Origin of the sequence: Streptomyces sp. NPDC060035, from assembly GCF_042736635.1 — a bacterium.
Taxonomy (GTDB): domain Bacteria; phylum Actinomycetota; class Actinomycetes; order Streptomycetales; family Streptomycetaceae; genus Streptomyces.
In genome coordinates this window covers 547,083-591,280 of record NZ_JBHWVO010000001.1, presented here as the reverse complement: position 1 = coordinate 591,280, position 44,198 = coordinate 547,083, and the positions used below count along the sequence as shown (strand labels likewise).

Sequence of the window (44,198 nt, the reverse complement as noted above, 5' to 3'; positions counted from 1 at the left end):
GTCCTGGTAGCTCCGCTACCAGGACTTCCGGCCGACGCCGCGAGGGTGGGCACCGGACGGTGCCATATGTGCCGGGAGGGGCTCAGCCGTTGACGACCTTGTCGTAGCGCAGGGCGACATAGCCGGAGGCGGCGTGGCCCGCGATGCGGGCGTCGGTGCCACCGTTGAGGTAGTCCTGACCGCGCATCATGTCGTCGTTGGTGTTGGCCTCGTGGATGTACGAGAACTTGCCGGCCGCCTTGTCGACCCACTTCTCGAAGAGCACCACATGCCCGTCCTGGGTGTTCAGCGCGTCGCCGGGCAGGAGGTCCGACTTCGAGATGGTGCTGCTGACGCTCGGCAGACTGTAGGTGGTGTAACTGGAGTCGGCGTGCCAGGTCATGGAGACGAAGCCCGAGCAGTCGGTGCGGTACGTGTGGTCGCCGTCCGGGTCGGTGGCGTACGCCCCCTGGTTGTAGGCGATGTCGCGGTTCAGCCAGTTCACGGCACGGCTCATGATCTCGTTGCGAGTGATCTGACCGCCCCGGCTGGAGGGAGTGGGGGCGGGGGGAACCGGCTGCTGGTAGGTGCAGTCATTGGCGAAGGCGGAGAGCAGGGTCTGCGTCCAGCCGCTCGCATCGACCGGGTCGTCGGAGTGGTAGGCGATGTCGCTGCCCTTGCCGTCGGTGGGGTCGACGTCGTGGTACCAGTACATACCGCCGTTCGTACGGCCGTAGTAGAGGCCGCCGCCGGGTGAGACCAGGCTGTCGACCGCAGACCAGCCGCTGCTCTTGAGCTCCGAGCGCTCCCAGTCCCCGACGCCGTTGATCTGGTAGGAGAGGAGCCTGCCATCGGCCGTACTGGCGAGGAGGACGTCGTCGCCGACAGCCGCGAGGGTCTTGAGGACGAATCCCTCGTCGATCACGACGTGCTTCGCGATGTGGGCAGGCCCACTGGGCTTGGCCTGGGACACGTTGTAGCGGTGGAGTTGGCCGTCGACCGTGCCGTAGAGGTGGCCGGCGCCGTCGTACGTCATCTTGTCGAAGGTCCAGCCGCTGTCCCAGATCCGGGTGACGCCTGCCAGGGCCAGGGAGTTGTTGTTGGTCTGGATGTCCACGCGGTAGAGCTCACCGGCCGTCGAGGTCACAAGAACGGTGTTGAAGTTGAGGGTGGCCATCGCCTTGGGCGTGAAGCCGAGGTCGGTGCCGATCAACGTCTTGACCCGGTCGCCGGTGTTCGGGGATATCGCGGTGTAGGTGAGGCGTCCGTCGGGAAGCGTGCCGTAGACCGAGACGTCACCGCCGCAGATGGCGGCGGCCTGGGCGGGAGACGACGTGAGCGTGACCAGGCCGAGGGTGGTGGCGCCGACGGCGAGGGTGGCGGCCAGACGGCGCTTGAGGGACTTCGAGAGCATGGGATTCTCCGATTTCGGGCAGCCCTGACGTAGGCGCGTCGGGCTGGAGGAGTGAGAAGAGGGGGAGGTGCGATGCTGGGCAGGCGCGGAGCGCCGGCGGCTCGTTGAAGCGGGGGAGGACGCGGGCCGGTCGGGGTGCTCGGGCACGTTTGGTTGCCGGCGGCTGCGTGGACTCTGTGCGTGTCCAGGGCTACCAGGGGCGGGTCCTGAACCAGTGGCTGCGGATCGGCAGAGCCTCCCGCGCCCGCACCATCGGACCAGGGCAGAATTACTCACAGACTCATGAACCGCCTGCTCAGTACCAGTTGTTGTTCACGAAGTGGGTCCAGGCGCCGCAGGGTGTGCTGTACCGGCCGTCGATATAGGACAGGCCCCACTTGATCTGCGTGACGGGGTTGGTGCGCCAGTCGTCGCCGAAGGCGTCCATCTTGGAGCCGGGTAGCGCCTGGGGGATGCCGTAGGCCGTGGAGTTCGGGTTGTCGGCCCAGTAGCGCCAGCCGCTCTCCTTGTCCCAGAGCTGCTCCAAGCAATTCCATTGGGTGGTGCTGTTCCAGGCGCCGCCGTCGTACGTGTTCATCACGTCGCGGCCGGCCGCTTTCACGGCGGGGATGTCGGTGCCGTCGAGCGGGTCGATGGCGGTGGTGCAGCTGAAGGTCTCCGGCTGGGCGGAGAGCAACTGTTGAGTCCAGCCACCCGTGTTGACGGGTGTGTCGTTGTGATACGCGATGTCGGTGCCCGTGCCATCGGCCGGGTCGGCGTCCTTGTACCAGTACATGGCGCCCGTGGTTGCGATGCGGCCGTAATAGAGGCCGCCGCCGGGCGAGACGACCTGGTCGAAGGCGGACCAGCCGGACGTCTTCAGGTCGTCGCGGTCCCAGCTGCCGTCGCTGCCGATCCTGTACGAGAAGAGCGCGCCGGCCGAGGTGGTGGCAAGGAGGCGGTCGTCGCCGACGGCGGTGAGGGTTTTCAGGACGAAGCCGCTGCCGATCTCCTTGCGCTGGCCGATGTGGGCGGAGCCGGTCGGCTTGGGCTGCGAGACCAGGTACTGGAGGAGAAGGCCCCCGGCCGTGCCGTAGAGGTGGCCGTGTCCGTCGTAGGTGAACTTGTCGTGGGTCCAGCCGCTGTCGAAGAGCTTGACGGGCGGCCGCTCCAGCACGAGTGAGGTGTTGTTGGTCAGGACATCGAGGCGGTAGAGCGCTCCGGTGGTCGACGTGACGAGGATGGTGTTGAAGTTGAGGGTGGCCATTGCTCGCGGCTCGAATCCCAGGTCCGCTCCGACCAGTACCTTCTTCAACTCGCCCGTGGCAGGCGTGATGGTGCTGAAGGTGAGGCGACCGTCGGGCAGGATGCCGTAGAGCGAGGCGGTTCCGCTGCAGGTGGTCGCGGCCTGCGCGGCCGGGGCGGTGGCGACGGCGGTGAGCATCCCGGCGCCGAGGAGGCCGGACAGGGCCGCGAGAGTGGTCGTGCGGGCAGTTCTGCGGAGAGCGGTGGGCACTGCGTTTCCCCCCAAGGAACGGAATGTTCGGGTCGGCCGGGCGTGGAGCCTTGCAGCGGTGGCCTGTTGGAGCGCTGCGACGCCGTAGGGCCCGGTGCGGCGGGTGTCAGCGGAGCGGTGCGGCGAGGGTGTAGCCGTAGGCGCGCAGCGGCACGCGGGCACCGGTGAGGATGGCGTGGGCCTGGCCGAGAGCGGCGGCTTCCGAGGTGGCTCGCAGGAAGAGGTAGAGGTCCATGCCGTCGTCGGAGGCCTTGGCCCGCAGGTGCTCGAGTCCGTGCGCCGTGGTGGTGTGGGCCCAGACGAGATCGGTGAGGATGGCGGGCACGCCGTGGTGGACGTGGTGCGGCCCCGTGAGCGAGGCCAGAATGACGTGCACGCGGTCTAATCCCAGTTGATGCTGCCGGCCGCGGACTCGGGTGCCGTGTCCCAGTTGATGCTGCCGGCCGCGGACTCGGGCGTCGTGTCCCAGTTGATGCTGCCGGGGACGGAGGCGCTGACGCGATGGCCCTCGGCGCCGGTCGCCGAGGTGGTGACGGCGATGCAGCAGAAAAGGGTGAAGACGGCGACGGAGACGGTGCGGGCGGTGCGGGACATGGTTCCCCCAGGATCAGAAGTCGGGATGCGGTTCCTTCGGTGTGCTGTGTCGCGCGCTGTTCCGGACCGTCCTTGCGGCTCTGGCCCCGAGCCGGGACTTTCGCCCCGCCGTTCCGGTGATCACCATGCTGCTGCCTCCGCCACCTGGCGGGAAGGGATTCCGGCTGTCCCCAAGAAGCCTTGGCACGTTGGTGACAGCCTTCGTTTACGATCACGTCAGGCGCCGCCCGGGGAGGGCGGCCGTACTTCAGCTGGGGGGCCGAAGGACATGCTGCAGGCATTGGGTCTTGGGGTGGACGCGGAAGCTGTGTACCGGGGGGTGTTGGCGGACCCGTCGGGCGGGATTGCCGAACTGAGCGTCCGTCTGGGGCGCACGGAGGCGCAGGTGCGCGCGGGATTGGATCGGCTCGTCGATCTCGACCTGCTCCGGCCCTCCCGTGACAGTCCCGGCGTGCTGCGCGCCGTAAGACCCGAACTGGGCCTGGAAATACTGTTGTTCCGCCAGGAGGAGGAACTGGTCCGGCAGCAACAGGAGATGATTCGCAGCAAGGCGGCCGCGGCGCAGTTGGTCTCCGAGTTCGCCGAGCTCCGTCCGAACACCGAGGTCGACGGCGCGGAGCGGCTGGTGGGGATGGACGCCATTCAGGATCGGCTCGAACAACTCGCCCGCGGCCTGGAGCGGGAATGCCTGGCGATCCTGCCGGGCGGCGCGCTCTCGCAGGCCAGCCTGGACGCGTCCCGGCCACTTGACGAGCGGGCGCTGGCTCAAGGTATCGAGATGCGTTCGGTGTACCAGGAGAGTGCCCGCAAGGATCCGACGACGCTGTCCTACGCCCGGTGGCTGACGGAGCAGGGCGGGCAGGTGCGCACCAGTCTGCTGCTCCCGCCGCGCCTCCTGGTGTTCGACCGTACGATCGCGGTCGTCCCCATCGACCCCGAGCAGTCGCGCCTGGGCGCGCTGTGCACGCGCGCGCCGGGTATCGTCGCCTCGCTCATCACCTTGTTCGAGCAGACGTGGAACGCCGCCGTCCCGCTCGGGGCGGACCGTCCCAGTGCCACCGACACGCGTCCGAGCCCGGTCGAGCTCGAGTTGTTGAAGCTCCTGGCCTCCGGCATGACCGATGAGGCGGCAGGTAAGCGTCTCGGGGTCTCGCTGCGCACCGTCAGACGACAGATGTCCGCTCTGATGGAACGCCTCCACGCCACCAGCCGCTTTGAAGCCGGCCTCAAGGCGGCGCGGCAGGGCTGGATCTGAGAGGGGGCTGATCGCACATTCCGAGCTCACCGGCCCGTGGTCTCGTGGCCGGAACGACCGCAGCGCCGGCGAAGAGTCTTGACACTCATACGACGCTCATCGAGTCCCACCGGCTGCCTCTGCGACACGGACCCAGAGGATCTCCACGCCATCGGCCTGAAGGACGAAGGCGACGAGCTGATCGCGGAGACCGAGGCGACGTTGGTGTCTGCGAAGAGGAGGTACCCGGAGTTCCAGGACAAGACCATCACGCTCGGACTCACGTGCGAGCGTGGGCTACGGCGGCTAGGTGCCGGGCACTTCCTCGCGCGACGTCCCCCGTGCCGCTGCCCCGGCGCGCCCCCGCGCGAGCCGCACAAGCCGCGCGGGATGTTGACATGTCCGGGACCAGTCTGGATGCTGTGAGAGCGCTCTTCCATCGATGTAAATCCCCCCGCCGGCTCGGCTTCGCAGCGGAGGCCAACCATGGAACGGGACTATGAAGCTCTCTCGCCTTCTTTCCGGCGCCGCCGCCGTTGTGCTGTCCGGCGTCCTCGCGGTGGTCATGTCCCTGTCGTCCGCCGGGCCCGCTCAGGCGGAACAGACCATCAGGGCCGCGGACCCGAGTGTGATCCGGGTCGGCAGCACTTACGTATCGGTGCAGTCGGCCGGTGGGGGCATCGCCGTGCGGCAGGCGTCGTCGACGGCCGCACTGGCGTCGGCGCCCGCCCGGCAGGTGTGGTCGGACACCGCCGGCCGCGGTGAGATCTGGGCTCCGGAGATCGTGACGGACGGCGGCCGTTACTACATCTACTTCTCGGCCGGCCGCGGGTCGGCCCACCGGATGTACGTCATCAGCTCGGCCGCCCCCGACAGCGGATACGCCGGTGAGACCCAGCTGGCCCTGCCGGACGACAAGTGGGCCATCGACGGGACCCTGTTCACCTTCAACGGGCAGCGCTGGTTCGTCTGGTCCGGCTGGGCCGGCGACACCAACGTCGAGCAGAACCTCTACATCGCCCGGATGAGCAGTCCCACCACACCGACCGGCGCGCGGTCCGTCATCTCGCAGCCGCGGGAGAGCTGGGAACGGGTGGTCGGCAACCCGTTCATCAACGAGAGCCCCGAGGCCATCAAGGACCCGAACGGACAGTTGCACGTCGTGTACTCCGCCAACGGCAGCTGGAGCGACCAGTATTGCCTGGCCGAGCTGCGGCTACGGGCCGGCGGCGACCCGACGTACGTCTGGGACTGGTACAAGTCGAACGGCTGCCTGTTCGGCTCCAACCGCGCGACGATGATGTCCGGCTGGGACCCGACGCTGTACGTCAACGGCCCGGGCCACCACAGCTTCGTCCTGCTCAACGGCGACATCAACACCAGCCCGCCCGCCGGCCCGAGGTTCCCCCTGATGTTCCACGCGGTTCCGAAGGGAACGCCGTACGCGTGGGAGAACCGGTACTGGTACACCGGCACGTTCGCCTGGTGGGGCAACACCACCTACAGCCGCGCCAACGTCCCCGGCCCGACCGCTGACACCGGATGGAGCCTCAAGTTCTTCGAGTAGGGCGGCAGGTGCGGTCGGGGGTTCCGCGGCACCGGGGCAGGTCACAGGGAGTGCGGACCCCGTATCCGTGTCCGGTGCCCGAACGTGGAGGACTTCAGGCCGACGAGTCGAGTGCGGCGAGGATCTCGGACGGTTCCGCACGTGCGGTGTAGTCGCTGTCCACGAACGCCCACTGGATGGTGCGGTCGCGGCCGATGACGTATGTGGCAGGCAGCGGCAACGTGCGGGCGTGGCCGCCGTTGACGCGCTGCAGGTCGAAGCCGAGCTTGTCGTACACGGCGGCCAGGTCGTCGGGCAGGTCGAAGGCAAGGCCGTACGACTTGGCCACGACCGACCCGGTGTCGCTGAGGACGTCGAAGGCAAGGGCGTGCTTCTCGGTGAGCGACAGCGACTCGTCGGGGATCTGCGGGGAGCAAGCCATTCGTCGCACCCGTAGGCGTGGGCGCCGTGGTCCTGATCGGACTCGGTGCCTGGGCCCTCTGGCCGTGGGAGGAGCCGGCGGTCGCCGTCCCGGACCGTGTCTGTGGCGACGCGCTGCCCGGCGACCCGGTGCGGGACCTGTTGCCGGAGCACGGGAAGGGTTTCGAGGAGTATCTGTTCGGCTCCTCCTCGGCCACTTCCGTGTCGACGACCTGGAAGTGCACCCTGAGTGCCGGTGGGCAGTCGGTTCACCTCGAGAAATACCTCATCCTGAGCACGGACGACTACAGCTCCCAGGACATCGCCCGGGACGCTGCCAAGGCCGGCAACACTCCTCTGTCCTGGGGAACGGAGAAGGGTTTCATCGAAGGGAACGCGGTCTCCCTCTTCGTCGGCTGCACGAGCAGCAAAGGCAGCCCTGTCCTGTTGGTGACGCGCACCGCTGTCAGCGGGGGCGATGCGGAACTGAAGGACCGAGCCGCCCAGGAAGAGGTCACGGCGCTGGCAGCGGACATCGCCCGCTTCATGGCCGCCCGCATGGACTACTGCGAGCCGCACGAACTCCCCGACGACGCTCCGACGATCGGCTGACGCCTCGCGCCCCGGCCCAGCGTCGGTCGACCCGGCCTCACTGCCGCCCGGACCGGAGTTGACTTCCGGCCACGGGGTACGGACATCCATCAGCGCGCTGCCTGTCGACCAGCGCGAGCCCTACATCGGTTACTGCGCCGCTCCGCTCGACCTGCGGGCGCACGTTCCCCGAGATCCTTCCGGTGCCTGCCGCTCTGGCCGTGTCACTGCCGGTTCTCGCAGTGTGCGGTATCCCCATCCGGCGTCCGATCGTCGAGTCCGCACACACGGTGTGACCGGCTCCCACCTGCACAGTTCAGGCAATCCGCGCATCCTCGGGCGACCTGCCCGCGCCGTTACCCGATCGTCAGAATAATCCGTCCGCCATGTGGGAGACCCCCTTGCACTGCGGACTGTATGCGAAATACGGTCTGCGATATTCCTTTGATCACTCCTGGCGGGAGGTAGGCCTTCGTGCGCCGAAAAGCGGTTGCCCTGGTGGCGGTTGCCCTGGTGTTCCTGACCTCGGGCTGCGCGTCGCTGCAGTCCTCGGCGACCGAGGTCGGCGGTGTGCGGAAAACCGATGAACGGTCCGTGCGCGACGGCGGGACCATCACGGTGGCTCTCAACTCGGATCCCGACAAGCTCGACCCCACGCTTGCCCAGACGCTCGTGGGCCGCACCGTCTTCGCGGGCATGTGCGAGAAGCTCTACGACATCGACGAGGGCGGCACCGTCGTGCCGCAGCTCGCCGCAGCCCTGCCCACCACATCGGCCGACGGCCGCACGGTCACGGTGCAGGTGCGCCCCGGCCTCACGTTCAGCGACGGGACCGCGCTCGACGCCGACGCGGTGGTCACCTCACTGCTGCGCCACCGCGATCTCCCCGGCTCGGCGCGCGGTACGGAACTCGCCCCGGCCCGCACCATCGAGGCCACCGGGCCCCACACCGTACGGATCGAGCTCGACCACCCCTATGTCCCGCTCACCGGTGTACTCGCCGACCGCTCCGGGATGGTGATGTCGCCGACCGCACTCAAGAAGTACGGGAAGAACTTCACCAACCACCCGTCCTGTGTCGGCCCCTTCCGCTTCGTCGAACGGGTCGGCGGCGACCGGATCGTCCTCGAGAAGGATCCCCACTACTACGACGCCGCCAAGGTGCACCTCGACGGAGTCGTCTACAAACCCATCCCCGACGGCAACGTCAGGCTCGCCAACCTGCGCTCCGGCGACCTCCAGATCGGCGACCAGATGGCCCCGGTCGACGTGCAGAGCGCGCTCACCGAGCCCAAGCTCCAGCTCTTCAACTCGCCTTCGCTCGGCTACCAGGGCATCGGCCTCAACGTCGGCAACGTCGGCGGCCTCGGCGAGAAGCCCGGGAAGATCGACACCCCCCTCGGCCGTGACGTGCGGGTCCGGGAGGCCTTCGAGCTCGCCATCGACCGTGAACTGATCAACAAGGTCGTCTTCCAGGGCATGTACGAACCGGCCTGCGGCCCGATCTCTCCGCAGTCCGCCATCGCCCCAGGCGTGCCGCCGCAGGACTGCCCCAAGCGCGACGTCGCCAAGGCGAAGAAGCTGCTCGAGGAGGCCGGGGTGGAGACGCCCGTCAAGATCGAACTGAAGACCTCCACCACCCCGGAACAGGGGCGCGTCGGCCAGGTCCTCCAGGCCATGGTCAAGGAAGCCGGCTTCGAACTCTCCCTGCGGCCCACCGAGTACGCCACGATGCTGGCCGAGACGGACGCCGGGAAGTACGACGTCTTCACCAGCGGCTGGTCCGGCCGGCTCGACCCGGACGGCAACGTCTCCAACTTCCTCAAGACGGCAGGCGCGATGAATGCCTACGGTCTGGGCGACCCGGCGATCGACAAGCTGATCGCCGAAGGCCGCTCCGTGGCAGACCCGGCGAAGCGCGCCGGGATCTACGACGAACTGACCCGCAAGGTCCAGGACGCCCACGCGATGATCTACCTCTACCGGCAGAAGAACTACGTCGTCGCCAACAAGAACGTCGCGGGCATCCGCGTCTACGGCGACGGACTGGTGCGCGTCACAACTGCGGGGTACACACGATGACCAAGTACTTGCTGACGCGCCTGCGTCAGTCCCTGATCACACTCTTCCTCGTCAGCATGGTCGTCTTCGCGGGAATCCGGGCGCTGCCCGGCGACCCGGCACTCGCCCTCGCCGGTGAGGAACGCAGCCCGGAGGCGCTCGCCGCGATCCGTGAGAGTTACGGACTGAACGACAACATCGTCGTCCAGTACGGACGGTTCATCGGCCATGCGCTCACCGGCGACCTCGGGACCTCCTCCCGTACCGGACTTCCCGTGGGCGACGCCATCGCCCAGGCCCTGCCCGTCACCCTGGAACTCGCCGCGCTCTCCCTCCTCCTCGCGGTCGTCGTCGGCATCGGCGCCGGTGTGGTCGCCGCGGTGCGCCGCGGCAGGCCGGAGGAGTGGCTCGCCAACGCCATCGCGCTGATCGGCCTCTCCATCCCGACCTTCTGGCTCGGCATCGTGCTCGTCCTCGCACTCGCCATCGCCGTACCCGTCTTCGCCGCCTCCGGCTACGTTCCCTTCGGCACCGATCCGCTCGACAACCTGCGCCGCATGGTGCTCCCCGCGATCGTGCTCGGATCAGGACTCGCCGCCGTCGTGATGCGGCAGACCCGGGCCGCGATGCTCGACTCGCTGTCCGCCGACTACGTCCGTACGGCGCGTGCCAAAGGCCTCTCCCGGCGCGAAGTCATCGGCGGTCACGCCCTGCGCAACTCACTCGTCACCGTGGTCACCGTCCTCGGTCTGCAGCTCGGACACCTGATCTCGGGGGCCGTCGTCACCGAGCAGATCTTCGTCCTGCCCGGATTCGGCAAGCTCACCATCGACGCCGTCTTCACCCGCGACTACGCGACGCTGCAGGCCGTGGTGCTCTGCACCTCGGCCGCGTACATCCTCATCAACTTGCTGGTCGACGTGATCTATTCGGTCATCGACCCGCGCATCCGGCTCGGAGGTGCCCGGTGACCACAGTTACCCCCTCGCTCCCCGCCACGCCGCAGGTCACCGAGCGGCGTGCCGGCGGCGGAAGGCTGCGGGCCCTGCGAAGGAACCGGCTGGCCCTCACCGGCGGGATCATCGCGGCCGTCTTCATCCTGGTCGCCCTGTTCGCCCCGCTCATCGCCCCGTACGACCCGTCGCAGCCGGACTTCGGCAACGTACTCGCGGAACCCGGCGGGGCCCACTGGCTCGGCACCGACGACCTCGGCCGCGACCAGCTCTCGCGCATCGTGTTCGGCGCGCGGGCCTCCATGCAGGTCGGTCTCGTCGCCGTCGTGCTGGCGTTCGTCATCGGCGTGCCGCTCGGGCTCATCGGCGGCTACTACGGCAGGTTCGCCGACGGTGCCATCTCCCGCCTCACCGACACGATGCTGGCCTTCCCGTTCCTGGTGCTCGCCGTCGGGCTCGCCGCGATCCTCGGCCCGTCGCTGACCAACGCGACCATCGCCATCGGTATCTCGCAGATCCCCGCGGTCATCCGTATCACCCGTGCCGAGACGCTGCGGCTCAAGCATGTCGACTACGTCGGGGCCGCCATCGCCAACGGCGGCGGCGACGGCACCGTGCTCTTCCGGCACATCCTGCCCAACGCCACCTCCGCCCTGATCGTCCAGGCGACCGTCGGCATTCCCGCCGCGATCATCGGCGAGGCTCTGCTCAGCTTCCTGGGCCTCGGTGTCCAGCCGCCCGACCCGTCCCTCGGCGTGATGCTGTCCGGTGCCCAGTCCTTCCTTGCCCCGGCACCCTGGCTGGCGGTCTTCCCCGGTCTGGCGATCGTCGCGGCGACGCTGGCCTTCAATCTGCTCGGCGACGGGCTGCGTGACGTCCTCGACCCCCGTGGAGGCACCCGATGACCGAAACATCTGTGCGCGAACCCATCCTGAGCGTCCGCGACGTGTCGGTGTCCTTCCGCTCCGACTCCCGCACCGTGCATGCCGTCGACGGGGTCTCCTGGGACCTGGCCCCCGGTGAAGTCCTCGCTGTGGTGGGCGAATCGGGCTGCGGCAAGTCCGTGACCTCGATGGCCGTGATGGGCCTGCTTCCGCCCACCGCGCACATCGGCGGCTCCATACGGCTCGCCGGCCGTGAGCTGGTCGGGGCATCCGAGAAGGAGCTTCAGAAGGTTCGCGGCAAGGACATCGCGATGATCTTCCAGGAGCCGATGACCTCACTGAACCCGGTCCTCACCATCGGCCGGCAGATCGGCGAGGTGGTCCGCAGGCACCAGGGGCTGAGCAAGAAGGAGGCCAGGGCGCGTGCCGTGGAACTCCTCGAACTGGTCGGCATACCCGCCCCGTTGCGCCGCATCGACGAATACCCGCACCAGCTTTCCGGCGGCATGCGCCAGCGCGTGATGATCGCGATCGCCGTGGCCTGCGACCCGGCGGTCCTCATCGCGGACGAGCCGACGACAGCGCTCGACGTGACCGTGCAGGCCGGGATCCTCGAGGTCCTGCAGTCGCTGCGCGAACGGCTCGGCACCGCCATCGTCCTGGTCACGCACGACCTCGGTGTGGTCGCGGACGCCGCCGACCGGGTGCTCGTGATGTACGCGGGACGCGGCGTCGAACAGGCCCCGGTCCACGATCTGTTCGGCTCGGGACGTCACCCCTACACCCGGGGTCTGCTCGGCGCCGTACTGCGGCCCGGTGGCGAGGGCAAGCGGCGGCTCCCCGAGATCCCCGGCCTGGTCCCCAGCCTCGACACCCAGCCCGACGCCTGCACGTTCGCGCCGCGCTGCGCCCGGGCCGACGACAGCTGCACCTCGTCCCGGCCCGGCCTCGGGGCCATCGACCGGCAGGAGGGCGCCGACGCGGCGCACCGGGTCGCCTGCTGGCACCCGCACACCGCGGACCGGGCCGGAGAGGCCGGAGAACCGGCCGCCGCCCACGAGCCCGCGCGAACCACCCAGGAGGCCGGAAAGTGACCACAGCGCAGACCGTCCCCGCACCGCGCGGGAGCGACGACGAGAACGCGGACAGCCCGCAGTCCCCGGTGCTGGAGATCGACGCCATGGAACGGCACTTCGGTGCCTCCGGCGGCGGTACCGTCCGCGCCGTCGACGGAGTCTCGATCACCATCGGCCGCGGCGAGGTCGTCGGTCTCGTCGGCGAGTCGGGCAGCGGCAAGTCGACCGTCGGCCGCTGCGCCGTGCGCCTCGACGAGCCCACCGGCGGCAGTGTCCGCATCAACGGAACCGACATCACCCATCTCTCGCGCCGGGCCCTTCGTCCGCTGCGAAAGGACTTCCACCTGGTCTTCCAGGACCCGTCGTCCTCGCTGGACCCCCGCATGACCATCGGCCAGATCATCGCCGAACCGCTGAGACTGAACCGGCAGGCCCGTGGGCCTGCCGTGCGCGCCCGGGTCGAGCAGCTTCTCGCCCAGGTCGGCCTGCGCCCCGAGCACGCCGACCGGCACCCGCACGAGCTCTCCGGGGGGCAGCGCCAGCGCATCTCCATCGCCCGCGCGCTCTCCTGCGACCCCGACCTGGTGGTCGCCGACGAGCCGACATCGGCGCTGGACGTCTCCGTCCAGGCCTCGGTCCTCAATCTCCTCGCCGACCTCCAGCGCGACCGCGGTTTCGGCTGCCTCTTCATCACCCACGACCTGGCAGCCGTCGAATTCCTCGCCGACCGGATCGCCGTGATGTACCTCGGGCAGATTGTCGAACAGGCCCCGACCGCCGAACTGTTCGCCGCACCCAAGCACCCCTATACCCAGGCCCTGCTCTCCGCCGCGCCCGTCCCGGACCCGGTCGACCAGCGCTCCCGCCGGCGCATCGTGCTCCACGGCGAGCTGCCCAGCCCTCTGGACCCGCCGCCCGGCTGCCGCTTCCACACCCGTTGCCCGCTCGCCACCGAGCGGTGCCGCACCGAGGTCCCTGTCCTGCGCGAGCTGCCCGGCGGTCGCCAGGTCTCCTGCCACCTCGTGGACGACGACGGGACGGCTCCGGACGCGGCGGCCCCGGCAGTCCCGGAAGCGGCAGCCCCGGCCGCAGCATCCTGACCCGTCGTCCTTACGATCCGAACAGCGCACCCCACAGCATCACCGCACCAAGGAGCCCTATCCCGTGTTCACCACCAGGCCCACCCTCCAGGGCACCTTCGGCATGGTGTCCTCCACCCACTGGCTCGCCTCGCAGTCCGCGATGGCTGTCCTGGAGGACGGCGGCAACGCCTACGACGCGGCCGTCGCCGCCGGATTCGTCCTGCATGTCGTCGAACCGCACCTCAACGGCCCCGCCGGTGAGGTGCCGATGATCCTGGCGCCGCGGGACGGCGACGTCCAGGTCCTGTGCGGCCAGGGCCCGGCGCCCGCGGGTGCGACCGTCGGCCACTACCGCGGACTCGGCCTCGAGCTCGTGCCCGGCACCGGGCCGCTCGCGGCCGCCGTGCCCGGCGCGTTCGACGCCTGGATGGTGCTCCTGCGCGACCACGGCACCAAGACGCTCGCCGAGGTGCTGCGGTACGCGATCGGGTATGCCGAGGACGGTCACGCTCCGGTCGAGCGGGTCGGGCAGACCGTCGAGACGGTCCGTGAGCTGTTCGAGAACGAATGGCAGTCGTCCGCCGAGGTGTATCTCCCCGGCGGAAAGTCCCCCCAGCCCGGTGAGCTGTTCCGCAACCCCGCACTCGCCGCGACCTGGCGGCGTCTGCAGAGCGAGTCCGAGGAGACCGGCGGCGACGACCGCGTCGCACAGATCGAGGCCGCGCGGAAGGTCTGGAGCGAGGGCTTCATCGCCGAGGCGCTCGTCCGGCAGGCCGCCGTGCCCACCCTGGACACCAGCGGTGCCCACCACACCGGCACCCTCACCGCCGCCGACCTGGCCGGCTGGTCCGCGTCCTACGAGGCCCCGGCCACGTACGACTGGAACGGCTGGACCCTGGCCAAGGCGGGCGGCTGGAGCCAGGGCCCCGCCTTCCTCCAGCAGCTCGCCCTGCTGCCGGCCGAGCTGCCCGCGTACGGCTCCGCCGACTACGTCCACCTCCTCGTCGAGGGCTGCAAGCTCGCGATGGCCGACCGCGAGGCCTGGTACGGCGACGCCGCCGACGTACCCCTGGATGTGCTGCTGTCCGAGCCGTACAACGAGGCACGCCGCGCTCTCGTCACCGCCGAGGCCTCGCGCGAGCTGCGCCCCGGCAGCCCCGAGGGGCGTACCCCCGTCCTCAGCGCGCACGCCCACGCCGTCGCCTCCGGCGAGTCCGGCTTCGACGCCATGGGCATCCCGGCCGCCGGCGCCGGCGAGCCGACCGTCGCCAAGGACGGCGCGACCCGCGGCGACACCTGCCACCTCGATGTGGTCGACCGCTGGGGCAACATGGTCTCCGCCACCCCCAGCGGTGGCTGGCTCCAGTCCAACCCGGTCGTGCCCGAGCTCGGCTTCCCGCTCGGCACCCGCCTCCAGATGGCCTGGCTCGACGAGGGGCTGCCCAACTCCCTCACGCCGGGCCGCCGCCCCCGGACCACCCTGACCCCGTCCCTCGCGCTGCGCGACGGCGTTGCGGTCATGGCGTTCGGTACGCCGGGCGGCGATCAGCAGGACCAGTGGCAGCTCCACTTCTTCCTTGCCGTCGCACTGCGGGCCGAGGTCCGCGGCGGCCTCGACCTGCAGGGGGCCATCGACGCCCCGAACTGGCACAACGACAGCTTCCCCGGCTCCTTCTTCCCGCGGGGCATGCGGCCCGGCAGCATGACCGTCGAGGAGGGCATGGACCCGGAGATCATCGAGGAGCTGCGCCGTCGTGGCCACGATGTCACGGTCGGTGACCCGTGGTCCGAGGGGCGGATGTGCGCCGTCGCCCGCGACCCGGAGACCGGAGTGCTCTCCGCCGCCGCCAATCCACGTGGCATGCAGGGGTACGCGGTCGGCCGCTGACCGCCCACCTGCCGGGCTCCGCGGCGACCGTGCTTAGCTGGACACATGATCGATGACTTCCTCGCTGCGGATGCAGGGAACCTGACCGAGGTCGAGGCGGCGGTCCGCGCAGCGGCCGCCGCCGAGATCATGCCGCGATACCGGCAGCTCGCCGCTCACGAGATCGTCCAGAAGAGCGGCCCGCACGACCTGGTCACCGCGGCCGACCGGCTCGCCGAGGAATACCTCACCGAGTCACTGACCCGGCTCCTGCCCGGGTCGGCCGTCGTCGGCGAGGAGGCCGTCCACGCCGACCCGGCGGTGTACGCCGCACTGGGCGAGGACGCACCCGTCTGGATCATCGACCCGGTCGACGGCACCCGCCAGTTCGTCCGCGGCGAACCCGGCTTCTGCACCCTGGTGGCCCTCGCCCACCACGGCGAGTTGCTCGCCTCCTGGACGTACGCCCCCGCGCTGGGTGAGATGGCCGTTGCCGTACGAGGCCGTGGCGCCACGCTCAACGGCACTCCGCTGCACAGCGGTTCGCCCGCGCCGGGTGCCGTCCTCAGGGTGGCGATGTCCCACCCCGACTACACCTCCGACGCCCAGAAGCGCGCCCTGCTCGGTCTGCGCACCGAAGGCATCGCGGCGCGCCCCTGCGGATCGGCGGGCCTCGAATATCTCGCCGTCGCCCGCGGTGCACAGGATGCGGTCGCCTTCAGCTGGGAGCTGGCCTGGGACCACGCGGCCGGCCTGCTCCTGGTTGCCGAGGCGGGCGGCACCCAGTCCACGCTCACGGGGGCCCCGTACCGCATCACCGGCGGCAACGCCGTCCCCTTCACGGCCGCCCGTGACGCGGCGACGGCCGACGCGGTCCTGACCGCGCTGCGCACCGGCATACCGGGTTCGGGCCCCGCCGGCGACTGAGGTGTCGTCGCCGCCGTCCAGCACCCGCTGGACATCCCCTACGACTCCGGACGCCGTCTCCACCGCCTCCGCATCCGGGCCGCGGAGCGCCTGAGAGACCGCGGGGATGCGTTGTTCATCGGGCGGGACGCCACCCGCGGACCCGTTGTCGGTGCGCCCGAATATCCTGGGGGTCCTGGCCATCGGCTGACAAAGGAGTCCGAAGGTGCCATCGATGCTGGATGCCGTCGTCGTGGGGGCGGGCCCCAACGGGCTGACGGCCGCGGCAGAACTGGCCCGTCGCGGCTTCGCCGTCGAGGTCTTCGAGGCCGCGGAGACCGTCGGAGGCGGCGCCCGCACGGAGGAGCTCACCCTTCCCGGCTTCCGACACGATCCGTGTTCCGCCGTGCACCCGCTGGGTATCGGCTCGCCCGCCTTCAATGCGATGCCGCTGGCCCGGCACGGCCTGGAATGGCTGCAGCCCGAGCTGGCCCTCGCCCACCCGTTCCCGGACGGATCCGCCGCCGTGCTCACACGGTCCGTGGGGGAGAGCGCCATGTCGCTCGGCCCGCAGGACGCGGGCGCGTACCGCAGGCTGGTCGAGCCCTACACCGGCCACTGGGACACACTCGCCGCGGACTTCCTGCGCACCCCGTGGGACGGGCTGCCCCGCGACCCGTACCGCTGGGCGCGCTTCGGCCTCGACGCGCTCCAGCCCGCCACGCTCCTCTCCCGCCGCTTCCGGGGCGCCAGGGCCCGCGGACTCATCGCCGGGCTCGCCGCCCACGCCATCGCGCCCACCAACGGCGTCGCGACCGGTGGCATCGCCCTGATGTTCGCGCTCGCCGCGCACGAGAACGGCTGGCCCGTGCCCCGCGGCGGCTCGCAGGCCATCTCCGACGCCCTCGCCTCGTTCCTGCGTGAGCAGGGGGGCGCGATCCGTACGGGCATCGAGGTCAAGCGCCTCGACGAGCTTCCGCCCGCCCGTGCGTACATCTTCGACACCTCGCCCGCCGCACTCGCCCGCATCGCCGGACTCGGCAGCGCCTACAGCGGCTACCGCTACGGCGCCTCCTGCTTCAAGATCGACTACGCCCTGTCGGGCCCTGTCCCGTGGACCGCGCAGGAGGCCCGGCGGGCCGGCACGGTCCATGTCGGCCCCACGGCCGGTGAGATCGACTCCGCTCTGCGCGCCGCCGTGTCGGGCCGCGACCCGAGCGTCCCCTTCCTGATCACCGCGCAACCGAGCCTCGTCGACCCGTCCCGGGCCCCCGAGGGCCGCCATGTCTTCTGGGTGTACGGACATGTCCCCGCAGGCTGGGAAGGTGACGCGACGCAGGTCATCGAGCGGCAGCTGGAGCGCTTCGCCCCCGGATTCCGTGATCTCGTCCTTGCCCGTGCGATCGCCGGACCGCCCCAACTCGCCGTGCGCAACGCCAATTACGTCGGCGGAGACATCGCCACCGGAGCGTTCGCGGGACTTCAGACGGTGATCCGTCCCAAACTGGCCCGCGTGCCGTACGCCACCGCCCACCCTGCGGTTTTCCTCTGTTCCTCGGCCACCCCGCCCGGCCCGGGCGTGCACGGAATGTCGGGCCATCACGCGGCGAAGGCGGTGTGGCGCCGTCTGCGGGCGGCGTGAGCGGCCCGCACGGCCGTGCCCGACAACGGCATGATGTCCGCATGAGCAGATCCGAGGCCGTCACCGTCACCCTGGCCCGCGGCGACATCACCCGGCAGAAGGCCGACGCCCTGGTCAACGCCGCGAATTCGAGTCTCCTGGGCGGAGGCGGCGTCGACGGTGCGATCCACCGTCGCGGCGGCCCGGAGATCCTGGCCGCCTGCCGTGAGCTGCGCGCCTCGCAGTACGGAAAGGGGCTCGCGACCGGCCGGGCCGTCGCCACCACCGCCGGGCGGCTCGACGCCACGTGGGTCATCCACACCGTCGGCCCGGTCTGGAGCAGCTCCGAGGACCGGTCGGAGCTGCTTGCCTCCTGCTATCGCGAATCCTTGCGCGTAGCAGCGGAGTTGGGGGCGCGCACGGTGGTGTTCCCGGCCGTGTCCACCGGCATCTTCGGCTGGCCCATGGACGACGCCGCCCGCATCGCCGTCCGTACGGTGCTGGCCGAGGCTGCCGCGCCCGTCGAGGAGGTGCGCTTCGTACTGTTCGACGCACACGCGTACGCCGAGTTCGAGGAAGCCCTGGCAGCGCAAGGCTGATGTCGGATTTCCGCCAGCCGTGCGGCCGTGGATGCCCGATGCTTGAAGCATGCACACCGACACCGAGCGCTGCGTGCGGGCCGTACAGTCGAAGGACGCCCGCTTCGACGGCTGGTTCTTCACCGCGGTCCTGACCACCCGGATCTACTGCCGGCCCAGCTGTCCCGTCGTGCCGCCCAAGGTAGTCAACATGACGTTCTACCCCAGCGCCGCCGCCTGTCAGCAGGCCGGATTCCGGGCCTGCAAGCGGTGCCGTCCCGACACCAGCCCCGGTTCCCCGGAGTGGAACGCCCGTGCCGACTCCGTGGCCCGCGCCATGCGTCTCATCCAGGACGGAGTGGTCGACCGGGAAGGTGTACCGGGTCTCGCCGCGCGGCTCGGCTACTCGGCCCGGCAGATCGAGCGCCAGCTGCTCGCCGAGCTCGGCGCGGGCCCGCTCGCGCTGGCCCGTTCCCAGCGTGCCCAGACCGCGCGGGTGCTGATCGAAACGACCGGACTGCCCATGGGCGAGGTGGCGTTCGCGGCCGGATTCTCCTCCATCCGTACCTTCAACGACACCGTCCGCGAGGTCTTCGCGCTCGCCCCCGGGGAGCTGCGCACCCGCGCGGCACGCGGGGCCGGGGCGGCCGAAGCCCCCGGAGTCATTGCTCTGCGGCTGCCGTACCGTGCCCCGCTCAACCCCAGCAACCTCTTCGGGCACCTCGCCGCGACCGCGGTCCCCGGGGTCGAGGAATGGCGTGACGGTGCCTACCGCCGCACGCTCACCCTCCCGCACGGACACGGCATCGTTGCGCTCACTCCGCGTTCCGACCACATCGCCTGCCGGCTCTCCCTCACCGATCCGCGTGATCTCACCCAGGCGATCAGCCGGTGCCGCAGGCTGCTCGACCTGGACGCCGACCCGGTCGCCGTGGACGGCCGGCTCCGCTTGGATCCGCTGCTCGCGCCGCTGGTCGACGCGGCCCCGGGGCGCCGTGTGCCCCGCACGGTCGACGCGGCGGAATTCGCCGTACGTGCCGTGCTCGGTCAGCAGGTCTCCACTGCCGCCGCCCGCACCCACGCCGCCCGCCTGGTCACCGCCCACGGCGTGCCCGTCGAGGACCCCGAGGGCGGCCTGACCCATCTCTTCCCGACCTCCGAGGGGTTGGCCGGACTCGACCCCGAGACCCTCGCCCTGCCGCGCAGCCGCCGCACCACACTCACCACCCTGGTCGGGGCACTCGCCGACGGCTCGCTCCACCTGGGGGAGGGCACCGACTGGGACGAGGCCAGGGCCGAACTGACCGCACTGCCGGGCTTCGGCCCCTGGACGGTCGAAGTGATCGCCATGCGCGCGCTCGGGGATCCGGACGCGTTCCTCCCCACCGACCTCGGCATCCGGCGGGCGGCCGAGCAGCTCGGCCTCCCCGCGACCCCCGCGGCGCTCACCGCACGCGCCGGGGACTGGCGCCCCTGGCGGGCGTACGCCGTCCAGTACCTGTGGACCGTCGACGACCACCCCATCAACCACCTGCCCGTCTGAGGGCGTAGGGACGAACCATGACCGACACACACACACAGTGACCCGGCAGCACACGGTCATCGACAGCCCGTACGGGGCCCTCACCCTGGTCGCCACCGACGGCGTCCTGGCCGGCCTGTACATGACCGGACAGCGCCACAGGCCGCCCGAGGAGAACTTCGGCGAGCCGGACCCGCGGCCCTTCACCGAGACCGTCCGCCAGCTGGACGCCTACTTCGCCGGAGAGCTGAGGACGTTCGACCTGCCGCTGCACCTGGCGGGCACACCGTTCCAGCGCAGCGTCTGGGCAGGGCTCCAGCAGATTCCGTACGGCGAGACCTGTTCGTACGGTGAACTGGCCGAACACCTCGGCAAACCCGGCGCCTCCCGTGCGGTGGGCCTCGCCAACGGCAAGAACCCGGTCGGGATCATCGTCCCCTGCCACCGGGTCGTCGGAGCCTCGGGGAGCCTCACGGGGTACGGCGGCGGGCTGGACCGCAAGCAGCGGCTGCTGGCCTTCGAGCGGGGGACGGAGGGCGAGGTACAGGCCCTGTTCTGAGGGCCGGTACGCCGGGGTCAGCCCGTGAAGATCTCGACGACCGACCAGATCGCGAGCCCGAGCATGCACACACCGCCGATGCGCTGCACGGTCTTCAGGGGCACCCGCTTGGCGATGAAGCGCCCGGCCAGCAGCGCCAGCGCCGAGACGGACATGAGGGCGGCGGCCGCCCCGATGGCCGTGGACCAGGTGCCGTTGCTCGCGGCGAGGTTCGCGGTGGTGATCTGGGTCAGGTCGCCCCACTCGCTGATGAAGACGGCCATGAAGGCGGTCGAGTAGACCGGCCAGAAGCCGGTCACGGTCCTGATCTCGTCCTCGTCGTCCTCGTCACCGCCACCACTGCGCAGCAGCATGAACGCGCCGAAGGCGAAGAGGGAGGCCGAGACCAGCTTGACGATCCAGTCGGGCAGCAGACCGATCAGGCCGCCCGCGCCGACCGCGATGGCGACATGCACGACGAACGCGGACGACGTACCGAACCAGACGTAGAGCGGGCGCATGCGGGTGCCCATGGCCAGCGAGGCGAACATCGTCTTGTCGGGGAGCTCCGCGAGGAAGATCAGCCCGAAGGCGGTGAGGATCGCCAGGAGGTCGAGATGCATTCCGGGTGGCTTTCTGTGTGAGCCGGGCCCCGGGCCTTTCGCGAAGCGCCGCTCGGGCTTCTTCGGAGGACCACTCGGCCCGGCATGACGGCAACGCCCGCGGTGCACGGACGCGTCATACCTGACCGAAGGTCTCGCCCACCCGTAAAAATCTACGAGCCCGGCCACCGGGAACCCGGAGGTTCCAGTGTGTCGACGACCGGTTTGCAGGGCTACTCCCCTTCGCAGCCGTCAACATTACCGCACCCGGGCGCCCGGACCTGCGGGTGAGCTGCTCGGTACAGTCCTACGGTGATCATCCGCGCCACCACCGGGAGTCCCCCCGTATGAGCCGCCGTACCCGCAGGACCGCCGCCGGGGCCGGTTCTTCGCGGCCCACCGTCAGCGTTTGCCGGGGCTGCTGTTGCGGCACCCCGAAGATCCCCGGCGTGGACCACGCCGGGCAGCTGGCGCAGCTGCGGCAGTCCCTCGACGGGATCGCCACCGTGCGCGCCGTGGAGTGTCTGGACGCCTGCGAGCAGGGCAATGTCATCGTTGTGCAGCCCTCCGCCGAGGGGCGCGGCGCCGGTGGCCGGCCGGTCTGGCTCGGGCTGGTGAACGATCCGCACGCCGTCGCCGACATCGTGACCTGGGCCGGGGAGGGCGGACCTGGTCTCGCCGAGGCGCCCGAGATCCTGGACCTGTACACGTTCAAGCCGTCGCGCCGGGTCCAGGGCGGCCTGGAGGGCTAGGACCGCCCCCGACGCCGTCCGCCGCCTCTGCGACATCCCCGGAACATTCGCCGGGGACACCCGCGGACCGTGTCGCGAGACAGCAGCGGTCACGAGCCCTCTCCGGCGGACAGTCGCTCCAGAAGCGCAGGCAGCGCCGTCCCGATGGGTTCGCGGATGGTCTCCTCCGCCAGTTCGTCGTACGGAGTCGGGTCGGCATTCATCACGATGAGACGGGCGCCGTGCTCCACGGCGATGCCTGCCAGCGAGGCCGCCGGCTGGACCTGGAGCGTCGTGCCCACCGCGATGAACACCTGGCTCGCCCTGGTGATCGCCATCGCCTCGGCCAGGACCTGCGGATCCAGGCGCTCACCGAACATCACCGTTGCCGATTTCAGGATCCCGCCGCAGACAGCACACGGCGGGTCCGCCTCACCGGCTTCGACCCGGGAGAGCGCCTGCTCCATGGAGGACCGGGCATGGCAGCGGGTACAGACGACTGCGCGCGCCGTGCCGTGGAGTTCGACGACCTTGCGGGCCGACAGACCGGCCAGCTGGTGCAGTCCGTCCACATTCTGCGTGATGACCCGCACCGGCGTACCCGATCGCTCGAGCCCGGCGACGGCACGGTGGGCCGCGTTCGGCTCGGCCTTCCAGGTCGCACTGGTGCGGCGCATCTGCCAGGAGCGGCGCCGGATCTCCGGATCGGACATGTAGAAGTCGTAGGTGACGAGCTTCTCCGCCTCCGGGTCCTGCCGCCAGAGTCCTTGCGGCCCGCGGTAGTCGGGGATGCCGGAGTCCGTGGAGATGCCGGCGCCGCTGAGGATCGCGACGAGAGTCATGGGGCGAGCGTACGCACCTGCCCGTACCGCCCGCGATCCGATTTCGAAGGGCGTCGGCCTGCTCGTCCGTCACCGCCCCGGACGCCCGCACCTCCGGACCCGCCCGAGTTCACCGGCCCCGGCGAGGTCTGATCGGGTGGTGGCTATGCTGCGGCGCATGGACATCGTGATCCCGCTCTTCGACCAGTTCGAGCCGCTCGACGCGATAGGGCCGTACGAGATCCTCGGGTACGTGCCCGGTGCCACCGTGCGGTTCGTCACCGCCGAACCTGGCCTGATGCAGGACGTGTTGGGATCCCTCCCGGTGCACGCCAGGTACTCCGAAGTGGAACGCGCGACGTCCTGCTGATCCCGGGCGGGGGCAGCTTCCTGACCACGTCGTTGAGGATCCGATCGAGGACGAAGGCGAGCGGGCCAGTGTCGTCAGGCGCGAAGGCGCAAGCGATGGCCCGGGTAGGCGCCGGCTAGCGTCGGCATCGCGGGCGAGTAGTTCGCCGGGGATATGGCTCCACTCGCGGTTGTGGAACTCGTCGAGGTCAAGGTGCCGCTGGGCGAGGAATGCGGTGTACATCCAAGAGGTCCTGGAGCGCGTCCTACGCAACGTCAGGTCGTGTCATCAGCGGCGACCGCACGTGCAGTTCCAGGCTGGGGCCGGTCAGGGGCAGGGTGCTCCAGGTCGCCGTCGCGGTTCCCGCGTCGGCGTCGACGGCCAGCCGAACGCGGTGCGGGGTGGTGATGACGTATAGATCGGCGACGTAGGTGCTGCCCTGCCAGGCGCCGGCCGCGACGATCGGCCGGCCGAGCGGGGCGCTCTCCCGCCAGTCGCCGTGGCCGACCTCGATATCGAGGAGCGACTCGAATCGTACGAGCCATCCGCCGTCGGTGGGATCGACGGTGACCGTCGTTCCGTCGGGCAGGGCCGACCCCTCGGCCGAGGCGTCGAGTTCCGCGCTGACCGCACGCCCCGGGGCGGCCGAACCCAGCACCGGCTGCAGCGACAGTCGCTGCAGCCGATCAGCGAGGATCGCGTCGTCCTGGGTGCTTCCCGCGTGACCCACGCCGGGCAGCAGGCACTCCCAAACTGCGTCGAGCACGTCCTGGGACTCTCCTTGGGCGGTCACGGCGACGACGAGATCGTGGGACGGGACCACCACACACTGCTGCGCATAGGAGCCATGGCCGTGGTAGCCGTGACGCGACATCCAGAACTGGTAGCCGTAGCCGTAAGAGAAGTCCGCCTGGTCCGATCCGTCCAGGATCCACTCGCTGTCGATGTGCCGACTGGTCGCCAGCTCCACCCAACCGCGTGGGACGAGTTGTTGGTCGCCCCACATGCCTCCGCGCCGCAGCAGTTCGCCGAAGGCGGCGACGCCCTCGGTCGGCAAGTGCAGTCCGTGGAATCCGAAGGCGGCGCCACTGGCCACCCGGTCCCACTCTGCGTGGTCGATGCCCATCGGCGTAAACAGGCGCACGTCGAGGAACTCCGGAAGACCGCGGCCCGTGACCCGCTCCACCATCCGGGCCAGGATGTAGGTGGTCGAGTTGTCGTAGACGTGCCGCGTTCCCTCGGCCGCGGCGAACGGCAGGCGCAGGAAGCCCTTCACCAAGTCGTCGGGTTCCCGCTCCCACGCCTCGGCGAGGCTGTCGGTGGGGTGCCCGGACGTCATGGACAGCAGGTGGTGAACGGTGATGCGGCGACCCTGCTCCGAGACGTCGGCCGGGACGCGGTCGGGCAGCACGTCCACCACGCGGTCGTCCAGCGAGAGCAGCCCGTCGCCGATCGCGAGTCCCACGGCGATCGACGTGAACGACTTGGTCAGCGAGTAGAGAAGGTGCGGGCGGTCGGCCGAGTACGGCGCCCACCAGCCTTCGGCCACGACGTGACCGCGGTGCACGACCATAATGGAGTGGCTCTCGCCTGATCGCGCTTCGAGCCTGTCCAGCATCGCGGAGATCGAACGGGACGATATCCCCGAGGCGGCAGGCGCCGAACGGGGAAGCAGGGTGCGCTGAGACGGCATTCCGGCTTTTTAGCATATCCACACGGATCCGGGTTCGACTGCGAGCGGAAAACGTCGAGCCGAACTTCGGACGCGCCGCCGACCGACAGCACATCTCCCCGTGACGGAACGGCTCCGTCATCACGAAGCAGGATCACCGATGACCTCGATATTACGAGGATCAAGGTAGGACCGGACCGTCAACGGCGGTGTCCGCTGGGGTGCGGGGCACTGCGAGCCCCAGGTCGAGGCGCTTGTCCATGTCCAGGCGGAAGGTCCCGTACGGGTTGACGTTCGACCAGAACAACGCGGTCAGGCCGCGCCGGTCTTCGTCGCTCAGCCTCTTCGCCCACGCGGGTTCGGCCAGGATCTGTTGCACCAGCAGGGTGTTGACGTGCACGAGCGCGGACTGCAGCAGGTGCAGGGCGAGCATCGAGGTCTCGGCGTGTTCCTTGTCCGGGCCGGTCAGGGCGCCGTCCTTGCCGTAGTGGAGCACGGCGTTCGCGCTGTTCCAGTTCTCGACGACCTGGAGTCCGCCGTGGATCTCGCGGCGCAGACCGGGGCCGGCGAGGTAATCGCATGCGAAACGGGGCTCGTCCGGCTACTCGAGACCCACTTTGCGGCTGGTGTCTGAGCTAGGATCCGGGGCCATGACGGGCCGATGGCGCGTGAACGGGACCAGGGACCTCAGCTCACCAGGCAGCCGGTTCACCGTCCTCCAGCTCGGCCGTGCCCGCGCCGGAGTCCCGTACCTCCAACGCGGAGAAGACCCTGCGACCGAGCGGTCCGAGCAGATACCCGCCGAGGTCGGCGCGGTCCACCAGCTTCCAGGACAGGAGCTCCTCCTCCTGGAGACGGATCGACTCGAACTGCTCCGTCGACAGGACGCCGCCGTCGTACAGATACGCGGCCATCGGCGGACGCGCCGGACCGCGCGCCCAGTCGACCGCGAGCAGCCGGCCCGGCTCCAGATCGAGGCCGATCTCCTCCGCCGTCTCCCGGCGCGCGGCCTGCCGCGGGCTCTCGCCCGTGTCGGACTCGACCGTGCCGCCGGGCAGCGCCCAGCCTTCGCGATAGTTCGGCTCGACGAGCAGGATCCGTCCCCGCACGTCGAGGAAGAGCGATGCTGCCGCGGCCAGTACCCGCGGCAGGCCGGCGATGTAGGTGGCGTAGTCCGTGGTGGTCATGGCGGCAGCGTAGAAGCAGGGCGGGCGGTCCTGGACAGCCATGGGCAGAGAGGGGGTGGTCCGGATAGGGTCGGGGCGGCGCGACTGCCTGTTCGAAAGCAAAGGATGCAAGGTGACGGACGGAGCAGTGATGGAGACCGCCCGCGTGCTCGTCGCGGCGGACAAGTTCAAAGGCTCGCTCACGGCCGTACAGGTCGCGGAGCGGGTGACGGCCGGACTGCGGCGCGTCGTACCCGGGGTGCAGGTCGAGACCTTGCCCGTCGCGGACGGCGGCGACGGCACGGTCGCGGCGGCAGTGGCCGCCGGATTCGAGCGCCGCGAGGCGCGGGTGACCGGGCCGCTGGGGACACCGGTCGACGCGGCGTACGCGGTGCGCGGCACCACCGCCGTGGTGGAGATGGCCGAGGCATCGGGCCTCCAGCACCTCCCGGCGGGACAGTTCGCTCCGCTCACAGCCACCACGTACGGCTCCGGCGAACTGCTGCGGGCCGCGCTCGACGCGGGCGCGCGGACGATCGTGTTCGGGGTCGGCGGCAGCGCCACGACGGACGGCGGCGCGGGCATGCTCGCCGCGCTCGGGGCCCGTTTCCTGGACGCGGACGGCAAGCCCCTCGGCCCCGGCGGCGGCGGGCTCGCCGAGCTGGCCGAGGCCGATCTGTCGGGGCTCGACCCCCGGCTGGCGGACACCGATCTGATCCTGGCCAGCGACGTGGACAACCCGCTGACCGGTCCGAAGGGCGCCCCCGAGGTGTACGGGCGGCAGAAGGGCGCCACCGAGGACGACATCGCCGTCCTCGACGCGGCGCTCGCCCACTACGCCGCCGTCCTGGGACCCGAGCACGCCGCGCTTCCCGGGGCGGGCGCCGCCGGAGGCGTCGGTTACGGCGCACTGGTCGCGCTGGGCGCACGTTTCCGCCCCGGCATCGAGGTCATGCTCGACGTCCTGGGCTTCGCTCCGGCGCTCGCCCGCGCCACGCTCGTGGTCACCGGCGAGGGCTCGCTCGACGAGCAGACCCTGCACGGCAAGGCCCCGGCGGGTGTCGCCGCGGCGGCCCGTGCCGCGGGCGTGGAGGTCGTCGCCGTCTGCGGACGTCTCGCCCTGCCGCCCGAGGCGCTGGGCAGGGCCGGGATCCGGCGGGCCTACGCCCTGACGGAGCTGGAACCCGATCCGGCGGTCTGCATGGCACAGGCCGGGCCCCTGCTCGAACGCGCGGCCGAGTCGATCGCCCGCGACTTCCTGTCGTGAACCACAGCTTGTCGTGATGCACAACGGTGAGGGGGCGGGCCTGCGGGCCCGCCCCCTCACCGCGGTGACACCGAGAGCCGGAAGGCCTCCAGGGCCAGCATGATCTCGATCAGCTCGCGCGGCCGTGACAGCGACCGCGACGTCAGCTGTTCCAGCCGCCGCAACCGGTTGAGCACGGTATTGCGGTGGCAGTACAAAAGGCCCGCCGCCCGCCCCGCGGACCCTCCGCACTCCAGCCAGGCGTCCAGCGTCCGTACCAGCAGGTCCCGGTCCGCCGGGTCCAGGCCCAGCAGCGGGCCGAAGACATTCGCGAGCAGCCGGGCCGCGAGCTCCGGCCGGCTCACCACCAGCGCCGCCGGCAGCCGCTCCTCCAGCCGCACGATCCCGGCCGAGCCCGGGGGACAGGTCAGCAGCGCCACGTCGGCCAGCCGGCGCGCCGATCCCAGCTCGGCCAGCGAGTCCACCACCGGGCTGATGCCGCCCGGACCCGGACACCGCTCCACCATGACCGCGGTGAGCTCGTCCGAACCCCGCTCGCCCAGCGCGACGACCACGATCTCGCAGTCCGCCCGCATCCGCCGGAGAAACATCATCCCGTCCGCGACCAGGACCGGGCGGTCCGGAGCGTCGCTGCCCCTCCGCAGCACCGCCACCGCGTAACGGCCCTGCTCCGGCAGCCCCAGACCGGCCGCCGCGCGCGCCGCGAGTCCCGGTGCGGACCGGTCCTCCAGGAGGGCGTCGAGCAGCGCCTGGACCCGTTCGTCACTGCGCCGCTGCATGTATTCGCTCCGTTCCGCAGCCGGGCCGCTCATGGCTGGTGACGATGCCACCCGTCGCAACGGGCGCGACAGCGGATCACGCGCCTCTGTGCGCGTGCACAACCGTGCCCTTCGAACGCTGGTCAGCCGCAGCGATTGCGCCGCGGACCGTGGACGCGCGGCCCGCCCCCTGCTGGTCTGTGGCACCACAACGACCAGTCGGAAGGAGGAGGACGCATGGCAACGCTCGAGATCCGCGAACTGTCCGTGGGCTACGGCCCGGTACGGGCACTGCGCGACGTCTCCGTCGACGTGCCGGCCGGGGCGATCACCGCGGTACTCGGCGGCAACGGCGCCGGCAAGACCACGCTGCTGCGGGCCGTGTCGCGGACCCTCGGCTTCCACCGCGGGACGGGCACGGGCACCATCCGCTTCGACGGCCTGCCCCTGGACGGGCTGCGCCCCGCCCAGGTGGTGGCCGCAGGAGTGATCCAGGTGCCGGAGGGGCGGCAGGTGTTCGCCCGGATGACGGTGGCGGACAACCTTCGGGCCGGTGCACTCGGAGCCCGGGGCGGGCGCAAGGACACGACAGCCGCGCTCACACGCGTACACGAGCTGTTCCCCGTCCTCGCCGAGCGAGCGCACCAGCGGGCCGGGCTGCTGTCCGGCGGGGAGCAGCAGATGCTGGCGATGGGACGGGCCCTGATGGCCGGGCCCCGCCTGCTCCTGCTAGACGAGCCGTCCCTCGGCCTGGCGCCGCTGATGGCGGCGAAGATCGCCGAGACGATCCAGGAGATCAACGCGGCAGGCACCTCCGTCATGCTCGTCGAGCAGAACGCGGCGATCGCGCTCAGGCTCGCCTCCACGGCGTACGTCCTGGACGTCGGCGAGGTCGCCATCGAGGGCACGGCCGACGAGCTCGCCGCCTCCGACGAGGTGCGCCGTCGCTATCTGGGCGTCGTCGACGAGGAGGCGGCCGAGGTTGCGGAGCAGGCCGTCGGCGGACCCTCACGCACCCTGAGCAGGTGGTCCGCGTGACAACCGCTCCGGCCACCACGGCCCCCGTCACCGCCCCGGCCGCACTCGCCGTGCGCGACGTGACCGTACGCTTCGCCGGGCTCACCGCCCTCGACGCCGTTTCGTTCACCGTCGAACCGGGCAGCGTGCACGCCGTCATCGGACCCAACGGCGCCGGCAAGTCCACCACCTTCAACGTGCTCTCCGGCGTCTACCGCGCCACCTCCGGCACGGTGCACCTCGGCGCCACCGAACTCACCGGCCTCGCCCCGCACAAGATCGCCGGCCTCGGCATCGCGCGCACCTTCCAGAACCTGGCGCTGCCCCCGCACGCCACCGTCGCCGACAGCCTGCTGCTCGGCCGGCACCGCCTCACCCGCGCAGGTTTCCTTGCCAGCGGACTGCGGCTGCCTTCGGCGGCTCGCGAAGCGCGGCGCCATCGCGAACGGGTCCGCGAGATAGCCGAGTTCATCGGCCTGGAGAAGGAGTTGGAGCGGCCCGCGGGCGCACTCCCGTACGGGAAGCAGAAGCTCGTGGAGCTCGGCCGCGCGCTCTGCATGGAGCCGCAGGTACTGCTTCTCGACGAGCCCATCGCCGGCATGACGGCCGACGAACGTCGCCGCGTCGCAGCCGTCGTCGCGGACGTACGCGACAGCCTCGGCATCTCCATCGTGCTCGTCGAACACGACATGGGCGTGGTGATGCGGCTCGCGGACGCCGTGACCGTACTCGACTTCGGACGCAGGATCGCGGGCGGCACCCCCGCCGAGGTCCAGAACGATCCGGCCGTCGTCCAGGCCTACTTGGGGACACAGGAATGACCACCTTCATCGAACTCCTCCTCGGCGGACTCTCCATCGGATCGGTCTACGCACTGATCGCGCTCGGCTTCGTCGTCATCTTCAAGGCCACCGAGGTCGTCAACTTCGCCCACGCCTCCCTCCTGCTGGCGGGCGGATACGTCACCGCCGTACTGCACGACGACATCGGCTTCTGGCCGGCGCTCGCCGTCGGGATCGCGGGCGCGGCGGTCGTCGGTTCCGCGGTCGAGTTCTTCGTGATGCGCCGCTACCGGGGCAGCGACCACAGCGTCCTGGCCATCGTCACCATCGGCGTCGACATCCTCATCACCACGGAACTCACCCGGCAGATGGGCACCGAGGTCCTGTCGCTCGGCGACCCGTGGGGGGACGACGTCGTCACCATCGGCGGTGTCACCCTGGCCGAGACCCGCATCGCGGCCTTCGTCGTCGCGGGGCTGCTCATCACGGTGTTCCTGCTCGCGTTCCGCTACACCTCGTGGGGCGTGTCGATGCGGGCCGCCGCCGAGAACCCGCAGACCGCGGCCCTGATGGGCATCAAACTCGGCCGGGTGTCGCTCTCGGCCTGGGCGGTCGCCGGGGCACTCGCCGCGGTCGCCGCCCTCTTCCTCACCGTCTTCCCCACCCCGGGCCTCGAGCGGGCCACCTCCTTCGCCGCGCTCAAGGCGTTCCCGGCCGCCATCCTCGGCGGCCTCGACTCGACAACGGGTGCGCTGGTCGGAGGGCTCATCGTCGGAGTCACCGAGTCACTCGCCACCGGCTACCAGAGCGATCTCTCCTTCCTGGGACGCGGCATCGGAGACCTCGCGCCCTATCTCGTGATGGTGATCGTCCTGCTCATCCGGCCCGCGGGACTCTTCGGTACGAAGGAGCTGGCCCGTGTCTGAAACCGTCAAGGACGCCGGGACGCCCGCCGAGGCCGGCACCACCAAGGCTCCTGTGCCGCCCGGCGCCGGGCAGTCGCTCACCGGAAGGCTGCGGCACCCCCGCACCTACCTGTGGCTCGTCGGCTCCGTCCTGCTCCTCGCGTTCCCGTTCTACCTGGACCGCTTCTGGCTCCAGGCCGGACTCTTCGCGATGGCTGCCGCGATCGGGGCGATCGGCCTCAACCTGCTCACCGGCAGCACCGGCCAGCTCTCCATGGGCCACGCCTTCTTCCTCGCCGTGGGTGCGTACAGCTACTGCATCCTGGCCGGTGAGAGCAGCACCGAGAACGGCCACGAACTCTCCGGCCTGGGCCTGCCCACCTGGCTCGCGGCGATCCTCGCCGTCATGCTGGCGGGCGCGGTGGGCGGACTGTTCAGCCCCATCGCGGGCCGGCTGCGCGGCGCGTACCTCGGTATCGCCACGCTCGCGCTGATCTTCATCGGCCAGCACGTGCTGTTCAACGCGGGTTCCCTCACCGGCGGATTCAACGGCCGTGCGGTGCCCCCGCTCTCGCTGTTCGGGTTCACCTTCGACGACACCGAGGTGGTCGTCGCCGCGGTGCCCTTCCAGTCCTCCGAGAAGCTCTGGTACGTGGGACTGCTCGCCCTCGCCCTGAGCGGGCTCTTCGCCCGCGGGGTGCTGCGCGGCCGGCCCGGCCGGGCGCTCAACGCCATCCGCGACCACCGGATCGCCGCAGGCGTCATGGGCGTGCCGGTGGCCAGGTACCGGGCGGGGGTCTTCGTCCTCTCCTCGATGTACGCGGGCCTGGCAGGTGTCCTGCTCGCGCTGGTCTTCCAGCGGACCGTGCCCGAGTACTTCGGCATGGTCCTGTCCCTCGAATATCTCGCCATGATCGTCATCGGCGGGCTCGGCAGTGTCGCGGGGGCCGTCGTCGGCGCCGCGTTCGTCTCACTGCTCCCGCAGGTGCTCACCCACTACAGCGACTCCCTGCCTCTGGTGTCCGCCCCCGGTACGGGCGGACTCACACCGGGTGAGGCGTCCCGCTATCTGTACGGCGCCGCGGTGGTCGCGGTGGTCCTGTTCCTGCCCGGCGGCCTTACGCGTCTGAAGAATCCAGGGGAGAAGAAATGAAACTGCGTGTGTACGGAGCGGTCCTTGCGGCGCTCACCCTCACCCTCGTCGGGTGCAGCGAGAAGGCCGGAAAGGGGGACGCCGCCGGCACGGACAAGAGCGGCGTGAAGACCGGTGAAGGGGTCACCGACTCCAAGATCACCCTCGGCGCCCTCACCGACATGACGGGTGTGTACGCCTCGCTCGGCAAGAGCGTCACCCAGGCCCAGCAGCTGTGGGTGAAGGAGACCAACGCCGCGGGCGGCATCTGCGACCGCCAGATCGAGCTGACCGTCCGCGACCACGGCTACGACCCGCAGAAGGCCATCGCGGCCTACACGGAGCTGGAACCGGATGTGCTGGGCTTCGCCCAGTTCATCGGCTCCCCGTTCGTCGCCGCCGTCGAGCAGCGCATCGACGGCCAGGACAAGGGCATCGTCCTGCCGCAGGCCTGGTCGGCGAACCTTCTCGGCTCCAAGTACGTCCGGGTCATCGGCGCCACCTACGACGTCGAGACGATCAACCTGATCGACTACCTCCTCGAGGAGAAGCGCATCGCCAAGGGCGACAAGATCGGTCACGTCTACTTCGAGGGCGACTACGGCGAGAACGCCCTGGTCGGCTCCAAGCACGCGGCGAAGGAGGCAGGCCTCACCGTCGTGGAGCAGAAGATCAAGCCGACCGACAACGACATGACCGCACAGGTCTCCGCGCTCAAGCAGGCGGGCGTCAAGGCGATCGTCATCAGCGCCGGACCGCGCCAGGCGGCCTCGCTGGTCGGCGTCGCGGCGGCCACGGGCTTCAACGTCCCCGTCGTGGGCAACAACTCGGCCTATGCCCCGCAGCTCCTGGCAACCCAGGCGGGCCCCGCCCTGCAGAAGGACTACTACATCGGCTCCTCCACCCTGCCGATCGGCGATGCGGCGGCGGGCCCGGCCAAGCTTGCCAAGGCATACAAGGCCCAGTACCCGAAGGACGGCCTCGACAACGGGGTCGTCGCCGGATACAACGCGGCGTCCGTCTTCGGTGAGGCGCTGAAGAAGGCCTGTGAGTCCAAGGACCTCACCCGCGAGGGTGTGGACAAGGCCCTGCTCACCATCAAGGGCTTCGGCAGCGACTTCGGGATATCGCACGACTTCACCGACCCCGCGGCCCCTTCGACCAATGAGACCGTCATCATGAAGCCGGATGCCAAGACCCCCGGTGGCCTCAAGGTGGTCCGTCCGGCCGCGGTGTCGCCGGCCGCGGAGAACTTCGCGTCCAAGTAGTCCTGACCCGCCGTACGCAGTGACGGGCCCGGCCGCGCAGGCCGGGCCCGTCACTGCGTCGTCGAATCAGCTGGTGTAGGCCTCCAGTTCGGAGAGCTGGGCGGCCGGCCAGCCCGTGTTCCCGGTGAAGGTCAGCCGCACATAGCGGGCCGGCGTTCCCGGCAGCGTGATGGTTGCGGTGTTGCCGCTCGACGGGTTGAAGGTGTAACCCGCCGGGGCCTTGAGCGAGTTGTACGCGGAGTTGTCGGTGCTGCCCGAGACGCCGATGGTCTGCGTACGGGTGGCCCAGGCGGCGGCCGGAGGCAGCTTCAGCACCAGCCGCTCGACGGCCTTGGCTGCACCGAGGTCCACGGTGACGGACTGCGGAAAGGCGTTGTTACGGCTCTCCCAGTAGCTGTTGGCATTGCCGTCCACCGCATTGGCCGCGCCGTAGACATCGACGTGGCTGGTCTCGGTGACCGTACGCCCCTGAGCGAGGTTGCCCGTCTCCTCGGGCGGGTCCGTCGGGTCCGGAGGATCGGTCGGATCCGTGGGACCGCCGCTTCCGGGTACCCCGCCGTTGGTCCACACCGGATCGGGCCAGACACCCGTGCAGGCGGGCGGGTTCGCGTACCAGCCGGAGTTGCCGGTGCCCTGGGTGATCTGGAAGCCGCTGCCGACGCAGTTGTGGATCGGGTTGGACTGGGCGATGTGCGTGGCGACGACCTTGTTGAACGAGGCTGTGCCCGGTGCCTGGATCTGCAGGGCGTACGTACCGGCACCGTCGATCTTGATGTTGTCGAAGTGCAGCCCGTTGGTCGCACCCTCGATCAGGTGGATCGCCGCGTAGGAACTGTCCAGGATCTCGCTGTCGGTGATGTTGACGGTGGCGTTGTTGATCGGCTCGTTGAGACCGCTGAACCAGATCGCTCCGACGCCGAAGCGCCAGTTGAAGTCGTTGTTGCCGGTGCGGATCAGTGTGTTGCGGGCGGCGGTGTGGGTGCCCGAGACCGCCGTGCCCCGGCCGGAGTTGACGCCCGGATAGCGGTTGGCGATGTGCAGTCCGCCGCCGTTGGTGATGGTGTCCGACATGACGTTGTCGGAGATCGTGATGTCCTTGCCGCCGTACGTGACGATGTTGTTGGCGAGGATCGGCAGGATCACGGTGTTGAACGTGAACGTGTTCCTCACGTTCGGGATGTTCTCCGCCCACATGGCCAGACCGTCGTCGCCGGTGTTGCGGACGAAGGTGTTGGTCACGGTGGAGTTCGTGACGCCGTAGTGGAAGTTGACGCCGTCCGCGGTCTGGTCCAGGATCCGGCTGTTCCTGATGGTGAAGTTGTCCATCGGACCGTCCATCCAGGCGCCGCACTTGGTGTGCTGCATCCAGACGTTGTCGACGACCGAGTTCGACATGGCCCCGCCGATGGCGTTGACCTGGTCGTTGTCCACGCGCTCCCGGATATCGCCGATGATGGCGAAGTCCTTGAGGGTGACGTTGCTGCTGCCTCCCTGTGCGGCGTACTTGCCGTAGACGCCGACCGCCTTGCTCCGGTCCGTGGGGTGGCGTCCGGTCAGCACGCTGTACCAGGGACCGGCGCCGCGCATCGTCACCTTGTCGACGACGATGTGGTCGTTGACCTGGAAGGTTCCCTGCGGGATGTACACCTCCCTGCCCTGGGTGCGGCCCGCGTCGACCGCAGCCTGGATCTTCGCGGTGGAGTCCGCGGCACCCGTCGGGTCGGCGCCGAAGTCACCCACCACGTCAAGGGCCCCGGAGGGCTTGCCGACCGGGGTGCCGACCTGCTCGAAGTCCGCCAGGTCGATGGTGAAGGAGGGAGAGTTCGCGGTGGACGTCACCTGGAGCCGGACCTTCGTACCGGCGGCCAGCGTCGAACCGAACATGGTCCGGGTCTCGTCGTAGAAGTGGTGCGGGTCGGTGTCGCCCGGGTTGTTGTTGAAGGGGTAACCGCCGTAGTACCAGCCGTACTTCGAGGTCACCGGCATGCTCTTGAGCGACGAGCCGTTCACCCGTACGTCGATCGAGGCGTCCCGGCCCGTCCCGGCGGAGTTGTCCGGCAGTGAGTAGCGGAAGGTCATTGCGTTCGCGGGCGCGGTGAGGGTGAACTCCACGTACTCACCCGCCGCGTCGAGCGTGACGGCCTGCCGGCCCGATGCCTCCGAGGGCAGCGAACCGTACAGGCGGTCGGGGCCGATGAGCGTGCCGTTGGTGGCGGCGTACTCGGCTTCCTGCTCCGTGAACGGAACGGTGGCGCCCCGGCCGGGTATCCCGACGGGCGACGGTGCGGGGACGCCGGCGGCCTGGGCCGGCGGTGCACCGGCCATCACGACGGCGGCAGCGGTGCCGACGGCGGCGAGGGCCAGTGAGAGGGATGCGGACAGGGAGCGCCTGAGCAGGCGCCGTCCAGGTGGTGGGGTCACGTGTTGGTCGTCCTTGCGGCTCGTGGGGGCTCTGCGGACGCCCCACAGGCTAGGAGTATCTCCGCAAGGAAGTCCACGCTGCTGCGCAAGATTTTGTGTTCAGAGCTCAAATTAATGACTCGCGCGCGTGAATGCTGGGCCCGGTCCGGTCTGCGCCGCCCTGTGCGGGCCGATCGCCCGGGGATGCGGCCCGGGTGCGGGGGGTGCGGCCGGGGCGCGCGGGGCCGGTCCGGCGTATGCCCGGTTCCCGGCGTCTTCAAGAAGTGAAGATTGACATGCCCATTGACAGCACATCTGCCGCGCTGGCTTCATGTGAGCAACGAATGGGAGCGCTCCCATGATCCTCTGCCTGCCTTACCCCATGAAAGGCGACGACGGATGAAGTTATCGATGAGAAGGCGCCTGGGCGCGGCGGTTGCCGCAGCCGTCACCGCGACCGCCCTGCTGATGACGCTGTCGGGCCCGGTCGCCGCGCAGGCGGCGACGGGCTCACCGGCGGCAACCGCGGCGGCGGCCCCCGCCGCGCGCACGGCGGCCGCTGCCGACACCGGCAAGGACTGGCTGCACACCGAGGGCAACCAGATCGTCGACGAGCAGGGCAACCGGGTCTGGCTGACAGGCGCCAACTGGTTCGGCTTCAACGCCACCGAACGCGTCTTCCACGGACTGTGGTCCGCGAATCTGGAGACGGTCACCCGGCAGATGGCGGAGCGGGGCATCAACATCGTCCGCGTACCGATCTCCACCCAGCTCCTGCTGGAGTGGAAGGACGGCCGGGCCGCGGTCTCCAGCGCGGTCAACACCTGGGCGAACCCCGAGCTCAAGGACAAGACGACCCTGCAGGTGTTCGACGCGTTCCTCGCCCTGTCGGAGAAGTACGGCATCAAGGTGATGCTCGACGTCCACAGCGCGGAGGCCGACAACTCCGGCCACGTGTACCCCGTGTGGTGGAAGGGCACGATCACCACCGAGCAGTTCTACTCCGCCTGGGAATGGGTGACCGGCCGCTACCGGACCAACGACACCCTCGTGGCGATGGACATCAAGAACGAGCCGCACGGCAAGCAGTCCGACAGCCCGCGGGCGAAGTGGAACAGCTCCACCGACCAGGACAACTTCAAGTACACCTGTGAGACCGCGGGCAAGCGCATCCTCGCGATCAACCCCGATGTCCTCGTTCTGTGCGAGGGCATCGAGATCTACCCAAAGGACGGCGCGAACTGGTCCTCCACCTCCGCGACGGACTATCACAACATGTGGTGGGGCGGGAATCTGCGGGGAGTCAAGGACCACCCGGTGGAACTGGGTGCCCAGCAGGACCAGCTCGTCTACTCGCCGCACGACTACGGTCCGCTGGTCTACCAACAGCCCTGGTTCCAGGGCGAGTGGAGCCGCACCACGCTGGAGCGCGACGTCTGGGACCCGAACTGGCTCTACGTGCACAAGACCGGTACCGCGCCGCTGCTCATCGGTGAATGGGGCGGCATCCTCGACAACGGTCCGAACCAGAAGTGGATGACGGCGCTGCGTGACCTCATCATCGAGAAGGGGATCCACCAGACCTTCTGGTGCATCAACCCCAACTCCGGTGACACCGGCGGGCTGCTGAACCACGACTGGACGACCTGGGACGAAGCCAAGTACGCCCTGCTCAAGCCGGCGCTCTGGCAGTCGGGCGGCAAGTTCGTCAGCCTCGACCACCAGGTCAGGCTCGGCGGCGCGGCCGCCACCACCGGTATCAGCCTGGGCGACCTGTACGGCGGCTGAATCCTGAACCGCGCCCGCAGCACCACCCGTTGACCGTCCTGGGGTGCCGATGAAACCCCACCGCCTCGGCGCCCCAGGGCTCTGCCCCCACACCTGGTGGGGCTCCATCCCTGATCTTCGCAGGGAATCCCGCCTTCGGGCCGGGAGGGAATGCGCTCTCGTGATTGCTCCGACGTGCTGGTTCGGAGCGGGCGTTCTCGCTGCTCGATGTACTGCTCGACGAGGGTTGGGGGTGCTCCGCCGCAGGATCCGGCGATGGAGTACAGGGACCGGAACCGGCCGTGCATCACTCCCGCGGGTGCCCGGAGTGGTGGCGTCGGCCGGCACGCAGTACTTCTACGTCCACCGGGTGGGCATGCCCCGTTGAGGGCCAGTACCTCCAAAACGCCGCTCACCGGGCGTCCGGCGGCCACGTCGTACGCGGGCAGCAACACCGCACCGGAGGCATGGGGATCGAAGGAGAACACCATCAACCGGAACGCCCCACCGGCCTGGGCCGCCGACTTCCTGGACGGACCTCCGCCGACCTCACCGGTCAGGCCGGGTCGGGCCGTCGGTCCCCAGGGCGTTGATGAGGAGCAGGGCGATGTCGTCGGAGCCGGGTGTGGAGCGCTCCGCGTACCGTACGAGCGTGTCGGCGACGGAGTCCATGCTCTGGTCCAGGGCGAGGGCGAAGTGCTCGGCCAGCTCGGCGGTCGCGTCGTCGAAGTCCACACCCGGAGCCTCCACCAGCCCGTCCGTGAACAGAGCGAGTGCCGCGCCCGGGGGCAGCGGGATCTCGGCCGTCGGATAGCGGGACGCCGGATCGACGCCGAGCAGGAGGCCGGGCGGCAGTTCGAGCACCTCGGTCTGCCCGTCCGGTTGCCGCAGGAGTGGTGCGGGGTGGCCGGCGGTGGCCAGGACCGCACGGTGCCCGGCGAGGTCGAGATGGACGTACAGGCAGCTGGTGAACAGGCCGGGATCGAGGTCGGTGAGCAGCCGGTTGGTGCGTGCGAGGACTTCGTCGGGCGGAGCTCCCGCGGAGGCATGCACGGCTGTACGCACCTGGCCCATGAGGACGGCGGCGTTCACGTTGTGCCCCTGTACGTCTCCGATGGTGGCCGCGGCCGTCGTGTCGTCCAGCTGGATCAGGTCGTAGAAGTCCCCGCCGATGCCGGTGCCGCGGGCGGCCGGGAGGTAGCGGGCGGCGATGTCCAGTCCGGGGATGCGGGGCAGGGTGTGGGGGAGGAGGTGTGCCTGCAGGCTGTGCGCGAGCCTGTCCTTGGCGTCGTAGAGGCGAGCCCGGTCGAGGGCCTGGGCGAGCAGTCCCGCGATGGAGGTGAGCAGGGCTCGCTCCTCCGGCTCGAAGGTATGGGGCCGGTCGTAGGCGAGCACCAGCGAGCCGATGGGGTGCCCGGAGACGACCAGAGGGAGGAAGGCGCAGGCGGCGACCGTTTTCCGGAGGACGAGGGCGGGGTAGGCGCGATCCAGCTCCGTCGCAGTGGCGAAGAAGGCGGGGACGCCCGTCGTCAGCACGTGCGCGGCGGGGGTGTCCGAGGTCAGCGGCGTGCCGTCGAAGCCGTCCATGAGCGTGGCGTGGCTGCCGCGGCTGCCCTCGACCCGTAGCCGCCCCTCGGCCGATGTCAGCACGACGAGAGAGTGGATCCGGAAGGCGGGCATGAGCTGGTCGCCGGTCAGCTCGATCACATCCTGGGTGCCGACGGCTTCGGTGAGCGTCGCGGCGAGGTGCATCAGGTGGTAAAGGGCGGTCGCCCGGCTGGGTGCCGCAGGCGTCGGCGGCTCCGCCGACACCGCGGCGCCCGCCGGATCGGGATTGACAGCGGGAACGATCCGGACGCTGATGCCCGTGGCGTTCGGAAAGAGGTGGAAGGACAGCCACCGGTCGGGTGGCCGCAGAGCGGTGAAGGACGTCTGCTGGCGGCCGATGACCGCGGCCCGGTAGTGGTCCTCGACGGAAGGGTCGTCCAGCCAGGGGAGCGACACCCAGGGCAGGGTGCCCAGCAGGTCCGCGGCACGGGTTCCCAGCAGCTCCGCGGCTTCGGGGTTGAGGAAGGTGATGGTCCCGTCCAGACTCAGCGCGCAGCTTCCCCCGGGCAGCCGCCGGACGAACTCCATTGCGGCCGAGCCCTCGGCCGGGTCCGGGACGGGCGGCTCGGGCGGGGGCAGCACCCGCGGCTGGGTCCCCGGCAGCACGGGATGGCCGGCGGCTTCGGCCTGCTGCATGAGCATGCCGATGTCGCGACAGCCGCCGGCCACGGCATCGCGTTCCCGGGGTGTCAGCTCAGGGGGGTGCGAGCCGGGCCACAGGAGCACCAGTCCACCCCAGTCGGTGGTTCCTGTACGGATCGGGGCGGCGGCCAGCGAGAACCGGTAGGGCAGTACCAGTGCGGGACGCGGATAGCGGCGCGCCAGTTCCTCCTGGCTGCCGAGCCAGATCAGACAGCGGTGGCGCAGGGCGTCGGCCACCGGCATCGGTGCGGACAGCGTGACCCGTGTCCAGGGAACGGCGAGCTGAATCGGCACTCCTGCCAGCACCGTCAGGCGCAGCGTGGTCTCGTTCTTCGGCAGCAGGTACACCATGGCCACGGACGCGCCGGTCTCCCGGACGAGACGGGCCACAGCGCTGTCCAGAAGCTCCGTGCCGGAACCCGTGGCGGCGACAGGGGCTGCATGGTTCTGCACGCTCTCCAGCCTCCCCTGTGACAAGCGGCCGCGCACCCGCTGGCGGACACGGCGTGCACGGACCCGCGCCGGGTACGAACGCGCACGAGCGGAGGCGCTCCGTCCCGACCTCGAGCCCGGCGCCCAGGCCCGGGTGTCCTTCCGGGTGCACGCCGACCAGACCTCCTGCACGAAGGACGCCTGGGGCGACGGGCAGCGCATCGTCGAGCCCGGCGCCCTCCGCCTCATGCTCACCGGTGTGCCTCGGCGGCGCTCCGGCGATCCTGCCGGCGCGCAAGGTGCGCTGAGCCCGGCCGGCCGCCGCAGGCACGCACGAGGGCCCGGATGCTGGGGAGCATCCGGGCCCTCGTGCCTGTCTGTGCTGTGCGCTACGGGAGTGCGGCTACGGAAGCTGTGCCGCCCGTGCCTCGCGCCGGTTGTCGCGGAAGGTGTTCACCCGCCGCGCCGTGGCGAAGAGCGGGATCACCGCACCCAGCACGACCTGCAGAGCGCAGCCGGTCTGCAGGAGCAGCTGGCCGCCGGGGGCGTCGAACGCCCATGCGGCGAGCAGCCCCATCGCGGCCACGATCCAGCCGAGCATCGCCACCGCGAGGACACCCCGCGGTTTGGGGTACTCGACCCGGCTGACCATCAGCCATGCCACCCCGACGATCGCGAGCAGGGTGGGCACGAAGGGCAGCTCCAGGAGCACGATCGAGACGACCGTGAGCGCTCCGAAGGGGCTCGGCATGCCCTGGAACATGCCGTCCTTCAGGGTCACACAGGAGAATCTCGCAAGCCTGAGCACCACCGCCAGCAGCACCACGATCGCCGCGAGCGCCGAAACCCGCTGGTGGGCGTCGTCCGCGACCATCCCGTACACGAGCACGAAGTACGCCGGGGCGAGCCCGAAGCTGATCAGGTCGGAGAGGTTGTCCAGCTCCGCACCCATCGGCGAAGAACGCAGCTTGCGTGCCACGAGCCCGTCGAAGAGGTCGAACACGGCGGCCATGAGCATGAGGATCACCGCGGTGGCAGCGGAGTGGCGGGCCATGCCCGACTCGTCGCTGCCGGTGAGGTGCGGGATGAGGATCCCCGTGGTGGTGAAGTACACCGCCATGAAACCGCACGTGGCGTTACCGAGGGTGAGGGTGTCCGCTATCGACAGCCGCATGGAGAGCGGCATGTCCTCGGCGTCGGCGTCGGCGTCGGCCTCCGGTACCCAGCCGGCCTGTGTATCAGGATCAATCACGGTCAATTCGAGTCACCCCCGCGGTGGTGGCCTGTCCGACCTCGACCGCGACATCGATACCTTCCGGAAGGTAGATGTCGACGCGCGAGCCGAACCGGATCAGACCGATGCGTTCGCCCTGCTCCACCTTCGTACCCTGCGGGATGTAGGGGACGATGCGACGGGCGACCGCTCCCGCGATCTGCACCATCTCGATGTCGCCGAGCTCGGTGTCGAAGTGCCAGACAACGCGCTCGTTGTTCTCGCTCTCCTTGTTGAACGCCGGGACGAACCCACCCGGGATGTGCTCGACCGATGTCACGGTGCCGGACAGGGGCGCCCGGTTGACGTGAACATTCAGCGGGCTCATGAAGATCGCGACGCGGGTGCGCCCGTCCTTCCACGGCATGATGCTCTGCACCACACCGTCGGCCGGCGAGATGACGCGACCCTGGGTGATCTCGCGCTCGGGGTCGCGGAAGAACCACAGCATGCCCGCCGCGAGCGCGGTGGTGGGCACGGCCACGGCGGCCCAGCGCCCGGACCTGCGGGCCCGGGTGAGGCTGAGTGCCGCGGTGGCGACGGTCGGGAGGAGCCACGGCGATGCTCCGCGCGCAAGGCGGACCCCGCCGCGTGGTGCAGAGGTTTGGCTGTCGGGCATGGATGACCTTCGTAGCGGATGATGCCGCGCTGGCAACGGGGGGACGGCGGCTTTCCGGCGATGCTATCGGGTGCGAGCGGCAACTGGGCAAGCCAGCAGCCGAGTCGGACAGCTGAAAGGCTCCGGACGAGGGTGACTCGGTGTGATGTTCTTCGCCACTAAATCACCTCGAAAGGGACAATCAACCCTGGAACCGGTACTCCTCGAGGAGCCGGCGACCGATGATCATTTTCTGGATCTCGGCGGTACCTTCACCGATCAGCAGCATCGGCGCCTCACGGTAGAGGCGCTCGATCTCGTACTCCTTGGAGAAGCCGTAGCCGCCGTGGATACGGAAGGCGTCCTCGACGACTTCCTTGCAGTACTCGGATGCGAGGTACTTCGCCATCCCTGCCTCCAGGTCGTTTCGCTCCCCGGAGTCCTTTTTGCGCGCTGCATTCACCATCATGGCATGCGCCGCTTCGACCTTGGTAGCCATTTCAGCCAGTTTGAACTGGATCGCCTGATGCTGGGCGATGGGCTTTCCGAAGGTATGGCGCTGCTGGGCGTACGAAACGCCCAGTTCGAATGCACGCTGTGCGACACCGCAGCCACGCGCGGCAACATTGACCCGGCCGACTTCGACACCGTCCATCATTTGGTAAAAACCTCGGCCGGTGGTGCCGCCCAGCACGCGATTGGCCGGAATGCGCAGTCCGTCCATGATGAGCTCGGTCGTGTCGACGCCCTTGTAGCCCATCTTGTCGATCTTCCCCGGGATGGTGAGACCGGGGCGGACCTCACCGAAGCCCGCCTCCTTCTCCACCAGGAAGGTCGTCATCGACTTGTGCGGGGCCGTGCCCTCGGGGTGTCCTTCGTCACTCTTGCAGAGGACGGCGACCAATGTGGACGTTCCGCCGTTCGTCAGCCACATCTTCTGGCCGTTCAGAACGTACTCGTCGCCGTCCCTGACGCCCTTGGACGTGATCGCGGAGACGTCGGAGCCCAGAGCCGGCTCGGACATCGAGAAGGCGCCCCGCACCTCGCCCAGCGCCATCCGCGGCAGGAAGGTGTCCTTCTGCTCCTGCGTGCCGTGCTGCTTGAGCATGTACGCCACGATGAAGTGCGTGTTGATGATGCCCGACACGCTCATCCAGCCGCGGGCGATTTCCTCGACACACAGCGCGTAGGTGAGAAGGGACTCGCCCAGACCGCCGTACTCCTCGGGAATCATCAGCCCGAACAGGCCGAGTTCCTTGAGTCCTTCGACGATTTCCGTCGGGTACTCGTCGCGGTGCTCCAGCTGGGTCGCGACAGGAATGATCTCCTTGTCGACGAAATCCCGGACCGTGGAGAGGATCTCCTGCTGGATATCGGTCAGACCGGCGGTCTGCGCGAGTCGGCTCATGGCTACTTCTCCACGTTCTTCTGCGGCGGCTGGATCGGCTCCGGGCGGCCGGGCTGCTCGCCGCCCCGCTCCTTGATGTACGTCTCGGTGGGGACCATCACCTTGCGGCGGAACACGCAGACCAGCGTGCCGTCCTGCTTGTAGCCCTTTGTCTCGACATACACGATGCCGCGGTCGCTCTTGGACCTCGACGGCGTCTTGTCGAGCACGGTCGTCTCGCCGTAGATCGTGTCGCCGTGGAAGGTCGGTGCGACGTGCTTCAGCGACTCCACCTCCAGATTGGCGATGGCCTTGCCGGATACGTCCGGCACCGACATGCCGAGCAGCAGCGAGTAGATGTAGTTGCCGACGACGACGTTCTTTCCGAAATCGGTCGTCTTCTCCGCGTAGTTGCTGTCCATGTGCAGCGGGTGGTGATTCATGGTCAGCAGACAGAAGAGGTGGTCGTCGTATTCCGTGACCGTTTTTCCGGGCCAGTGCTTGTAGACGGCACCGACCTCGAACTCCTCGTATGTGCGTCCGAACTGCATGATCAGGCCTCCGGGGCTTCGAACTTGGAGGTGCGCGGCATGCCGGCCGCACGGCCCTTGCCCGCGATCACCAGAGCCATCTTGCGGCTGGCCTCGTCGATCATCTCGTCGCCGAGCATCGCCGAGCCCTTCTTGCCGCCCTCCTCCGAGGTGCACCAGTCGTACGCGTCGAGGATGAGCTCGGCGTGGTCGTAGTCCTCCTGCGAGGGCGAGAACACCTCGTTGGCCGCGTCGACCTGACCGGGGTGCAGCACCCACTTGCCGTCGAAGCCCAGCGCCGCTGCACGGCCCGCGACCTCGCGGTACGCGTCCACGTCGCGGATCTGCAGGAACGGGCCGTCGATCGCCTGGAGGTCGTGCGTGCGGGCCGCCATCAGGATGCGCATCAGGATGTAGTGGTACGCGTCCGCCGGGTAGCCGGGCGGCTGCTGGCCGACGACCAGGGTCTTCATGTTGATCGAGGCCATGAAGTCGGCCGGGCCGAAGATCAGGGTCTCCAGGCGGGGCGAGGCGGCGGCGATGTCGTCGATGTTCACCAGGCCCTTGGCGTTCTCGATCTGCGCCTCGATGCCGATCTTCCCGACCTCGAAGCCCATCGTCTTCTCGATCTGGGTCAGCAGCAGGTCCAGCGCGACGACCTGCTGGGCGTCCTGGACCTTCGGCAGCATGATGCAGTCGAGGTTCGGGCCCGCACCCTCGACGACCGTGA

39 protein-coding genes and 2 pseudogenes (1 of these 41 only partly in view) are annotated in these 44,198 nt (G+C 69.8%); 23 read left to right on the top strand and 18 right to left on the bottom strand.

Annotated elements, in window-relative coordinates; translation table 11 throughout:
• Nucleotides 1-82: 82 nt before the first annotated feature.
• From ACFWBQ_RS02650 to ACFWBQ_RS02635, 4 genes are all read right to left on the bottom strand, one after another.
• Nucleotides 83-1,393 carry a hypothetical protein gene (locus ACFWBQ_RS02650; RefSeq protein WP_385483119.1) on the bottom strand — a complete coding sequence of 437 codons (1,311 nt, stop codon included), beginning with the start codon at nucleotides 1,391-1,393 and terminating at the stop codon, nucleotides 83-85.
• A 295-nt stretch (nucleotides 1,394-1,688) separates the two neighbouring features.
• Nucleotides 1,689-2,888: a tachylectin-related carbohydrate-binding protein gene (locus tag ACFWBQ_RS02645; protein WP_385483117.1), complete on the bottom strand. Its 1,200-nt coding sequence runs from the start codon at nucleotides 2,886-2,888 to the stop codon at nucleotides 1,689-1,691.
• Nucleotides 2,889-2,994: 106 nt separating this feature from the next.
• Nucleotides 2,995-3,264: a hypothetical protein gene (locus ACFWBQ_RS02640; RefSeq protein ID WP_385483115.1), complete on the bottom strand. Its 270-nt coding sequence runs from the start codon at nucleotides 3,262-3,264 to the stop codon at nucleotides 2,995-2,997.
• A gap of 5 nt (nucleotides 3,265-3,269) precedes the next feature.
• Nucleotides 3,270-3,482 carry a hypothetical protein gene (locus ACFWBQ_RS02635; protein WP_385483114.1) on the bottom strand — a complete coding sequence of 71 codons (213 nt, stop codon included), beginning with the start codon at nucleotides 3,480-3,482 and terminating at the stop codon, nucleotides 3,270-3,272.
• A 268-nt stretch (nucleotides 3,483-3,750) separates the two neighbouring features.
• Between ACFWBQ_RS02635 and ACFWBQ_RS02630 the strand changes: the two genes are divergently transcribed.
• Together ACFWBQ_RS02630 and ACFWBQ_RS02625 are read left to right on the top strand one after the other, a co-directional pair.
• Nucleotides 3,751-4,737, top strand: coding sequence for a LuxR C-terminal-related transcriptional regulator (locus tag ACFWBQ_RS02630; protein ID WP_385483113.1), 987 nt, complete (start codon nucleotides 3,751-3,753; stop codon nucleotides 4,735-4,737).
• 478 nt (nucleotides 4,738-5,215) lie between these two features.
• A complete protein-coding gene (locus ACFWBQ_RS02625; protein ID WP_385483111.1) occupies nucleotides 5,216-6,283 on the top strand; it encodes a glycoside hydrolase family 43 protein in 1,068 nt (355 codons plus the stop codon).
• Between the two features lie 94 nt (nucleotides 6,284-6,377).
• On the opposite strand, the pseudogene ACFWBQ_RS02620 reads toward ACFWBQ_RS02625, so the two are convergent.
• A pseudogene (locus ACFWBQ_RS02620) lies at nucleotides 6,378-6,710 on the bottom strand (redoxin domain-containing protein); the annotation flags it as partial.
• A 20-nt stretch (nucleotides 6,711-6,730) separates the two neighbouring features.
• On the opposite strand from ACFWBQ_RS02620, the gene ACFWBQ_RS02615 reads away from it, so the two are divergent.
• The 12 genes from ACFWBQ_RS02615 (at nucleotide 6,731) to ACFWBQ_RS02560 (ending at nucleotide 20,382) form a co-directional block, all read left to right on the top strand.
• Entirely contained in the window at nucleotides 6,731-7,294 is a 564-nt protein-coding gene (locus tag ACFWBQ_RS02615) for a hypothetical protein (RefSeq protein ID WP_385483109.1), read from the top strand.
• A gap of 453 nt (nucleotides 7,295-7,747) precedes the next feature.
• Nucleotides 7,748-9,355: an ABC transporter substrate-binding protein gene (locus ACFWBQ_RS02610; protein WP_385483107.1), complete on the top strand. Its 1,608-nt coding sequence runs from the start codon at nucleotides 7,748-7,750 to the stop codon at nucleotides 9,353-9,355.
• Entirely contained in the window at nucleotides 9,352-10,305 is a 954-nt protein-coding gene (locus ACFWBQ_RS02605; protein WP_385483105.1) for an ABC transporter permease, read from the top strand. Before ACFWBQ_RS02610 ends, ACFWBQ_RS02605 begins: the two co-directional genes overlap by 4 nt.
• Nucleotides 10,302-11,192, top strand: coding sequence for an ABC transporter permease (locus ACFWBQ_RS02600; protein WP_385483103.1), 891 nt, complete (start codon nucleotides 10,302-10,304; stop codon nucleotides 11,190-11,192). The genes ACFWBQ_RS02605 and ACFWBQ_RS02600 overlap by 4 nt, the downstream gene beginning before the upstream one ends.
• Nucleotides 11,189-12,265, top strand: coding sequence for an ABC transporter ATP-binding protein (locus ACFWBQ_RS02595; protein ID WP_385483101.1), 1,077 nt, complete (start codon nucleotides 11,189-11,191; stop codon nucleotides 12,263-12,265). Before ACFWBQ_RS02600 ends, ACFWBQ_RS02595 begins: the two co-directional genes overlap by 4 nt.
• Before the next feature lie 86 nt (nucleotides 12,266-12,351).
• The gene (locus ACFWBQ_RS02590; protein WP_385483156.1) at nucleotides 12,352-13,347 is read left to right on the top strand and encodes an ABC transporter ATP-binding protein; all 996 of its coding nucleotides are present in this window, start codon (nucleotides 12,352-12,354) and stop codon (nucleotides 13,345-13,347) included.
• Between the two features lie 64 nt (nucleotides 13,348-13,411).
• Nucleotides 13,412-15,217 carry a gamma-glutamyltransferase family protein gene (locus tag ACFWBQ_RS02585; protein WP_385483099.1) on the top strand — a complete coding sequence of 602 codons (1,806 nt, stop codon included), beginning with the start codon at nucleotides 13,412-13,414 and terminating at the stop codon, nucleotides 15,215-15,217.
• Between the two features lie 45 nt (nucleotides 15,218-15,262).
• On the top strand, nucleotides 15,263-16,123 hold the full coding sequence (locus ACFWBQ_RS02580; protein ID WP_385483098.1) for an inositol monophosphatase family protein: 861 nt from the start codon (nucleotides 15,263-15,265) through the stop codon (nucleotides 16,121-16,123).
• 205 nt (nucleotides 16,124-16,328) lie between these two features.
• On the top strand, nucleotides 16,329-17,744 hold the full coding sequence (locus ACFWBQ_RS02575; protein ID WP_385483096.1) for a phytoene desaturase family protein: 1,416 nt from the start codon (nucleotides 16,329-16,331) through the stop codon (nucleotides 17,742-17,744).
• Nucleotides 17,745-17,785: 41 nt separating this feature from the next.
• Nucleotides 17,786-18,322: an O-acetyl-ADP-ribose deacetylase gene (locus tag ACFWBQ_RS02570; RefSeq protein ID WP_385483095.1), complete on the top strand. Its 537-nt coding sequence runs from the start codon at nucleotides 17,786-17,788 to the stop codon at nucleotides 18,320-18,322.
• A gap of 49 nt (nucleotides 18,323-18,371) precedes the next feature.
• A complete protein-coding gene (locus ACFWBQ_RS02565; RefSeq protein ID WP_385483093.1) occupies nucleotides 18,372-19,844 on the top strand; it encodes a DNA-3-methyladenine glycosylase 2 family protein in 1,473 nt (490 codons plus the stop codon).
• 37 nt (nucleotides 19,845-19,881) lie between these two features.
• Nucleotides 19,882-20,382 (top strand): methylated-DNA--[protein]-cysteine S-methyltransferase, encoded by a 501-nt coding sequence (locus ACFWBQ_RS02560; protein ID WP_385483091.1) that lies wholly within the window; start codon nucleotides 19,882-19,884, stop codon nucleotides 20,380-20,382.
• 17 nt (nucleotides 20,383-20,399) lie between these two features.
• Here ACFWBQ_RS02560 and ACFWBQ_RS02555 read toward each other — a convergent pair whose 3' ends face one another.
• The gene (locus tag ACFWBQ_RS02555) at nucleotides 20,400-20,984 is read right to left on the bottom strand and encodes a TMEM165/GDT1 family protein (protein ID WP_385483089.1); all 585 of its coding nucleotides are present in this window, start codon (nucleotides 20,982-20,984) and stop codon (nucleotides 20,400-20,402) included.
• 326 nt (nucleotides 20,985-21,310) lie between these two features.
• Here ACFWBQ_RS02555 and ACFWBQ_RS02550 point away from each other — a divergent pair, with 326 nt between their 5' ends.
• Nucleotides 21,311-21,715: a (2Fe-2S) ferredoxin domain-containing protein gene (locus ACFWBQ_RS02550; RefSeq protein ID WP_385483087.1), complete on the top strand. Its 405-nt coding sequence runs from the start codon at nucleotides 21,311-21,313 to the stop codon at nucleotides 21,713-21,715.
• Between the two features lie 89 nt (nucleotides 21,716-21,804).
• Here the strand turns inward: ACFWBQ_RS02550 and ACFWBQ_RS02545 are convergent, their stop codons facing one another.
• A complete protein-coding gene (locus ACFWBQ_RS02545; protein ID WP_385483086.1) occupies nucleotides 21,805-22,536 on the bottom strand; it encodes an NAD-dependent deacetylase in 732 nt (243 codons plus the stop codon).
• A gap of 157 nt (nucleotides 22,537-22,693) precedes the next feature.
• Between ACFWBQ_RS02545 and ACFWBQ_RS02540 the strand changes: the two genes are divergently transcribed.
• Nucleotides 22,694-22,885: a hypothetical protein gene (locus tag ACFWBQ_RS02540; RefSeq protein ID WP_385483084.1), complete on the top strand. Its 192-nt coding sequence runs from the start codon at nucleotides 22,694-22,696 to the stop codon at nucleotides 22,883-22,885.
• A gap of 244 nt (nucleotides 22,886-23,129) precedes the next feature.
• Here the strand turns inward: ACFWBQ_RS02540 and ACFWBQ_RS02535 are convergent, their stop codons facing one another.
• From ACFWBQ_RS02535 to ACFWBQ_RS02525, 3 genes and pseudogenes are all read right to left on the bottom strand, one after another.
• Entirely contained in the window at nucleotides 23,130-24,557 is a 1,428-nt protein-coding gene (locus ACFWBQ_RS02535; RefSeq protein WP_385483082.1) for a serine hydrolase domain-containing protein, read from the bottom strand.
• 160 nt (nucleotides 24,558-24,717) lie between these two features.
• Nucleotides 24,718-25,110: pseudogene (locus tag ACFWBQ_RS02530) on the bottom strand (Tn3 family transposase); the annotation flags it as partial.
• A gap of 118 nt (nucleotides 25,111-25,228) precedes the next feature.
• Nucleotides 25,229-25,723: an NUDIX domain-containing protein gene (locus ACFWBQ_RS02525; RefSeq protein ID WP_385483080.1), complete on the bottom strand. Its 495-nt coding sequence runs from the start codon at nucleotides 25,721-25,723 to the stop codon at nucleotides 25,229-25,231.
• A gap of 130 nt (nucleotides 25,724-25,853) precedes the next feature.
• Between ACFWBQ_RS02525 and ACFWBQ_RS02520 the strand changes: the two genes are divergently transcribed.
• Nucleotides 25,854-26,969, top strand: a complete 1,116-nt coding sequence (locus ACFWBQ_RS02520; protein WP_385483154.1) for a glycerate kinase — start codon at nucleotides 25,854-25,856, stop codon at nucleotides 26,967-26,969.
• 56 nt (nucleotides 26,970-27,025) lie between these two features.
• On the opposite strand, the gene ACFWBQ_RS02515 is transcribed toward ACFWBQ_RS02520, so the two are convergent.
• Nucleotides 27,026-27,748 (bottom strand): PucR family transcriptional regulator, encoded by a 723-nt coding sequence (locus ACFWBQ_RS02515; protein WP_385483078.1) that lies wholly within the window; start codon nucleotides 27,746-27,748, stop codon nucleotides 27,026-27,028.
• Nucleotides 27,749-27,964: 216 nt separating this feature from the next.
• Between ACFWBQ_RS02515 and ACFWBQ_RS02510 the strand changes: the two genes are divergently transcribed.
• From ACFWBQ_RS02510 to ACFWBQ_RS02490, 5 genes are read left to right on the top strand one after another with little or no spacing between them, the layout of a single operon-like run.
• Entirely contained in the window at nucleotides 27,965-28,765 is an 801-nt protein-coding gene (locus ACFWBQ_RS02510; RefSeq protein ID WP_385483076.1) for an ABC transporter ATP-binding protein, read from the top strand.
• On the top strand, nucleotides 28,753-29,565 hold the full coding sequence (locus tag ACFWBQ_RS02505) for an ABC transporter ATP-binding protein (RefSeq protein ID WP_385483074.1): 813 nt from the start codon (nucleotides 28,753-28,755) through the stop codon (nucleotides 29,563-29,565). The genes ACFWBQ_RS02510 and ACFWBQ_RS02505 overlap by 13 nt, the downstream gene beginning before the upstream one ends.
• On the top strand, nucleotides 29,562-30,452 hold the full coding sequence (locus tag ACFWBQ_RS02500) for a branched-chain amino acid ABC transporter permease (RefSeq protein WP_385483072.1): 891 nt from the start codon (nucleotides 29,562-29,564) through the stop codon (nucleotides 30,450-30,452). The genes ACFWBQ_RS02505 and ACFWBQ_RS02500 overlap by 4 nt, the downstream gene beginning before the upstream one ends.
• On the top strand, nucleotides 30,445-31,584 hold the full coding sequence (locus tag ACFWBQ_RS02495) for a branched-chain amino acid ABC transporter permease (RefSeq protein ID WP_385483070.1): 1,140 nt from the start codon (nucleotides 30,445-30,447) through the stop codon (nucleotides 31,582-31,584). The genes ACFWBQ_RS02500 and ACFWBQ_RS02495 overlap by 8 nt, the downstream gene beginning before the upstream one ends.
• Complete coding sequence (locus ACFWBQ_RS02490) at nucleotides 31,581-32,831, top strand: ABC transporter substrate-binding protein (RefSeq protein WP_385483068.1); 1,251 nt, start codon at nucleotides 31,581-31,583, stop codon at nucleotides 32,829-32,831. Before ACFWBQ_RS02495 ends, ACFWBQ_RS02490 begins: the two co-directional genes overlap by 4 nt.
• 66 nt (nucleotides 32,832-32,897) lie before the next feature.
• Here ACFWBQ_RS02490 and ACFWBQ_RS02485 read toward each other — a convergent pair whose 3' ends face one another.
• Nucleotides 32,898-35,252: a discoidin domain-containing protein gene (locus ACFWBQ_RS02485; protein ID WP_385483066.1), complete on the bottom strand. Its 2,355-nt coding sequence runs from the start codon at nucleotides 35,250-35,252 to the stop codon at nucleotides 32,898-32,900.
• Between the two features lie 390 nt (nucleotides 35,253-35,642).
• On the opposite strand from ACFWBQ_RS02485, the gene ACFWBQ_RS02480 reads away from it, so the two are divergent.
• Complete coding sequence (locus ACFWBQ_RS02480) at nucleotides 35,643-37,019, top strand: glycoside hydrolase family 5 protein (protein ID WP_385483064.1); 1,377 nt, start codon at nucleotides 35,643-35,645, stop codon at nucleotides 37,017-37,019.
• Between the two features lie 528 nt (nucleotides 37,020-37,547).
• On the opposite strand, the gene ACFWBQ_RS02475 is transcribed toward ACFWBQ_RS02480, so the two are convergent.
• The 6 genes from ACFWBQ_RS02475 to ACFWBQ_RS02450 all read right to left on the bottom strand — a co-directional run.
• Nucleotides 37,548-39,701 (bottom strand): SpoIIE family protein phosphatase, encoded by a 2,154-nt coding sequence (locus tag ACFWBQ_RS02475; protein ID WP_385483062.1) that lies wholly within the window; start codon nucleotides 39,699-39,701, stop codon nucleotides 37,548-37,550.
• A gap of 382 nt (nucleotides 39,702-40,083) precedes the next feature.
• Complete coding sequence (pssA, locus tag ACFWBQ_RS02470; RefSeq protein WP_385483060.1) at nucleotides 40,084-40,938, bottom strand: CDP-diacylglycerol--serine O-phosphatidyltransferase; 855 nt, start codon at nucleotides 40,936-40,938, stop codon at nucleotides 40,084-40,086.
• Nucleotides 40,925-41,572: a phosphatidylserine decarboxylase gene (locus ACFWBQ_RS02465; RefSeq protein ID WP_385483058.1), complete on the bottom strand. Its 648-nt coding sequence runs from the start codon at nucleotides 41,570-41,572 to the stop codon at nucleotides 40,925-40,927. The genes pssA and ACFWBQ_RS02465 overlap by 14 nt, the downstream gene beginning before the upstream one ends.
• 181 nt (nucleotides 41,573-41,753) lie before the next feature.
• Nucleotides 41,754-42,959, bottom strand: a complete 1,206-nt coding sequence (locus tag ACFWBQ_RS02460) for an acyl-CoA dehydrogenase family protein (RefSeq protein WP_329205845.1) — start codon at nucleotides 42,957-42,959, stop codon at nucleotides 41,754-41,756.
• 2 nt (nucleotides 42,960-42,961) lie between these two features.
• Nucleotides 42,962-43,489, bottom strand: coding sequence for a MaoC family dehydratase (locus ACFWBQ_RS02455; RefSeq protein ID WP_385483056.1), 528 nt, complete (start codon nucleotides 43,487-43,489; stop codon nucleotides 42,962-42,964).
• Nucleotides 43,490-43,491: 2 nt separating this feature from the next.
• Nucleotides 43,492-44,198 carry the 3' portion of an HpcH/HpaI aldolase/citrate lyase family protein gene (locus ACFWBQ_RS02450; RefSeq protein ID WP_385483054.1) on the bottom strand. The gene runs 259 nt beyond the window's last position, so only the last 707 of its 966 coding nucleotides appear in the window; its start codon lies beyond the right edge, outside the window; the stop codon is at nucleotides 43,492-43,494.

Coding starts and splice junctions, on each gene's coding strand:
- ACFWBQ_RS02540 (WP_385483084.1), top strand. CDS start 22,694: ATGGACATCGTGATCCCGCTCTTCGACCAGTTCGAGCCGCTCGACGCG.
- ACFWBQ_RS02635 (WP_385483114.1), bottom strand. CDS start 3,482: ATGTCCCGCACCGCCCGCACCGTCTCCGTCGCCGTCTTCACCCTTTTC.
- ACFWBQ_RS02520 (WP_385483154.1), top strand. CDS start 25,854: ATGGAGACCGCCCGCGTGCTCGTCGCGGCGGACAAGTTCAAAGGCTCG.
- ACFWBQ_RS02630 (WP_385483113.1), top strand. CDS start 3,751: ATGCTGCAGGCATTGGGTCTTGGGGTGGACGCGGAAGCTGTGTACCGG.
- ACFWBQ_RS02550 (WP_385483087.1), top strand. CDS start 21,311: ATGAGCCGCCGTACCCGCAGGACCGCCGCCGGGGCCGGTTCTTCGCGG.
- ACFWBQ_RS02480 (WP_385483064.1), top strand. CDS start 35,643: ATGAGAAGGCGCCTGGGCGCGGCGGTTGCCGCAGCCGTCACCGCGACC.
- ACFWBQ_RS02500 (WP_385483072.1), top strand. CDS start 29,562: ATGACCACCTTCATCGAACTCCTCCTCGGCGGACTCTCCATCGGATCG.
- ACFWBQ_RS02525 (WP_385483080.1), bottom strand. CDS start 25,723: ATGACCACCACGGACTACGCCACCTACATCGCCGGCCTGCCGCGGGTA.
- ACFWBQ_RS02465 (WP_385483058.1), bottom strand. CDS start 41,572: ATGCCCGACAGCCAAACCTCTGCACCACGCGGCGGGGTCCGCCTTGCG.
- ACFWBQ_RS02580 (WP_385483098.1), top strand. CDS start 15,263: ATGATCGATGACTTCCTCGCTGCGGATGCAGGGAACCTGACCGAGGTC.
- ACFWBQ_RS02650 (WP_385483119.1), bottom strand. CDS start 1,393: ATGCTCTCGAAGTCCCTCAAGCGCCGTCTGGCCGCCACCCTCGCCGTC.
- ACFWBQ_RS02545 (WP_385483086.1), bottom strand. CDS start 22,536: ATGACTCTCGTCGCGATCCTCAGCGGCGCCGGCATCTCCACGGACTCC.
- ACFWBQ_RS02555 (WP_385483089.1), bottom strand. CDS start 20,984: ATGCATCTCGACCTCCTGGCGATCCTCACCGCCTTCGGGCTGATCTTC.
- ACFWBQ_RS02490 (WP_385483068.1), top strand. CDS start 31,581: ATGAAACTGCGTGTGTACGGAGCGGTCCTTGCGGCGCTCACCCTCACC.
- ACFWBQ_RS02590 (WP_385483156.1), top strand. CDS start 12,352: ATGGAACGGCACTTCGGTGCCTCCGGCGGCGGTACCGTCCGCGCCGTC.
- ACFWBQ_RS02535 (WP_385483082.1), bottom strand. CDS start 24,557: ATGCCGTCTCAGCGCACCCTGCTTCCCCGTTCGGCGCCTGCCGCCTCG.
- ACFWBQ_RS02510 (WP_385483076.1), top strand. CDS start 27,965: ATGGCAACGCTCGAGATCCGCGAACTGTCCGTGGGCTACGGCCCGGTA.
- ACFWBQ_RS02605 (WP_385483105.1), top strand. CDS start 9,352: ATGACCAAGTACTTGCTGACGCGCCTGCGTCAGTCCCTGATCACACTC.
- ACFWBQ_RS02565 (WP_385483093.1), top strand. CDS start 18,372: ATGCACACCGACACCGAGCGCTGCGTGCGGGCCGTACAGTCGAAGGAC.
- ACFWBQ_RS02595 (WP_385483101.1), top strand. CDS start 11,189: ATGACCGAAACATCTGTGCGCGAACCCATCCTGAGCGTCCGCGACGTG.
- ACFWBQ_RS02460 (WP_329205845.1), bottom strand. CDS start 42,959: ATGAGCCGACTCGCGCAGACCGCCGGTCTGACCGATATCCAGCAGGAG.
- ACFWBQ_RS02625 (WP_385483111.1), top strand. CDS start 5,216: ATGAAGCTCTCTCGCCTTCTTTCCGGCGCCGCCGCCGTTGTGCTGTCC.
- ACFWBQ_RS02570 (WP_385483095.1), top strand. CDS start 17,786: ATGAGCAGATCCGAGGCCGTCACCGTCACCCTGGCCCGCGGCGACATC.
- ACFWBQ_RS02455 (WP_385483056.1), bottom strand. CDS start 43,489: ATGCAGTTCGGACGCACATACGAGGAGTTCGAGGTCGGTGCCGTCTAC.
- ACFWBQ_RS02515 (WP_385483078.1), bottom strand. CDS start 27,748: ATGCAGCGGCGCAGTGACGAACGGGTCCAGGCGCTGCTCGACGCCCTC.